Consider the following 57,671-nt stretch of genomic DNA (forward strand, 5'->3'; position numbering starts at 1 on the left):
CGGTGGGGTAGGGCGCGCCCTTGAAGGCGAATTGCGCGATCAGCGAGCGCAGCGCGCGGTTGACCTGCTCCTCGCCCATCCGGTCCTTGAGCAGGTACATGACGTTCCCGCCCTTCTGGTAACGGACATAGGCCTGTTCCTGCACGCGCTCGAGCACCGGTTCCGCGACATTCTCCTTGCCGCGCTGGCCGAGATAACCCTCCATGCCGCGCTTCAGGAACTTGCGGATCATCGCGTCGCCGTAGCGCTTCTCCATCACCATGATCGCCGAATATTGGGCGAGCGTTTCGGAGAGGACGGTGCTGCCCTCCATGTCCGCGCCGGTCACCTGGTGGAACCACCATTGGTGCGCCAGTTCGTGCGCGGTGACGTAGGCGATGAAGTCGACGCCGTCGCGGTCGTCGATCTTCGCGATGAACCCCGCCCCTTCCGAATAGGGTACCGCGCCGGGGAAGGCCTGCGCGAAATTGTTGTAGACGGGGAATTCTATGATGCGGAATTGCTTGAACTGATAGGAGCTGAAGTTCTTCGAGAAATACTCGAGCCCATCCTTCGAAAGCTGAATGAAGCGATCGACGTTGAACGTATGTGTGGGGTGATAATAGACTTCAATGTCCACATTGCGCCATTTCTGCCGCTTCACCGCATAGTTCGCGGCCTGGATCGAGAAGAAGTTGTTGATGGGCGCCTCGGTCCGGAATCGCGTCACCTGCCGGTTGCCCGTCACCCGATGCGCAACCCGCTCGCCCGGCGCGATCAGCGTCTGGTCCGCCGGCCCGCGCACGGTCACGTCGGCATTCACGAAATCGCTGTCGTGCCGCAGATAGGTGAAGGCGCGCGCATGCTCGTCTTCCAGCTTGTTGATCACGAGATCGGGCTTGAGGCCATATTTGCGGCGGGTCGCGCGGTCCTGGAGCAGCGGCCAGCGCGACACGCCCAGATTTGGCGCAAGCGAGAAATTGTTCAGGAAGGTGCCGTTGGCGACCAGCCGGTCCTCATTGCCCGAATTCCGGAACCCCTTCTGCTCGCGCAGCGTCTTGAAGCGGATTTCCCGCGTCTCGCCGGGCGCCATCGGCGTGTCGAAGGTGTAGATGCGGAAATTATAGTCGGGCAGGTCACGGGTCATCCGCGCGCCGGGCACGTCGAGCAGCAGCATCTTCACGCCCGGATCGATGGTCGTGCCGAGGAACGACTTGGTGACCAGTGCGTGCTGCCACTGCACATAGACCTGGCGCAGCGGCTTGCCGGTCTTGTTCTGGATCACATAGCTGCCGGTCGTCGTCACCCAGGGCGCAGTGCCCTCGGGGTGAAGATCGACGTCCAGCTTCATGTCGATGATGTGCGGCTGCGGATGCGATTCCAGCGGCAGCAGCGCCTTCTCGTAATTCGCTGCCCATTCCGCGCTGCCCTTGAAGGTGGGGAAGTCGTTCAGGACATAGTTGTTATAATAGATCCAGCCGCCCAGCCCGGCCATCCCGACCGCGGCCATACCGGCGATCACGCCTGGCACGCCGATCAGGCGGGCCGGCAGATTCTTCAGCCGGACGCGCAGCGGTGCCGATGCGCCGCGCCGCCAGAGGCCCCATGCGAGCACGGTCAGGATGACCGCGCCGCACGCCCAATAGGCGCGGTACCACAGCGCATGGCCGGCATGGACACCGAGCCCGTTCATGTCCGAAACCGGCGTCGGCGACGTGGTGGCGTAGAGATAGAGATGGCTCTCCAGCCCCAACGTCGGGAGCATGGTTTCGGCGATGAAGTAGAGCAGCATCACGAGCAGGCCGACGAACTTGTGCGGCACCAGCGTCTGCACGAACACGGCGAGCACCGCGTACATCACCATGGTCGAGAACCAGGGGGCGAGGAACCATGTGAAATATTTGACGAACTCGATGTCGGTGAAGCCCTTGGCGAGCTGAACGCCGACGGCGGCGGCGATGCACATCAGGCCCATCGCGAGCAGGATCACGCTCACCGCCAGAATCTTGGGCACCAGGAACGCCCAGTCCGGAGAGGGGGTGGCATCGACGATCTCGTGCACGCGGCGTTCGCGGTCGCGCCACACCAGCTCGCCCGCGTAGAAGGCCGCCACAAACAGCGGAATGGTGGTGAACTGCGCGGCCAGCGTCTGGATCATCACGCGCGTCACCGGATAGATGACGGTCACGCTGTCGTCGCCGGCCAGCCACAGGCCGATGACGGTGTTGATGAAGGCGAAGCCGAGGAGCACGATGAACGTCGGCCCGCGCAGCACGCCGAGCAGCTCGAAGCGCGTCAGCGCGGCCAGCGGGCCCCGGCCCAGCTTGCGGTCCGCCGGCGGCAGCGGCGCGCCGGTGAGCGCGGGCGCCGCGCTCTCCACCGCCTGCGCCTCGTTGCGCGCGGGGCGGCGGTCGGCGCGCGTGGCGAAACCCTTGCGCGTGAACGATCGCCAGGCCATCGCAAGCATCGCCAGGCCCACGGCGCACCATATGGCGCGGCCCTGCAGCACCAGGCCGGTGAACGACGGCAGCATCATGTTGCGGTCGTTGGCGGTCCAGTTCTTGGTGACATGGTCAAACGCAGCCAGGCCGAAGGGATCGGTCAGCATCGCCACTGCGCCGAATTCCGGCCGCCGGAAATAGATGCGGCTGAATAGATAGATCGCCAGCACCACCAGCGCGCCGACATAGGTTGCGATCTGCGAGCGCGTCGCCGTCGCCAGCGCGAAGAATCCGGCGCTCAGCAGGAACAGCGTCGGCACGCAGAGCAGGACGAACACCTGCACATAGTCGGCGATATTGACCGGCCCGATCGTCTCGGGGTCGGGCCCCGGCAGCAGTACCGCCATCAGCGCGCCGAGCGGCACGCTCAGAAAGGCGAGGGTCGCGGTCAGGAAGCCGCCGGTGAATCGGCCGAACAGATAATTGAATCTGGAAAGTCGCGTCGCCTGGATGATCGGGCCGAAGCCGGTCTCGTCGTCGCGCAGCACCACGTTCGAGACGAACGCCGTCACCAGGAACATCGCGAAGATGGTCCAGACCATGCTGTTGATCGCGATCGCATAAGGCGCGTTGCGGAACACCTGCCCGCCCCAGCCGATGCGGATGTCGTCCGAGGCGACGGTCGCAAAGGCGAGCAGGAAGAAGACGATGAACGCCCCCCAGAACATGGTGGAGCGGAGCTGGTATTTCAGCTCGAAGCCGGCGACGTGCGCGAACATCCCCATATCCTCAGGCCGCGCGGCGCAGCGGCAGCAGCGTCGAGAAATAGACGTCCTCGAGATCGCCCTCGATCGCCTCGAAGCCATCGCCCGGATTCGTGTCGGCGAGGACGTGGATCACCGTGCGGCCGCCAGTCAGCCGGGTGGCGATCACATCATGCTTCTCGCGATGCTTTTCCAACTCGTCCTTGCCGATGACCTTCTTCCACACGCGGCCCCGCACCTGCTCGACCAGTTCCTGCGGCGATCCGCGGCTGATGATCGTGCCGTCCGCGATGATCGCGGCGTTCTGGCAGAGGTCGGCGATGTCCTGAACGATATGGGTGGAGAAGATCACGACGATATTCTCGGCCACTTCGGAAAGCAGATTGAGGAAGCGGTTGCTCTCTTCCGGATCGAGGCCCGCGGTCGGTTCGTCGACGATGATCAGGCGCGGCTGGCCGATCAACGCCTGCGCGATGCCGAAGCGCTGGCGCATACCGCCCGAGAAACCGGCCACCGCCTTGTTGCGGACGTTCCAGAGATTGACCTGATTGAGCAGCGCGCCGACCACCTCGCGGCGTTCGCCGCGATTGGCATAGCCTTTCAGGACGGCAAGATGATCGAGCATGTCGAACGCGGAGACACGGGGATAGACTCCGAAATCCTGCGGCAGATAGCCGAGCGTGCGGCGCAGCGCATCCGGATTGGCCAGCACATTGATCTCGTCGAAGCGGATCGCGCCCGAGGTCGGGACTTGCAGTGTCGCGATGGTGCGCATCAAGGTGGACTTGCCCGCGCCGTTTGGCCCCAGCAGGCCAAACATGCCAGGGGGCACCTCGAGCGAAACTGAATTCAGCGCGCGTGTACCGTTGGGATAGACGTGAGTAAGATTTTCTATCTTTAACATGCGCTCCCCCAACATTCCGCTGCTCGCGTTTTTCGATCCCGTTACGGTAGGTGGCTAGGACATATTTCGATCGCACGCCGCATATCGTATACTGTTGCACCGCATTGACGATGCACAAACGAGTAATTCTGGTCCCAAGAATGAGAGTTTCTCGCCCAACCCTTAGCTGGCGCCAGGCAAACTCGCCGGTTGCCGGCGATGGGCTCTGTCAGGCCTGCGTGGCACTGAGGGCTAGCCGCTGCTAGCGAGGCGAAATGGCTCGCAAATCCAGGGCGAAACCGCCCAGTCCGTTTCGGGGATTCAACTCATCCCCCGAGGTGATCCGACTGGTTGTGCCCATGTACGTGCGGTTCCCGCTGTCGCTACGGAATGTGGAGGACCTGCTGTTCGAGCGCGGCATCGACATCTGTCACGAGACCGTGCGGACGTGGTGGAGCCAGTTTGGGCCAATGTTCGCCGGCGATATTCGCCGCCAGCGTGTGAGCCAGATGCGAGGTTTCCGCCACTGGCGATGGCACCTTGATGAAATGTCCGTGAAGATCAACGGCGAGATGGTTTACCTCTGGCGTGCCGTCGATCACGAAGGCGAGATACTCGAGAGCTACGTCACGAAAGCCCGCGACAAAGCTGCTGCGCTGACCTTCATGAAGAAAGCCCTTAAACAGCACGGTACCCCTGAAGCGATCACGACCGACGGGCTGCGATCATATGATGCTGCAATGAGCGAGCTTGGAAATCGCCACAAACAAGAAATTGGGAGGTGGGCCAACAACCGGGTCGAAAATAGTCATTTGCCCCTGCGCAGAAGAGAGCGGGCAATGCTCAGGTTTCGAAAAATGAAGAGCCTGCAAAAGTTCGCATCCATCCATGCCAATGTGTGCAACCATTTCCAGCTCGAGCGCCACCTCGTCGATAGAAAGACCTACAAGGAACGCCGCTCAGCCGCACTGTCCGCGTGGCAGATCCTGGCCAGCTAGACCGGCAACTTCATGGACCGAATTCCACCAAGTGGAGAGCGGTGCGTACAAGACTGACACCACCAGTCTGGTTTCTACAATCGTTGGTCGAGGAGCGCGATGTGCAGCGCGGGATGCCACCGCGGTGCGTATTTCCGAAGTGGCGCACGGGCGCTCCTCGCCGGTGTGGCGAAGATGTTCGCGGAGGCGGCTGACAAACCCTGAATAGAAGACTTCCTGGCTATGCACCCTACATAGCTTCCACACGATCCCAGGCGAGCCCCGCCAATCGAGGGAATTGTGCGCCACGGTCACGCGCCTGCGCGGACACGGCGGTCCCCCGGATCACGCGCGACCGAATACCGTGGAATATCGCGGCGAGCCGGAACAGGTTGAACACGATGCAGAACATGTAATCCGATCGCGCGATCCCCGCGCGGCCGGTACGCCGGCAATAGTCTTCGACATAGTCAGCCTCGGACGGGATACCGCACCGCGCAAGATCGGCACCGGCCAGCCCCGCGACGATATCGGGCGGCATGTGATACATCATGCTGTGATAGGAGAAGTCGGCAAGGGGATGGCCGAGCGTCGACAACTCCCAATCGAGCACCGCGACCACGCGCGGTTCGTGCGCATGAAAGATCATGTTGTCGCAGCGGAAGTCGCCATGGACGAGCGCGCTTTCGTCGCTGTCCGGCAGGTTTGCGGGCAGCCATTCGATCAACCGGTCCATCGCCGGATCGCGGCCGCCGGCCTCATCTTCCAGATACTGGCGCGACCATCGCCCGACCTGCCGCGCGAAATAATCGCCCGGACGGCCGTAATCGGCGAGCCCGATGGTCTCGGCATCGATCCCGTGCAGCGCGGCGATGGTCGCGTTCATCGCATCGAAATAGGCCGCGCGTTCGGCGCGCGGCACATCGGGAAAGGTCGCATCCCAGAAGATTCGCCCCTCGACCAGATCCATGACGTAGAATGGGGTGCCGATGACATGCTGGTCGGCGCAGACCGCATGCACCCTGGCGACGGGAAAGCCGACCGACGCTAGCGCGCGCTGGACGCGCGCTTCACGCTCGATGGCATGGGCGCCCTTGAGCAGCACGCCGGGCGGCTTTCGGCGCAGTACATAGCTCCGGCCGGGCGTCATGAGCTTGTAGGTCGGGTTCGACTGGCCGCCGCGAAACTGCTCCACGCGCAGCGGCCCGGCAAAACCGTCCACCTCATGCGCGAGCCACGCGGCCAGGGCGCGTTCGTCGAAAGCATAGCCGGCCCTGACCGGCGCGGTGCCGAGATTGTCCGCCTCGGATGCGCTCATCGGCGTTGGTCCCAAGCAGTGCACGACATCGGCATTTCCTCCCGTCACTTATCAGTTGGTACCTGATTATATAATCTGGTACCAAAATGAAAGCCGACATTCAGGCGACTGGAGAGCCGATGCCAACACAATTCTCGACAAAGGCGCTCGACCATATCGGTATCGAGATCGTCGGGCTCGATCCGGACAGGCTGAGCACCGACGACGAAACCGCGTTGCGCGCATTATGGGTGCAACACGGTCTGTTGCTTTTCCACCGCGTCGGGACCGATGCGGCCACCCATGTGCGGCTTTCACGCATCTTCGGGCCGCTTCAGGAACATGTGATCGCGTCGCTGCGCCTTGCCGACAATCCCGACCTCATCGTGCTGGGCGGCGAGGGCGAGAAGAAGGGGCCGGGCATGTTCGTCGATGGCGAGCTGCGCGCCGGCTTTCTGGCGCTGCACCAGGACGGCGCCTACACGCCGTCGATCTCGCAAGGTGGCATGCTCCGCATGATCCGGCCGCCGGCACAGGGCGGCGACACGATATGGACCGACACCCAGGCGGCCTATGCCGCGCTGCCCGGCGAGCTGAAGGCATTTTGCGACGCGCTTTCGACCGTGCAGATCTGGCGCGATGCCCCCGAACGGCTATGGGGCTGGCCGGATGTGGATTTGCGCCCCGGACCGCATGCCGCCGACCGCGAATACCAGGTCGATCGCCAACCCTTTCCGCCCGTGCTGCAACCCATGGTGATCGATCATCCCGTGTCGAACGCGAAGGCATTGTTGTTGAGCCCGTTGGGTTATGCGGGCGTCTGGGGCATGCCCCGGACCGAAGCCGATCCGCTTTATGAGGAGATCGTCGCGCATGCGGTGCAGCCGCGCTTCTGCTATCGTCATCACTGGGCGGCCGACGATCTCGTCCTGTGGGACAACCGTCGGACGATGCACGCGGCTTATGGCTTTCCCTATGCCGATACCCGCATCGTCCAGCGCACCACGCTTGCCGGCGACCAGATGACCGGACGACTCCTGACCGACGCCGAACGCCAATCCTGGGCTGACAGCGCCTAAAGCGAACTCACCATATGGCCGCCATCGACGACCAGCACGCTGCCTGTCATGAACGCCGAGGCGTCGCTGGCGAGCAGCAGCAAGGGGGCGTCGAGATCGGAGAGACGGCCAAGCCGGCGCTGTGGGACACGCCTGATCAACGCCGCTCCAGCCGGAGTGTCGAAGAAGGTTCGATTGAGATCGGTCTCGATATAACCCGGCGCGAGCGCGTTCACACGGATGTCGAAGCGGGCAAGCTCGAGCGCGAGCTGCTTGGTCATCTGAATGACACCCGCCTTCGACACGGCATAGGGCGTCACCTGCCCGCCCTGGCGCAAGCCGAGGATCGACGCGATGTTGACGATCGCCCCACCCCGGCCACGCGCGCGCATCGCACGCGCCGCGGCAACCGCCACGCGGTAACCCCCTTCAAGATTGGTACCGACCACCGCGGCCCAGTCCCCCTCGTCCTGATCGAGCGCGGGCGCGGTCACCGTCACTCCGGCATTGTTGATCAGCACATCGATCGGCCCGGCCGCTTCGATCGCGGCGGCGACCATGGCCGGATCGCGAACGTCGAGCGCCACCATTTGCGCCATGGGGCCGAGTTCCGCCGCAAGCGCCGCCAGCTTGTCCGTGCCGCGCGCCGCCAGGACGACCTGAGCGCCCGCGCCCGCGAGAACCTTCGCGAAATGCGCGCCGAGCCCGGAGGATGCGCCGGTGACGAGCACGCGCCTGTCGTCGAGCGAAAGCTTCATGATGCGTGCCGTCGCTTGATCTTTTTGGCCAGGCTCCATTTATGAACCTCGGTCGGGCCGTCATAGATGCGGAATGCGCGCACCTCGCGGAACACCTGTTCGACGATCGTGTCGCCCGAGACACCCGTGCCGCCCATCACCTGGACGCAGCGGTCGGCGATGCGGAACAAGGCTTCGCTAACCGCCACCTTGGCCATCGAGGATTCGATGGTGCCGGCCGCACCGCCATCGAGCACGCCGGCGCACCAGCCGATCATGAGTTCGGCCTGTTTCAGATCGATCATATTCTCGGCGAGCATGAAACCGACGCCCTCATGATCGATCAACAGCTTGCCGAAGGCATGGCGGCGCACCGCATAGGCGCTGGCGATCTCATGCGCGCGGTCGCACGCGCCGAGCCAGCGCATGCAATGCGTGAGCCGCGCCGGGGCAAGACGGATCTGGGCATATTGAAACCCGCGATCCACCTCTCCCAGGACAGCATCGGCACCGACTTTCAGTCCTTCGATCGCGACGATCGAATGACCGCCCGGCATCGAGCTGTCGATCGTGTCGAGCACCCGTTCGACGCGCACCGCCGGATCCGGAAGATCAACAAGAAACATCGTCGCCGTCGTCGCGCCCTCACTGCCGGTCCGCGCCATGACGATGCCGACCGCCGCCCCCACCGCGCCGGTGATGAACGCCTTTCGTCCGTCGATCACCCAGCCATCCCCCTCACGGCGCGCCACCGTGCGCAGCATCGACGGATCCGAACCCGCGCCGCCCTCTTCGGCCGGCTCGGTCATGAAGAATGCGGAGCGGACGCGCCCCTCGACGATCGGCGCCAGGAAATGCGCGCGCTGAGCCGGCGTCGCCACCCGGTCGAGCAGGTGCATGTTGCCCTCGTCCGGCGCCATCACGTTGAGCGCGACCGGGCCAAGCGGCGACAGGCCGGCCGCGCGAAAGACCGGCGCCATCGCAGCAAGCGGCAAATGCCCGCCAGATGCGGGCAGATGCGGCGTCAGCAAACCCGCCGATCGCGCCATGCCGCGCAGTTCGGCGACCAGATCTTCATCCGGGCCATGCGCGCCGAGGCGCGCATCCCGCTCGAAGGCAATGACCTGTTCGCGCACGAACGCTTCGACGCGTGCCGCGATCTCCAGCCCCGCATTCACCGGCGCATGTCCTTCCCGCCGGCGGCCGTCACGCGGACGGCTCGAGCCGAAGCATCACCTTGCCCTGATTCCGGCCGGTGAACAGCGAGAGAAACGCTTCGGGACCTGCTTCGAGGCCATCATGAATGGCTTCGCGAAAATGGATCTTCCCCTCACCCACCCAGCGCGCGAGCATGGCCGCCGCGTCGGCATATTCGGGCGCATAGTTGCGCACGATGAAACCCTCCATGCGGATCGAGCGGGCAACCAGCTTGAACAGGTTGGTCAGCGGCGGCGGCGGTTCGGTGGCGTTGTACTGGCTGATGAGGCCACACACCGCGATACGGCCGCGCTCGTTCATGCAATCGATCGCGGCGTCGAGCTGGATGCCGCCGACATTCTCGAACAGCAGGTCGATGCCCTCGGGCGCGGCATCGCGGATCGCCGCGGTCAGGGCCGCCAGCGTCTTGCCCCGATAGTCGATCCCGGCGTCGAAACCATATTCCTCAACAAGCCTGGCCGCCTTGTCGGCGCCGCCCGCGATCCCGATGACCCGGCAACCGGAAAGCCTGCCGATCTGCCCGGCAACCGATCCCACCGCGCCCGCCGCGCCGGTGACGAGCAAGGTCTGCCCCGCTCGCGGACGAACCACGCGGGTGATGCCGAAATAGGCGGTGAGGCCGGTCGGCCCGAGCACGCTCAGGAAATGGCTGAGCGAGGATGCGGCCGACGGATCGATCGTCCGCGTCACCGGCCCCGCCGCCGTGAGCCAGTAATCGGCGATGCCATGATGGCCAACGACATGGCTGCCGACCGGATAAGCGGGATCGCGCGAGGCAGCGACCACCCCGACCGTGGTCGCGGTCAGCACCTCGCCGAGTTCGATGCGCGGCACATAGCTGTCGGTCAGCGTCAGGCGCTGGCGCAGCGCCGGGTCGAGCGACGCATACAGATTGCGGACGACGAACTGCCCCGGCCCGGGTTCGGGCATCGGCGCGTGTTCGACGGCGAAGTCGCCGGCGTGCGGCAGGCCGTCCCGCCGGGCACGCAGCACCAGCTGGCGATTGGTCTCGGTCATGTCGAAGGACTCAGGCCAGGTCGGGCAGCGTGAAGATCAGGACCTCCGAAACCTCGTCGCGGCCGGTGAAGCTCACCACATCCGCCTCCTCGGCGAAGGTGCCCGACCATTTGGGAAGGACAGCCCCCTGCACCGCGACCTCGCCGGTCAGCACGAAGCCGACCACCAGCCGGCCCGGTTTGTCGACCGTGGCGGTGGCGCCTTTCGGAACCTGCAGCGCCTCGATCATGAAGTCGCGCTCGCCGAACCGGCCGAGCGTCTTGCGCATCGTTCCGCCATCGGCCGGCAACCATTCGAACGAGTCGATATTCATGTAGATCGCGTCGACGAAGCGCGGCGGCTCGACATAGATCATCTTGCGGCCGGTGACATGCTCCCACGAGGCCTGATAGCCGTCGATCTTCGGGCTGCCGTCATCGGGATAGTAGAAGCCCTTTTCGAACCTGCCCTTTTGGCGAAGCACTTCGGTCGCCTCGTCCATACGGGCGAGGGTCACATAACCGCCATGGCTCGCACCGTCGAATTGCATGATCGCGCTGACCGACGGGCCGTCGCATGCCATCGGGCCATACCAGGTCCCCTCGGGATAATAAGCGACCGTACGCGGCATCAGGCGGCTGCGCGTCCCATATTTCATGACACCGTCGAGACCGATGCGGATCTGATCGAAATTATGCCGGTGCGCCGGACTCCAGAACTCGTCGCCGTTGAACGCCGTGATGTTGAACTCCACGCTGCGATTCTCGACATCGCGCTGGAACACGTTCTGGACGGTGATGCCACGGGAGCGATGCGGCGAATTGACCGCCCATTCGGCGTCCGGCCGGATTTCCTTGATCAACAGCGCCATAAGATCTCTCCCAAAATCCCGCGGACATATCCGTCAGCAATGTGAAACGATTTCATCCTTTCTGGTACCAGTCATGGCTTTATGTCAACCCTGGATGTGGATGACCCAACCCTATTATCTACTTTGCATCCAGCACCCCGTGCGCCTCGCCAGGCATGTTTGGGAACCAGAATCGATATTCTGTTACCGTTTCTGCTTGCGGGTGACCGCAGCGCCTGCCACAACGACCGCAACGAGCGGGAGAGGATCATTCATGGCGCATCCGGGTGCGACGCCGAATATGAGCCGCGGCTATCGCGGCTGCGTCCTGTTGCTGCTGATGCTGTACAGCCTGTGCAGCTGGGCGGACCGCACCGTGCTTTCGACCATCGGCCAGGCGATCAAGGTCGACCTGAAGCTGAGCGACGTCGAACTCGGCTTCCTGCACGGGTTCGCGTTCAGCATCCTGTATGTGACCCTGTCGGTGCCGGCGGCGCGCTTGTCCGAGCGCTTCAACCGCGTCAACATCATCGCCGGCAGCATCGCGCTGTGGTCGCTGTTCACATCATTGTCGGGCTTTGCGCGCACATTCGGGCAATTGCTGCTCTGCCGGATCGGCGTGGGCGTCGGCGAGGCGTGCGGCAATCCGCCGGCCTATTCCTTGATCACCGATTATTTCGGCCCGCGCCGGCGCGCGACCGCGCTTGCGATCTACCAGCTCGGCCTGCCGCTCGGCATCATGGCCGGCGCCATCGCGGGCGGCGTGCTCACCCAATATCATGGCTGGCGAACCGCCTTCATGGTGCTGGGCCTGCCTGGCCTCGTCCTGGCCCTGCTGCTCAAGCTGATCGTCCGCGAAGTGCCGCGCGGCCATTCGGACGCGCTTGCCGGCCGCGTCGCGACATCCAACGTCTCGCCCTCGACATGGCAGACGGCCAGGCGCGTCTTCTCGATCCCGACCGCGCGCCACATGATCATGGGCGTCACCCTCTTCACCTTCGTCAATTATGGCGCCGGGGCCTTCATCGCACCCTTCCTGGTGCGCGCCTATGCACTCAACTATGCCGAGGTCGGGCTCATCATCGGCTTCGCGATCGGCGCGTCCAATGCGGTCGGCACCTTCGCCGGCGGCTATCTCGCCGACCATTTCGGCCGCTCGAACCCGCGCGCCTATGCCTATGTCCCGCTCATCGGCCTTGTCGTCGCGACCCCGCTCGCCATCGCCGCCTATCTCCAGTCGGACTGGCGGGTCGCGGTGGGCCTGCTGGCCGCGGCGGGGGTCATCCAGTTCGTCTATTTCAGCCCGACCTATGCCGCGATCTACAACATGGTCGATGCGCGGATGCGCGCCACGACGACCGCACTGATCTCGCTCGTCGCGAGCCTGGCCGCGCTGGTGATCGGAACGGTCGCCGCCGGCGCGCTCATCGACGCGCTTTCGGCCTATTATTTCGGCACGGTCGAAGGCGCCGGCTTCGCGACATTGTGCCCGGGCGGCGTCGCGGCTCCGGATGCATCGGCGCTGATCCAGGCCGCCTGCCGCACCGCGATCGACCAGGCGACGCGCACCGGGCTTGCCTTCTGCACGCTCGGCCTGCTCTGGGCGGCAGTGCATTTCATCCTCGCCTCGCGGACGATCACGCAGGATTTCGCGCGTGCCACGGGTGGCGTGCAGCCCTTGCCGGACGGAGCCCCGGCCGGCGCCGCTCAGGCGGCGGTATAGCCGCCGTCGACCAACAGGCTGGCGCCGGTCACGAAGCTTGCCGCATCGCTTGCGAGAAACGCGGCCGCTTCCGCCACCTCTTCGGGTTCGCCGAGCCGGCCGATCGGATGAAGCGCGATCAGCGCCTCGGTTTGCGCCGGACTGTTATGCGCCACCAGCGGCGTGCGGATGACGCCCGGGCAGACGGCGTTCACGCGGATGCCGCGTGCGCCATATTCGAGCGCGAGCGCACGCGTCAGATTGACCACGCCCGCCTTGGCCGCGCTGTACGCGGCCCGCTCCCCCAGGCCGACATGGCCGAAGATCGATGCGATGCTGACAATCGCGCCGGCCCCGGAGGCGACCATCGGCCGGAGTGCCGCGCGGCTCATGTAGAAGACCGCGTCGAGATCGAGCCCGATCACGCGGCGCCAGTCGGCGTCGGTGAGCTCATGGCTCGGCCCGCGCCCGCCGATCCCGGCATTGTTGACGAGCATGTCGAGCCGGCCGAACCCTGCGAGCGCGGCGGCGACAGCGGCATCCGCGCTCGCCGATCGCATCAGGTCGGCCGCGAAGGCTTCCGCCGTTCCGCCGCGTGCGGCGATATCGTCGCAAATCCGCTGCGCGCCATCGCCATCGATATCGACAACCAGGACTGAGGCCCCGCGCGCGGCGAGCAGCCGCGCCGTCGCCGCGCCGATGCCGGACGCGCCGCCGGTGACGAGCGCCACGCGGCCGGCCAACCCATGGCTCACCCTTCCTGTCCGAACGAGATCGCCGAACTGACTCGCACGCGGCCCACGCGGCGCAGCACCTCTTCCACCGCGAAATCGTGCATCCGCTCGGTGAAGCTCGTCGTCAGATCCTGCGCCACCACCACGCCATAGCCATGTTCGAACGCCTGGCGGGCCGTCGATTCGACGCCGAAATTGGTGGCGATTCCGCCCAGTATCACCGTGTCCAGTCCGCGCCGACGCAACTGGAGATCGAGATCGGTGCCGTAGAATCCGCCCCATTGGCGCTTCGTGACGATCACGTCGCCCGGCTCGGCAAGACCGTTGACCAGCTCGGCCCAATCGTCGGGCAAGGGCCCTTCGGGATGCGCGATCTGCGTATCGACCGGCTGGTGGAGCGCCGCGCGCGGATCACCGTCCATGTCTGCGCGCACGAGGATCACCGTTCCGCCCGCCGCGCGCACCCGTGCGGCGAAGGCGATGGCGCGGGACGCCAGCACCCGTCCCGGCAACGGCGCCAGCGGCAGATCGACGATCAGAGTCTGCAGGTCGACCAGCACCAGCGCGGTGCGGGACGGATCGAGCAGGAGCGGTGCGTGGTTCACAGGACCGGCGTGTGCGTATCCTGCCCCGAACGCAGGATGCGCCCGGGATGATTTCCGACGAAGTCCTGGCCGCGGATGATCTCCGTCCCGTTGACGATGACATGGGCGATGCCCAGCGCATCGGCATAGAGCCGCGCCGCGCCGCCGGGCAGATCGTCGCGCATCTCGACCGGACCGCAGGCGATGGTGTCGGGATCGAATATGACGAGATCGGCCCAAGCGCCTTCGCGGATCTCGCCGCGATCGTTGAGGCCGAGATGATGCGCGGGGATGGAGGTGATCTGCCGCACGCCTTCCTCCAGGCTGAAGATGCCGCGCTCGCGCACGCCCTCGCCCAGCACCATGGTCGAGAAGGCGAATGTGTCGATCATGTCGAGATGCGCGCCGGCGTCCGAGCCGCCGACGATGGTGCGGTCGTCCCGCCAGGATTCGGCGCGCAACCGCCAGCTCTCCTCATCCTCGCCGGCCGGCGGCGGCAGGAACGAGGTCTTGAGATCCTCGGCGACGGCGATGTCGAGCAAGGCGTCGAGCGGGGTCTTGCCCTGCGCCGCCGCGATCTCGCCCATGGTCTGCCCCTTGAGCGCCTGGTTCTGCGGCGTGAACGCCTGATCGATCTTCCATTTGGAGAAGTCGGTCATCATCGCCATCATGCCGCTCTGATTGGCGGCGCCTTCGGCCAGGCGCCGGCGCACCGCGGGATCCTGGAGCGCGCGCTTCCGCTCGGCGACCGGCAGGCGCATGGTCGGCTCCCAGCCATCGAACAGATCGAAGATGAAACCGCTGAACAGATTGATGCGCGTCGTCATCGGCTGGCACGACGCAAGCGCGGTGACGTGCGCCCCATGCGCCTTCGCATGATCGCTGGCGGCGAGTTGCGAGACATGGCGCTCATATTGGTCGCCGACGCTCAGGAACAGGTTCCAGTTCAGCGGCCGCTGCCCGACCACCGCCACCTTCGTCATCCGTTCGACCTCGGCCTCGCTGAACGGCCCCAGATTATTGGGCTGGAACTCCAGGCATGTGCCCTCGAACTCGCTCACGACCGAAGCCAGGGCATAGACTTCCTCGTCGGTCGCCCAACGAGAGGGAATCGGCTGCCCCTCGCCATCGGTGTGGACCGGCGCGACCGTGGTCGAGAAGCCGAGCCCTCCTTCGCTGATCGACGCGCGCAGCAGATCCTGCATCGCGGCGACATCCTGCTCACTCGCCTGTTCGCCGACCGCGCGCGCGCCCATCACGGAGCGGCGGAGCGCACAATGCCCCACCATGAAGCCGGCATTGACCGCGAGCTTGCCGTCGAGCTTGCCGAGATAGGATCCGAATGAAGTCCAGTCCCATGGCACGCCGGTCTGCAGGCTTTCCAGCGGCATGCCCTCGACCCGCGAAAGCATTCGGACCAGATATTGCGCGTCCTCGGCATTGCCGTTGAGCGGCGCGATGCTGAAGCCGCAATTGCCGCCGACGATGGTGGTGACGCCGTGGAAGGAGGACGGGCCGACGGTCGGATCCCAGAACACCTGCGCGTCATAATGGGTATGGATATCGACGAAGCCCGGCGCCACCACCTGGCCCTTCGCATCGATTTCCTGTTCGCCGGCCGCCTCGATCGTGCCGATCGCGGCGATGCGACCGTCGCGCACGCCCACATCGGCGCGGAAGCGCGTCTTGCCGGTTCCGTCGATCACCCAACCATTGCGGACGACCAGGTCATAATTCGCCATGCGCACTCTCCCGTCCGCGCCGCCATGCGTGGGGCGGCGCGGCTCGCAATGATCAGAATCTGAAGCTGAGCTTGGCGCCGAAGGTCCGGCCGATATCGTCGATCTGGAACGCGATCAGGTTCGACGGCTCGTTGCCATAGGCCAGGAAGCGCTGATCGAGCAGATTGTTGGCATAGACGCCGAAGCTGATCCCCCTGGCGTTGATGAGATCGGCCGACAGATCGACCGTCGCGAAGGACGGCTGGTGACCGACCGGGCTCGGCGGCACGGCCGAGGAGATCTCATATTCGTCGGTGAAGCGCAGACGTGCGCCGATCCGCGCCTTCTCGAAGCCCAGCCCCTCGGACAGATGCCACTCATAGGTGGGATTGACCGATACGACATATTTGGGCGCGAACTGGAAGGGCAGGCCCGACAGATCGACGGTGTTGCCCGCCGCGTCCTGGCTCAGATAATCCTTGTAATAGGCGTCGAGATAGGACGCGCTGATCGACACGTTGAAGCCGTTGATCGGGCGCAGCACCGCCTCGACCTCGACGCCCTGGGTCACGGCATCGGCGGCATTGTCGATGACCTGGACCAGCGTGCCGCCCGCGCCGGTGCGTGCGACCTGCTTCTGCAGATCGGTGAACTCGGTGCGGAACAAGGTCAGGTTGAACTGGAAGGCGCGATCGAGCCATTCGCTCTTGAGGCCCACTTCATAGGAACGCGAGGTTTCCGGACGGTAGGAGCGCGCCGCCGCGACCGAGGCAGGCGTGCCGAGGAAGCCGCCGCCGCGATAGCCTTCGGCGTAGCGCAGATACAGCATCTTGGTGGAATCGAACTTGTATTGCGCGCCCGCCTCGATCGAGGTGTTCTCCCATTTGCCCTGTTCGCGGTTGATCGGGTCGGGCGGCGTGGTCCCCGGGATAGCAGGGGCGAAATAATGGACCGTCTTGTCCCAGCTATGGCGGATGCCGCCGGAAACCGTCAGCTTGTCGGTCAGATCGAAGTCGAGCCGGCCGAACAGCGCGAACGTGTCGCGCACCGAGCGTTGCGCCACCATCAACTGGTTGCCGAAGACGTTCTGGCCGTTGTTCTGATAGGCGTCGCTATGGCTGTAATAGCCCGCGAGCAACCAGGCGAGCCGGCCGCCAAGGTCGAGACCGCCCATCTTCTCCGACGTGATGCGCACTTCCTGCGAGAACATCTCGAGCGTGGTATCGGCACGATAGAGTTCGAGCGCCGGAAACGGCGTCTTGTCGAAGTCGTTGGCGTTGAACTCGTCGAAATTGCGATAGCCGGTGATGCTGGAGATCTTGACCCCACCCAGTTGCCAGTCACCGACACCGGTGATGTTGATATCGTCGACGCGCGGCTTGATGGTGTTGCCCGACCGGGTCGTGCCCAGGCGGAAATCCTGGGTGCATTCGCCATAGACCGCGCAGATGCGGTCGCGCGGCAGCGGCACCGGCCGGCCGCCCATTTGCGACGAACGGTCCCAGATATAGTCGGCGGTCAGATAATAGGTGAAATCCGCGCTAGGAGTGAAGAGCAGCGCGGCACGCACCGAACCGCGCTTTTCCCCGCCCATGTCGCCGCCCGGTACCGCGAGATTCTTGACCCAGTCGTCGCGGCGGCGGAAATTCGCATAGACCTTGCCCGCCAGCACGCCTTCGGCGATCGGGAAGTTGATAAGGCTCTGCGCCTGGAAGAGATTATAGCTGCCATATTCGACGTTGACACGCCCGTCGAACTCGCCGGTCGGGCGCGAGCGCGTGACGAGCACGGCGCCGGCCGAGGCATTCTTGCCAAGCGTCGTGCCCTGCGGACCGCGCAGCACCTCGATCCGATCGACATCGAAGAGATCGGACATCGAGCCCGAGATGATCGGTTGATAGATGCCATCGATATAGACGGGCACGCCCGGCTCGATCGAGATGTCGGCCGCCTGGGTCAGAAAGCCGCGCAAGCTGATCACCGGGTTGGCCGGCGCGGTGCCGAGCGTCGAAACGGTGAGATTGGGCACATTGCCGCTGAGCGCGATGAGGTTCGAGCCGTTGAGCGCCTCCACCTGCGCGCTCGAAAGCACGGCGACCGCGACCGGGGTTTCCTGAACCGATTCCTGACGCAGGCGCGATCCGGTGACAACGATATCCGACCCGGCTTCCTCGACGGTCGCGTCAGCCGCGGCCGCTTGGGGCTCTGCCTGCGCGAACACCGGCACGGGCAGCATGATCGCGGCTCCGAGGCATAGTTTCGCAATGCGTGTCATCTTTGATCCTCCCCATTCGGCCGACATCGCCAGATCCATTCGGGTACCAAAGGAGCATGTTGTGTCCCCAAGGATTTCCCGTCGAATACCCCTTTTGTATAGGGCTATTCCGTCGATCCGATTGTATATCGGTAACAGTTTTCTATTGTTGGTACCGTATATCGACAAGCGACATTGTCAAGCGCCGATTGTGCGTTTCTGAAAAGTCAGCCGCGCGCGGGCGCCAGGCGGGCGATCGAATCGATCAGATTGCAGCTCGGGCAGTCCGAACGCCCGAACAGTGCATCGACCCCGGCGCGCGCCGAAGCGAGCGCCCGGCCGAGCGGCCCCGGCGCATCGGTGGGCTCAAGCCTTGCCGCACCCTCGCGGCCATGACCGCGGGCCTCTGTCGCGTGAAGGTGATGGCCGGGCAGATCAGGCGGCCAGCGCGTGCCGGGGAAGATCGTCGCCGGCGGAAACAGGCTCGGCCAGCAGGTTTTTTCCTCCACGTCGTAATAGAGCCGATCCTCCACCTTCATCGGCTCCGCAGCGGTGAAGATCAGCTCGCAATTGAGCGCGCCGGTTTCGTTGTTGTGCGAATGGATCGAGCGCGGCGGCGGCGGCATCCATGTCGTCCGTCCACGCGGCAGGAAGATCTGGTCGACAAGCTCGAGATCGGCATAGCCGGCGATCGAACCATCGTCCTTGCGCTCGTACATGTCCCAGCGATCGACCCCGCGCCAGCCACATGCAATCACCCAGAAATCGCCATGCTCGTGTACGGGCGAGAGGTAATGCGGATCGAACTGGGAAAGGCCCAGCAAGGTGAAGGGCGGTTCGAAGCCCAGCAGGAAATTCTGGGTGGACCCATCGGCAGGACCGATCGGAATCGCGAAGCGCGTGAGGTCGTCGCGCTGCGAGAGCAGCGACATGCGATCGGCGATCTCGGCCTGTTTCTCGGCCAGCGGCAGTTCGGTCTCCAGGATACGCTTGGCATCCTGCATGAAGCCGGCCACCGTATATTTGCCCGACCTGCTCATCTCACCCTCCACAAACTGGTACCATTATTAATATCTGGTACCAATGCGCGAGTGCGGCGCCACTGTCAAGCAGACACGCCGCTCCGATCGACACGAGCAGATGACAGCATGGGAAATTGCGGGTACCCGTTCACCCAATGGATAACCGGACGGGGCAGGGGACGCGATGGCGGTGACGAACGGCGCAACTTCGGATCGCAAGGCGTCGGCGGCTGAACGCCGGCTCGACAAGCTCGAGCAAGTGTTTCGACGCGAAGGATTTCGTCATCTCAATGTGTCGGACATGGCCGCCAAGCTGCAATGCTCCAAACGCTCGCTCTACGAACTCGCCGCGAGCAAGCAGGCACTGATCGAACTGGTACTCAAACGACGCTTCGCGAAAATCCGCCAGGCCGGCTGGGACGCGGCAGCGCTTCATTCGTCACCGATCGCGCGGACCTGGGCGTTCCTGGAAGTGGGCACCAACGCATTGGTCGAGATGGGCGACCGGCTGCTCATGGACATCGAAAAGGATCCCGCGGCCTCGCAGATCTTCAGCGAACATCAGCGGCGACGCGCCGACGGCATCCGCGCCATGATCGAGGAAGGCGTGCGCGAAGGCTATTTCACGGGCTATCACCCGCACCTGGTCGCCGAGGTGATCATGATCTCGTTTCGCCGGATGCGCGACCCGACATTCCTGCAGGAAGTCGGCATCTCGCTCGCCGACGCATGGGACGAACTCACGCGCCTCATCCAGAACGGCCTGTTCCCCCGGACGGAAGCGGACTTCGCCAGGCGCGATTGACTCCGGTACCATTTTATATGTTATAGTACCTTCAAGCGATGGCCGCGTCGCGCTTGAGGGGACGGGATGAGTACGGCTTCGGCGATCGCGCCGCTCATGATTGCGCGCTTCCGCCGATTATGGTCCGCGAACCTGCTCGCCAATATCGGCGCCATGGCGCAGGCGGTGACCGCCGCGTGGCTGATGACCGAGATGACGGCCGGCGACCCGACGCTGGTGGCCGCCGTCCAGACATGCGCATCGCTGCCGCTTGTCCTGCTCTCATTGCCCGGCGGTGCGCTGGCCGACCTGTTCACGCCCCGCCGCGTCATGCTGGCCGCACAGGCACTTGTACTGTGCGCGGGCGTCACGCTCCTCGCGCTGGCGGCCAGCGGGCGGATCGGCCCGGCGGCGCTGCTCGGCTGCGTCTTTGCCAGCGGCGCCGGTTTCGCGCTCGCCAATCCGGCATGGCATGCGTCGATCCGCGACCAGACGGGCGACGACCGCCTGCTCGAGCCCGCGGTGCTGCTCAATGCCGTCGGCTTCAATCTCGCGCGCAGCCTCGGGCCGGCGACGGGCGGCTGGCTCATCGCGCTGGCCGGGCCGCTGGTGGCGCTCGCGACGAGCGCCGCCGCCGTCGTTCCGCTGATCGCGGCGTTATGGGCATGGCGGCCGACCATCGCCACACCGATGCAACGCGAACCGCTGACCACCGCCATCCATGCCGGAATCCGCTATGTCCGCTGGCGCCCGAGCCTGACGGCATTGATCCTGCGGGCCTGTTTTTTCACCTTTTCAGGCGCCAGCATCTGGGCGCTCGCGCCACTGGTCGCGCATCAGCGGCTGAGCGGCGGCGCGGCGATGCTGGGCACGCTGGTCGCCATGTTCGGGCTCGGCGCCTTCGCCGGCGCGCTGGTGCGTGCGCGGTTCGTGCACTGGCGGCGCGCGACATTCCTGTCCGCCTGCACCTTGCTCTATGCGCTCGCCACGATCCTGCTCGGCCTGGCCCAATCCCCCGCCCCCGCGATGCTGGCGATGGCGCTCGCCGGCGGCGCCTGGGTGGCGGGCCTGAGCGGCCTCAACGTCGCGATCCAGGTCCATGCCGCGCGCTGGGTCGCCGCGCGCGCCATTGCCCTGCTCCAGGCCGCGCTGTTCCTTGGCCTCGCATCCGGCAGCCTGATCTGGGGCGTGCTCGCCGACCAGTTCGGGCTGGCCAGCGCCCTTGTCCTTTCGGGAACATCCATGCTCGCGACATTGGCGCTCGGCCGCTGGCTCCCGATCGTCTCGAACGATGCGGTCGACCTGTCCCCCGCCCCAGCGTCGAACGCCATGCTCGTGCAACGACACACCTACCGGCCGCACGCGGCGCGACAGGCCAAATTCCAGGAACGCATGCGGCAGCTCGAACGCGCCCGTCGCCGTGACGGCGCTTCGCTTTGGTCGCTCAAGCGGATGACGGACGGCGGCTGGGTCGAAGAGTTCACATTCAAGCACGCCGACGACGCGCGGCGTTATGCCGCGCGCCGGACGCGCGAGGACGAGCGGCTGGAACAGGACATCGCCGAATTGCTGGAAGGATATGACGAATGAACGAGATGAACAGCAAGGTCGCGGTGGTCACCGGCGCGGCGAGCGGCATCGGCGCCGCAACGGCGGCGCTGCTGGCGAACCATGGCGCCAGCGTCTGGCGACTGGACCGGGCGGCGGCATCGGACACGCGGAGCCTGACGGTGGACGTCACCGATCCCGCCGCCATTGCCGCGGCGCTCGTCATGATCACCAGGCACGACCGGCACATCGACGTGTTGGTCAACAGCGCGGGAGTTTACGGCCTGCAGGGCTGGGGCGAGATCGACGAGGCGGATTATCGCCGCATCTTCGACGTCAACGTGCTTGGCCTGACGCTGATGACGCAGGCAGTGCTTCCGCATCTGTCGCGCGGCGCGAGCATCGTCAACATCGCCTCGGTCGCCGGTCGCAAGGGCAATGTCAGTTCGGTCCTCTATGCGGCGAGCAAGGCGGCGGTGATCAGCCTCACCCAGTCGGCGGCGCTCGCATTCGCGGCATCGGGCATCCGCGCCAACGCGATCGCGCCCGGCCGCGTCGAAACCGCGATGTGGGACGACGTCATGCGCCGGCGCTCCGAGGCGACGGGCAAGCCTGTCGCGGAACTCAGCCGGACCATGGCCGACGGCATTCCGCTCGAACGCATGGCCACCGCCGACGACATCGCGCGCGCGGCGCTGTTCCTTGCCGGACCGGCCAGCGCCTATGTCACCGGCCAGACGCTCAACGTCGATGGCGGGCTCCAGCTCAATTGATCAGCGCTCGAGGATCGTGACCGCGCAGGCGCCCTCGTCGAAACCGACGACGCCGCCGCCGGTCTCGGCCAGGGCGATGCTGTGTCGCGGGGCCTGACGCGCGCCCGCTTCTCCGCGCAACTGGCGGACCAGTTCCTCGATCATCATCAGCCCCGTCGCGCCGACCGGATGCCCCTTGGATTCGAGGCCGCCGGACAGATTGATCGGCAGGCTGCCGCCCAGCGCGCTCGCGCCGCTTTGGGCCAGCGCCCCACCCTCGCCCGGCGCGCAGAAGCCGAGCATCTCGCTCTGGTAGATCTCGCTGAACGCCGTCGCGTCATGGACTTCGGCGAGGTCGATCCGGGCTGGCCCGATCCCCGCCATGGCATAGGCGCGCTGCGCGGCGACATGACTGAGGCTCGGCTCGTCGAGGCCGCGATATTTGCCGCTGGTGAGCGCGGTGCCGGCGATCCGCACCGCCCGCGCCTGCACAGCCGCCGGCGCCCGATCGAGCCAGGCCTGCGAGCACAGGATCGCGGCCGCCGCGCCGTCCCCCAATGGCGCGCACATCGCGCGGGTGAGCGGATAACTCACCGGGCGATCCGCGATCACCTGCTCCACCGTCATGGGAAAGCGGTATTGCGCCTTGGGATTATCGACCGCGATGCTGTGGTTCTTGGCGGCGACCGCCGCGATCTGCTCGATCGTCGTGCCATAGCGCGCCATATGGTGCGCCGCCTGCATCGCATAGGTGTCCATGAACACCGTGCGGTCCGCACCCGTTTCGAACCGCTTGCCCGCCACTTCGCCGGCACGCGCATAATAATCGTGCCATTCATGGGGATCGAACTGATCGATGCCGCCATTGAACAACGCCGCCGTGCGTTCGGGCGCGTCGGGATAGAAGGTGCGCTCGGCCGCGACCGCGAGCGCGAGTTCGACGTCGCCGGCGGCGATATCCTTGCGCGCGCCCTGCAGCGCCATCGCCGCGCTCGCACAGCCGCCCTCGATGTTGAAGACCGGCAGGCGTTCGGCGAGCAAGCCCTCTCGGATCAGCGGCGTCAGCATCACCTGGCCACGGATGCTGCCCTGCCCTTCGACCCACATGCCACAATTGGCGAACCACGCGCTTCCGATTTCGCGGCTCTGTTCCAGCCCGGCATCGGCGATCGCGCCCTCGACCGCTTCGCGCGTCAGCGACTTGAGGCTGCGATCGGCGAAGCGCCCCACCGCGGTCGCATGGACGCCGACGACATAGACGGCACGGCTAGCCGACATTGCGGCGCGCATCCTGCCAATATGGCGCGCGCAGCGCCTGCTTGTCCGGCTTGCCGAGCGCGGTCTGCGGCATCGCATCGAGGATATCGATCGATTTCGGCGTGCCGACCGCGCCCTTGCTCCGGCGCACGAAGGCGATGATCTCCGTGACATCGGGCGTGCGGCCCGGCCATGGCACGATCGCCGCCTTCACGGCCTCTCCCCATTTGGCGTCGGGAATGCCGAACACCGCCGCCTGCGCGACATCGGGATGGCTGGCGAGAACGTCCTCGACCTCCTTGGGATAGACGTTGAACCCGCCGGTGATGATCATGTCCTTCTTGCGATCGACGATATAGAGATAGCCGCGCTCGTCCTCGCGCGCGAGATCGCCCGTCCGCAGCCATCCGTCGCGAAGCGCGGCGGCGGTTTCCTGCGGCCGCCCCCAATAACCGTCCATCACCAGCGGCCCGCGCACGCAGATCTCGCCGATCTCGCCAAGCGGCACCGCCGCGCCGGCATCGTCGAGCAGCTTCACCTGCACGCCGACCATCGGAAAACCGCACGACAGCAATTGCCCCGGCCTGTCCGGATCGTGATCGGCGCGCGAAAGCGTCGTCACCGTCATCGGCGCTTCCGACTGCGCATAGAGCTGAAGGAAGATCGGCCCGAAAATCTCCATCGCTTCGGAAAGCAGCGAAGGGCTGATCGGCGCGGCCCCGTAAATGATCAGCTTGAGGCTCGACAGATCGGCATCGCGGATGCGCGGATGGGTGGTGAGCGCATAGACCATCGTCGGCACGAGAAAGGCGGTCGAGATTCGCTGGCGTTCGACCAGATCGATGAAGGCGCCGGCATCGAACCCGTCGGTCAGGAACACGCAGCCGCCCTTGACGAACACCGGCGTCGTGAGGAGGCCGGCCGCATGCGCCAGCGGTGTCGACAGCAGGATCCTGGGCGCGGGCGGCCAATCCCATTCGGCGAGGCACATCAGCACATTGGCGACGAGCGTCCGGTGCGTATGGATGATGCCCTTGGGCCGCCCGGTCGTGCCGCCGGTATAGGTGAGCCCGGCGATGCCCGCCGGATCTGCGCGACAGGCAAGCGCCTCGGCCGGATATGCGTCGGCCAGGTCGAGCAGATCCGCCATCTCATCGACGGGTCCGACCGACAGCGTGCAACTGACTCCGCCGGCCGCCACGATGCCGGCGGCTTCGCCGGCGAAACGATCCTCCACGATCAGAAAGGCCGCCTGTGAATCGCCGGTGATGAACTGATTGTCGGCGCTGCTTCCCAGCGGGTTGAGCGGGGTGAAGCGTGCGCCGAGCAATTGCACGGCAAGGCGCAGATAGATGGTTTCCGGGCGGTTCGACATGAGCACGCACACACCCATGTCCGGCCTGACGCCCCTGGCCGACAGGGCCTGGACGAATTGGCTGACCCGAACGCCCATATCGGCGTAGCTGATCACTTCATTCCGGTACCAGATCGCTGGACGTTGTGCATAGCGGCGGATGGCACGGACGGTCAGCTCGCCAAATGACGGCCCGTCATGCAATCGATCAAGTGCGCTCGCATCCGGTGACAATTGCGCAATACCCTTCACAACGAGCGCTCGACCTTTGCTCCGGACGCCACGCAATCCGAAGCCAACGCGGTCGCCTCTAACTCCGCCATCACACCCCCAAAGTGGTACCATATTTTTCTTTTGGTACCGTTACACTGCAAGGGGCGGCTGTCAATATGGATCAGCGCTCACGCGCGACGACCTGTGGGCACGGTGCTTCCGCCACTTCGCCGGCAAGGGACGATCGGGACACGCTTTCGCGATGGCGGGTTCGCTCGGATCAGGGCGTCGGATAGGCGCAGAATCCCGCGCCACACTGGTCATTTCAAACGCCTGGCCACATCAGATTGGGGAACGGCATCGTCAGATCGGCGTGGCACAGCGCACCTGCGGCTGCTCCGGCGGCCGGATGGCACGCAAATCCAACGCGAAGACGCCCAGTCCATTTCACGGTTTCAACTCTTCTCCCGAGGTGATCCGGCTGGCGGTGCTGATGTACGTCCGTTTCCCTTTGTCGTCGCGCAACGTCGAGGAGCTGCCGCTCGAGCGCGACATTGGAGACGGTGCGTTCTGGCAAGACAGATTCAGTCCAATATTCGCTGGCGACATCCGGCGTCACCGCGTGCAGGCGATGCGCGGTTGCGACGAATCAAATCACTCCCCAAATTTGCCTCGGTTCACGCTTTCTTGCGGGCGGCGCCACGATCTCCACGTGACCGAACCCATTGTCGCAAGCGCTGAAGGGAAGTTCAGAGAGCGCGCGCCTTCGTCGCCGGTCGGCCATGGTCGCGGACAAGACGTTTCACCTCCCGCAACACCGGCATCGCCTGCGGGCCGAGGCTGCCGTCCTGGAAGATGCCGACGCCCAGCGTCACCGGCACCTGCTCGGCCTGGCTGGCGATGATGAAGTCGGCGAGTTCCTTCGCCTTGAAGCGTGGTACCGGCATGGGCGTGTCCTGCTTGATGTGCAGCCAGTCCGCATCGAAGCGCAGCGCGACATGCCCCTGCAGCCCCTTGGCCACACCGCTCGCGATATAACGGCCGCCATATGATTTCACCGGCAGGTCGGTCAGTTCTCCCGCGAAATAGTCCTGCCACTCGGTCTCGTGCGGGAACACCCAGTTATTCCAGGCGACCAGACGATCGGGATAGCCGGTCTTGACCGCGTCATTGATCGCCTCGAACGGCAGGTTCGGAAAACATTCCGTCGCTTCGAAGGTGGAATCGAACCAATATCCCGCGACACGGCTGCCATATCGCGCGCCGAACTCACGGAAGACGTCGATCAGATGGTTTGCGTAATCCTCTTCATTATAGGCGGGGATTCCGTTCACTGTACCCGGATTGAGCGCCATCCCGCCCACGCCCGGCGGGTTCATGTAGAGCATCAGGCGAATGCCGCGCCTGCCCAGCGCATCGGCGAACTCACGGATGAGATCACGTTTTGTCGTCCAGCCGGGATGCAGGTTTTCCCAGGCCTTGATCGGCGCCGGGCAGGTCGGATTACCGTGGTTGACCGTCCAGATCATGTACCTGGCGCCGGTTTCGGCCACCATGCCGACCAGCTTTTCCACATCAAGCCGGTTGACGGCCTCCTCATAGGGAATGCGCGGTCCGCTGGGCGGCATGGTGAGATCGAGGAAGTGGAACCACACGCCATAACCCGCACGCGCGAACCAATCGGTATTCGCACGCCTGGATCGGGCGCGGCTCTTGTCCGCCTCGATCGCCGCGCGCGCGCCGACCGGCGTCACCTCAACCGAGCGCAGGCGGAGAACCTCCCGCCCCTTCCCGGCCTTCTCACCCATCACGCGCAGACGGACGACGTTCACGCCACGCACCAGATCAAATCCGGTCGGGACGGGCACCCGCGCGAAATTGTAGAATTCCTTCAGCCGGAAGAAACTCTCGCCGCTGGGATCGCCGGGGTCCTCGGCCGGCCCTTCGGGATGCGGATGGAAATAGCCCTCCGTCACCGGCACCGCGAAATCCACCTCGGTCCTGCCAGCCTTGATCTTCACCGGCAATCCTGCCCTGGTCGTGGAGCAGCACAAGGCGATGTCGTAGCGGCCGGCCTCGGGAACGGTCACGGTCCAGGTGATCTCCCCGGGCCCCAGAAAAGGCATCATCGTGCCGATCTCCGCCGTCGCGAAGCGAATTTCGCCGAGCCGGCCCAACGCCTTCACCGGATAAAGCCGGATGGTAGGATTGAACCCGGTTATCGAGACCGGACCTTGCGCGCCGGACACAGCCTCACTTGCGGCGGATACCGTTCGGGCGGAGACAGGCAGGCTTGCGGCGGAAATCGCGGACAGGCCGCCGCGCAGGAATTCCTTACGATTCATCATCGACCTTGCCCCTCTCCAAACATGCCGAACCGCCCCGCGCCTGGTCTCAAACGCCATCCCGCCGGCGCCGGATCGGTCGCCATCGAGCGCGCGCCGCGTCGGGTGGCCGGCCTTGCCGTGAAGTGTCACTGATGATACGATGTGTCAATAATGAAACACCGCGGGCCGCGCGCCAAGGGGTGTTGCCGCTCTCGCCACCAGATCCCGGCGGCGACCGGAAGGGGATGCCATGCGAATTCAGTCCGTTGAGCCGTTCATTCTCCACGCACCGATCGCGCGCGGCGCGATCTCGGATTCGACCAACAGCATTTCGCATTGGGGTATTGTGGGCGCACGTATCACCACCAGCGACGGGCTGACGGGATATGGTTTCACCGGCACGCATGCGCACCTGGCTTCGGACCGGCTGATCGCAGCCTGTATCCGCGACTGTTATGCGCCACTGCTCGAAGGCGAAGACGCGATCGATGGCGAGCGGCTCTGGCTGAAGCTCGCGCGCTATCCGCCGATCCAATGGGTCGGACGCGCGGGTATCGTTCATCTGGCGCTTGCGGCGCTCGATATCGCCCTGTGGGATCTCCGCGCGAAACGGGCCGGGATGCCGCTGTGGAAGATGCTGGGCGGTGCGACGAGCGAGCGGCTGGAGGCCTATAATACCGATGTCGGCTGGCTCTCTTTCGCCAGGGACAAACTCGTGAGCGGTTGCGCCCAGGCGGTGGAGGAAGGCGGCTTCAAGCATATCAAACTCAAAGTGGGGCACGCCGATCCGATGATCGACATCGGGCGCATCGAAGCGGTGCGCGCGCGGCTGGGCGACACCGTCGCCATCGCGGTCGATGCCAACGGCAAATGGGACCTGCCAACCAGCAAACGGTTTTGCGGGCGCGCCGACGGCCTCGACATAGTCTGGATCGAGGAACCGATGTGGTACGATGACGTACACGCGCACGCCGAACTCGCGGCATCCGCGTCGGTGCCGATCGCACTTGGCGAACAGCTTTATACGGCGGACGCTTTCCAGACATTTCTGGACATGGACGCGGTCCATTATGTTCAGCCGGATGTGACGCGCCTTGGCGGCATCACCGAATATATCCGCGTCGCGGATGCCGCGCATGGCCGTCGTCGGCCCGTGGTCGCGCATGTCGGCGACATGGGGCAGGTCCATGTCCATCTTTCGTTCTGGCACCCGGCCACGACGATGCTCGAATATATCCCCTGGATACGCGATTGCTTCGTCGAGCCCATTCTGGTCACGGGCGGCGCCTATGCGCTTCCGGAAACACCGGGGGCCGGATGCACGCCGACGGAACAGGCGCTGCGGGACTATGCGCAGCCGCTCTGAACGGGGGCGAGGGGCGAGGTGGACGGCCGGCTTTCAGGATCGCGGAGACCGTCGCCGGATGAGCGAACCGCAGACCCGCGTCACATCCGCTTCCCCAGCCTTCGGTCGAAAAAGCGCACGACGACCGAGTAGACCTCTTTGGACTCCGGAAGGTCCGGATCCATATGGAAGGCATGCGAAAGACCTTCCCATATGTGCAGCTCGGCCTCGACCTTCCGCGCGACAAGGCGGGAATGCGTGTAGACGGTCGAGCTCAGCGCGAAATCACGGGTACTCGATACCAGCAAGCTCGGAGGGAACCTGGCCAGCAATGCATCGGAGCGCGCAGGAAAGGCCATTGGATCGCTAGCGCTCGCCCCCTTGAAATAAGGGTTGGTCGCGATGGTGTGTTGCGAGGTGTCATGGACGAACCGCGAAGAGTCTCCCTCCGTCCAGTACACTCCACCCTCGCACAACATGCCGATCGCCGCCGGCAGCGGCAGCCGCTCCTCGATCAACCGCGCCACACTTTGCGCGGTCAGCAGCCCGCCAGCCGAACACCCATAGATTCCGATGTCGCCCGGCGAATATTCCTTGAGCAGTTCGCGGTAGACCGCGACGACGTCCATGCTGGCGGCGGGGAAGGTGAAATCCGGCCCCTGACGATAGTCGATGCTGATGACCTTGATCCGGCCCAACGCGGCGATCGGCATCGATTCGACCCTGCTCAGGGTCCGCGCTCCACCAAGGAAAGCGCCGCCGTGCAGATTGATCAGCACGCGCTTGCGGTTCTTCGTGGTGACGCCGTTGCCTGGCGTGAAAGTCTCGACCGGAACACCGCCGATCGACCGCTGGTCGATCACGACATCGTACAGCGCCTTCAATCGGGCATAGGCCGGCGATTCATAAAAGGCCTCCGCCTCGCAGGCGCGAATTTCGGGTATCCGGGCCGGCGGCGCACCGGCCATCGACGGGCAGGTGCGTGGTGCCCCGCCGGGCATGGACGCCGGCGGCGGATTGCGTTGGCGATCGAGCTGAGCCCGTGTCTCCGCGCTCAGCAGCGCCGATTCGGGAATCGAGATCGCGGGCACATGCACGGTACCGTCGGAGCCGACGGTCTGTGCTCCCGCCGCCGTCCCGAGCATCGCGCATATCACCAGCATCGCCCGCGCCGATCGAAGCTCCGCCATTATCCATCCCCCATCTTTTATATTCCATTAGTAGAATATCATTCTATATATGACACACAAGTGGAAGAGAGAGGATGATGGCGACCAGCAATGGACAGGCGAACGCCCTCGCCGACGCGCTGTCCGGCATCGTCGGGCGCGGGCATTTGCTGACCCGCGCCGCCGCGACCCGTTTCTATCGCACCGGATTTCGCGCCGGCGTCGGCGACGCGCTGGCGGTGGTCAGGCCAGGCTCGCTGGTCGAGCTGTGGCGCTGCCTTGAGCTGTGCGCCCGATCCGACGTCGCGATCATCATGCAGGCGGCGAATACCGGCCTCACCGGCGGCTCCACCCCGGCGCCCGGCGGTTATGACCGGCCCGCGGTCATCATCAGCACACGTCGCCTCAAGGGCATCGTTCCAATCGATGATGGGCGGCAAGTCGTGTGCCTGCCGGGCGCGACGCTGCACGAACTCGAGCGGGCGCTGCATCCGCTCGGACGGGAGCCGCACTCGACGATCGGATCGTCCTGTTTCGGCGCTTCGGTGGTCGGCGGCGTCTGCAACAATTCGGGCGGGTCGCTGGTGCGGCGCGGCACCGCCTTCACCGAATATGCGCTGTTCGCGCGCTCGACCGGGAATGGCGGGATCGAACTCGTCAACCACCTCGGCATCGATCTCGGAGACGATGCCGTGACGATGCTCGAACGGCTGGAGACAGGTGCGTTCGACCCGGCGACCGTTCGGGTGGACGGCCGATCCGCGAGCGACACGGGCTATGCGGCGCGTGTTCGCGACATCGAGGCCGCGACCCCGGCCCGGCACAATGCCGATCCGCGATGCCTGCACGAAGCCTCTGGATCGGCGGGCAAGCTCGCCATCTTCGCCGTGCGCCTCGACACATTCGAGGCCGAGACCGACACGCGCACCTTCTATATCGGCTGCAACGATCCAGCCGCGCTGTGCGAATTGCGCCGCCGCATCCTGAGCGATTGCACAATGCTGCCGATCGCAGCCGAGTATCTGCACCGCGAGGCGTTCGACCTCGCGGATATCTATGGCAAGGATCAGTTCCTGCTCATCGAACGGGTCGGCACCGATCGGCTGCCAGGGTTCTTCGCGATCAAGAACCGGATCGACGGGTGGCTACCCGCCAATCTGGCCGACCGCCTGCTGCATGCCGCCGGAACACTCATGCGGGATCACCTGCCCGCTCGGCTGCGCGCCTGGCGCGACCGCTTCGAGCATCACCTGCTGCTCAAAGTGTCGGCGGAGGCGGTACCGGAGATGCGCGCGCTGCTCGGCGACTGGGCCGCCACGGCCGATGGCGACAGTTTCGAATGCACGCCCGATGAAAGCGCGAAGGCGTTTCTGCACCGGTTCGTGATCGCCGGCGCCGCGATCCGCTATCAGGCGGTCAATGCAAAGCGGGTCGCGGGAGTCCTCTCGCTCGATATCGCGCTGCGGCGCAACGACGATCAATGGTTCGAGACATTGCCCCCCGATATCGAGCGCCAGATCGTGCATCGCATCTATTATGGCCACTTCCTGTGCCACGTCCTGCATCAGGACTATGTGCTGGCGAAGGGCGCGGATCCCGCCGCGATCAAGGCGGCGATGCTGGCGGGGCTCGATGCGCGCGGCGCGCGCTACCCGGCCGAGCACAATGTCGGCCATGCGTATGACGCCGCGCCCGAGCTCGCGCGCTTCTACCGCTCGCTCGACCCCGCGAACCTGTTCAACCCCGGCATCGGCCGCACATCGCGGTCGAAGAACCACGGCGAGCCCCGCTGATCGCACCAGCTTTCATCCACCAGCCTTGCAACGGAGAAACCCATGAAATTATGCCGCCATGGCGAAGCGGGAGCGGAGCGCCCCGGCATCGTCGACCCTGACGGAAACATCCGCGACCTTTTGTCGCACATCGCCGATTTCGGCCCCGACCAGCTCACGCCGGAAACGTTGCGCGCGATCGCCGCGATCGATGTGCACACGCTGCCCCTGGTGCCGGCAGGCGCACGGCTTGGCGTGCCCTTCGCCGGCACGCGGCAGTTCATCGCGGTGGGCCTCAATTATTCGGATCACGCCGCCGAATCCGGCATGCCGATCCCGTCCGAGCCCATCCTCTTCACCAAGGGCGTGAGCTGCATCCAGGGGCCAAACGACCCCGTCGTCATTCCGCGCGGATCGACCAAGACCGACTGGGAGGTCGAGCTGGGCGTCGTGATCGGCACCACGGCCTCCTATGTCAGCGAGGCGGACGCGCTCGACCACATCGCCGGCTATTGCGTCGTCAACGACCTGTCCGAACGCGAATATCAGCTGGAGCGCGGCGGCACCTGGGACAAGGGCAAGGGCTGCCCGACCTTCGGTCCGGTCGGCCCGTGGCTGGTGACGACGGACGAAGCGGGAGACCCCCAGGCGCTGTCGATGTGGCTCGATATCAACGGCAAGCGGGTGCAGACGGGCAACACCGCGACGATGATCTTCGGCGTCGCCAACCTGGTGTCCTACATCTCGCAGTTCATGACGCTGCTGCCCGGCGACATCATTACCACCGGAACGCCCCCCGGCGTCGGCCTGGGGCAAAAGCCTGAGTCCTGGTATCTGCGCCCGGGCGACGTCATCGAGCTGGGCATCGACCGGCTCGGCAGCCAGCGACAGGACGTGCGCGGCTAGAACATTTTCGAGTTGACCGTTTACGGTCAACGGCTCAGAAAATGCGACCGCAAAAGACCAGGGTGTTTCCGCTCATCGTGGAAACGCTCCAGCTATCCCGCAGCACGACGGATGCGATCACAGCCGGCTCGAGATCGCATCCGCCGTGCTGCGGATCATTTTCGCCGCTTCCGCCTGCGAGACAGGAACGCCAGCACGCTTCATATAGGGAATGGTCAGCGCCGCCACCGCGACGCCGTTCTGCATGACGGGCGCCGACACGTCGGTGATGCCCGGCACGACCGAGCTGTCGATCGCCGCGAAGCCGGCCGACCTGATCCCCTCCAGCTTGACTTCGAGATCCCGGAGCGCCTTGGCGGACATGTCGGCGCCATAGTCTTCGAACCAGCGCGCCTGCACCACCGGCAGCTGGAACGCGGTCAGCACAAGGCCCGAGGTGGCGGCGAGAATTGGACGACGGTGCCCGATACGAACGACAAGCCCGAGATCCGCGGGCGGATCGATGCGGGCGATGACCACCATCGAATCTTCGGACGGCACGACCAGATGGCAGGATTGCTGCGTCGAATCCGCCAGTTCGTGCATCATCGGCATCGCGATTTCGAGCAGCCCCTTGAGCGGCGGCCGCTCCATTCCGAGCAGGAACAGGTGGTTGGTCAGCAGATAATGATCGGTGCCGGGCGCCCGCTCCAGATAGCGTCGCCGTTCGAGAACATGCAGCATGCGAAAGATCTCGCTCTTCGAACGTCCGACCGCTTGCGAAATCTCCGACAAACCCATCGGGCGCGGCGCGCTCGACAGCAGTTCCAGAATATCGAGGCCCTTTTCCAGCGCGGGCGCGTGATACGCGGTCCCCTTCTCCTTCGTCTTACCGTTGGGCATTCTCTGCTTCTCTCTCTCGCGGCACCGGATATTCAAATCTGACGCCGGACGACTTAGGCATCATGCGAGCGAAAGGGCAATGGTTGATGCGATTGCGTCTCAAAGCCGGTAGACGCGCTCGGCGTTGCGGCGAAAGAATTTGTCCCTGTCCTCGGCGCTCCAGTTGGCAGCGAGCGCATCGGCGAGCCTGAACCATGCCATATAGCCCCCCGCCACTTCGCTGACGGGCCAATCGCTGCCGAACATGATCCGATCATGCCCGAACGCCTCGGCGGCGGTGCGGGCGTACCACAGGATCTCGTCGGGCACCCAGCCCGCCCAGTCAGCTTCCGTGATCAGGCCCGAGATCTTGCAAGCCACATTGGGCAACGCGGCCATGTCGCGCATCCGCGTGGCCCAGGGCTCGCGCATGGCGGCGGCGATGCCCGGCTTGGCGCAATGATCGAGGACGAACGCACCATCCGGGCACCGCCGGACCAGTTCGATCGTCTCGTCGAACTGGGCATGCTTGAGGCACAGCTCGAAATGCAGGCCATGTCGGTGAACCTCCCGCACGCCGGCGACGAAGCGGTCCCTCAGCGCGAAGCCGGGCGGGTTGTTCTGGATATTGTCCCGGACGCCGCGCACCAGCGGCATCGCGACGAGTGCGTCGAGCGTCTCGCCGGCGGCATCGTCGAGCAGCGAGCAGCGCGCGACGATGCCCTGGATGCGCGGATCGGTCTCCGCAAGGCCCGCCACCCATCGCGCTTCGTCCATGGAATATCGGGCATGCGCGTCGCATTCGACGAAGACCATCCGCTCGACCGGAACCCCGGCTGAGGCCCGCTGATAGTCCGCCAGATGGAAGCTCCGGTCGAACGGCGATCCAGGCTCGATCCACGGATAATGCAGCCGATCGACATCCCAGAAATGCGCATGGGTATCGACGACGTGCATGCCCGGTTTCCCTCAGAGGTTGTTCGCGACGACCTTGTTGACGCCGGTCGCGCCATTCTCAAGTCCGCCGGCCAGATTGCGGCGCATCTCGTTGCCGACGATCATGTAATTGTCGGTCGCGCCCGGCGCGATATAGATGCCATAGGCCTGATGGTTGCCGAAGCCGTCCGCCTGCCCGATCATGTTGCCCATGATCTGGAAATCGCTGACGCCCGCCGCGACGTTGACGCCATAATAGCGCCTTGGCGCGCCGCGTGAATTGCCGGTGATCGTCGAATCCTTGATCGTCAGGTTCTTCGCACCCTTCTCGACCAGAATTCCGTCCGCGCCATTGTTGTAGATGCGCGAATCCGTGATGCTGAGGCCATCGGCATCCTTCACCTGAATACCGTATACGGCGGCGGTCGCCGACCAGCTGTTGGTCAGCCGCATGGACTGGGCGGACTGGAAGTTCCAGCCGACCCCGTTCAACGTGTCGGCCAGGCAGTTGGTGAAGAATCCGAAATTCGGCGGCACCTTCTTCTGCGTGTTCTGGAACAGGAAGCCGGTGTGCCCGCCGGTGACGTTCACGTTGATCGCGTAGATGCCGCCCACCCCGGTATCGAAGACGGCGCCCGCCGAGCTGGTGCTGTCATCATACTGGTTGATCTCGACGTCTGACAGGAACACATCTCCGACCTCGGTGAAGTAGAGGCTCTGCTTGCTGGCATAGGTGATCACGCTGTCCTGCACGAACACCTGATTGCCGTCATTCACCCAGATGCCGGTGCTCATGAACGCGTCGGTGGCGGCGCGGCCGATGTTGAGCTGCTGGAAATAGGTTCGCCAGCAATTGTTGCACAGAATGCCAAACCCGGTGGGATTGGGCGTCGAATAGATCATCTCCATGTCGCGGATCTGGATCTTGTCGATCGGATTGCCGTCATTCGAGATATGGAGAATGTGCGCGCTGCCGTTGGTCTGGACGATCGTGGTGGTGGCGCTGCTGGTGCCGTAAAGGGTGGTGTTGTTGTTGGCGATCCGCAGCTGGCCGGTGATCCGGTAGGCGCCGGTGGGCAGATACACCGCCTGGCCGCTTCCCGCCGCGCGATTGATGCAGGCCTGGATCTTGTCGGTATCGTCCGCGGCGCCGTCACCCTTCGCGCCGCAATCGACCTTTACATTAAGGTCGCGCGTCTGTGCCTGCGCCATTGCGGGCATCATGCCCACGACCAGCAACGCCCCCAGAAGCGAGCCGAGGCCGGCTTGAACTATTTTCGTCATCGTCAGGTCCCCTCTCTTCTCGTGATTGGATCAGATCGACCAGCCGCCATCGACCAGGATGCTCTGGCCGGTCATGAACGCGGATTCGTCCGAAGCGAGATAAAGCGCGAGCGCGGCGATCTCCCCCGCCTGCCCCAGCCGCCCCATTGGCTGGCGTGCCTTGAACGCGGCCAGCGCGGCATCGAAATCGCCGGTCTCGCGCAGCCTGTCGTGCAGCGAGGGCGTCTCGATCGTGCCGGGGCAGATCGCGTTGCACCGGATTCCGCGCGTCACATAATCGGCCGCGACCGACTTGGTCAGCCCGACCACCGCCGCCTTGGACATGCCATAGGCGCAGCGATTAGGCGCGCCCTTGGGCGCGCCGACGACCGAGGCCATGTTGATGATCGAGCCGCCGCCGCGCTCCAGCATCGCAGGCAGGAAGGCGCGGATCAGGCGGAACATCGCGGTCACATTGACGTCGAGCGAAAGCGACCAATCCCGATCGGAGCAATCAAGCACCGTCCCGCCGACGACGACACCGGCGCAGTTGAACAGGATATCGACCCCGTCAATGCGATCCCGCAGCGCGTCGATCGCTGCGGCGTCGGTCACGTCGAGGACCACGGGCAGGCAGCCGTCCAGTCCGCCCAGCGCGTCCGCATTGCGGTCGCTGGCGAACACCGTCGCGCCCTCGCTCGCGAAAAGCTGCGCCGCATGGCGGCCGATACCCTGTCCCGCGCCGGTGACAAACGCGGTCTTGCCCGCTAGCCGGGTCATCGATTTCCCCTTGGATGACAGGCCGGGCCGACCGCTTCGATCGACTTGTAGCCCAGGATGAATTCTCGGTGGCCCAACGCCTCCGACTTGGTTTGCCCGCCACGCGCGACCGCAAGCACCAGATCGAACAATTCGGTGCCGAGTTCGTCGAGGGACGCTTCGCCCAGCATGATGCGTCCGGCATCGACGTCCATGTCGTCCCGCATTTTCGCGTAGGTCTCGGGATTGCCGGTGATCTTGATCACCGGGGCGATCGCCGATCCGACCACCGAGCCGCGCCCGGTGGTGAACAGCGTCAGATGCGCCCCGCACGACATCAGCTCGACGATCTCGGCATTGTCCGAAATATTCGGAAAGCCGAAGCGCGGCGGTTCAGCCGGCACGACATCGAGCAGATAGAGGCCGGGCGCATCGGGCTGCTGGGTCGGACGGATCACGCCGTCGATCGGCCGGCTGCCCGACTTCACATAGGCCCCCGCCGACTTCTCCTCCAGGGTCGAGAGCCCGCCTTCGGCATTACCGGGCGAGAAACTGCCATAGCCCATAGCGCGATAGTAATTCTCGGCATTCTCGATCGAGATCCGGATCGCCTCGGCAACCTGCGCATTGGCGGCGCGAATGCCCATCGCCCCCTCGCACCCGATCATTTCCCCCGTCTCCTCGAAGATGCAGGTTGCGCCCGCATCGATCAGCCGATCGAAGGCGCGGCCCACCGCCGGATTGGCAGCGATCCCGCTTGTCCCGTCCGATCCGCCGCAGATCGTGCCGATCGACAGTTCCGACATGCGCATCGGCACGCGCATCTCGAGCGCCCGCATCACAGCCTGCACGCGCCGCACCGCCTGCAGAGCGGCGTCGATTCCCGAGCGGGTGCCGCCCGCCTCCTGGATCACCACCGTCTCGACCGGGCGCCCGCTGGCGGCGATGATGGCGGACAGGCCCTCGCGATCGAATCCCTCGCAACCCAGGGAAACCAGCACCGCGCCGCCCACATTTGGATGCGTCGCCAGCGCCTTCATCATGCGCAGCGCATAATCATTGGGATAACAGCCCGGAAAACCGAGCAGGTGCACATCCGGATCATCCGCTCGATCCACGACGCGACGTGCGACATGATGCGCGCATTCGACGAGATACACGACCGCGACGACGTTACGGATGCCCTTGCGGCCGTCGGCTCTAAGATAGCCGTCGCCGATGATCATGAACGTGCCCTCGCGTTCCGAGTATGAGTGGAAATGTAGTTGCTCTTCAGATTGTGGAGGTGGACCCACTCGCCAGGCTGGACGTCCGCCGTCGCGGACCCGATCGCCATGCCGTACTTCACCACCTCGGCGCCCGACGGGATGAAACGGCGCGCGATCTTGTGCCCCAGCGGCACGTCCGAACACGCGACGACCTCGTCGCCTTCCATCGTCAGCACCTCCCCGACGCGGACATTGCGACGGGTGACCGCCACATTATCCAGCGGGGAAAGCACGATCGCCGCGGGCTCTTGCATCAGGTGCGCTTCCCGCCCTTGCGGATCAGCCCGCGCAGTTCCTTGAGCACCGCATAGGATTTCGGGCCGATCGTGCCGTCCTGATAAATGCCGACACCCAGCGTCACCGGCGCGCGGTCGCGCTGGCAGAGCCGGATATACTCGGCCAGTTGCGGCGCCGAGTAGAGCGGCGGCTCCATCTCCATATTCTCGGTGACATGGAACCAGGGCGCGTCGAGCTTGATCGCCGAATGCGCCTGCAGCCCGGCGGCGGGGCCATCCTTCAGGTACCGCGCGCCGAACGGCTTGGCGGGCAGATCGGTGATCTCTCCACACCAATAGTCCTGGCACTCGACCTCGTTCGGAAAGGCCCAGCCGTTGAACGAGGACATGCAGTCCCTGTTGCCGCTCTTGATGGCGCGATCGATCGCCTCATTGGGCAGATTGGGATAGCTTTCCATGGTCTGGAACCAGGAATCGAGCCACCAGCCCTTCACCTTGGTGCCATAGCGCGCGCCGAACTCGTTGAAGACCTCGATCAACTGCGCGGCATATTCCGCTTCGCTGAAGGTCGGCGTGTCGATCGCGCGCTGGTGCTGCTGGATCAGCCGGCCCGTACCGGGGCAGTTCTGATACAGCATCAGCTCGATCCTGTACTTCGCCAGTTCGTCGGCCAGTTCCATGATCAGATCGCGCTTGGTGGTCATACCGGGGTGCAGCCGCTCCCACGACTTGATCGGCGCGGGACAGGTCGGGTTGCCGTGGTTGACGGTCCAGATCAGGTAGCGCGCGCCGCAATCATCGACCATCTTCGCGATCTTCTTCACGTCGAGCGCGTTGACGGCCGCCTCATAGGGCTTGCGCGGACCGCTGCGCGGCGTGGTGAGATCGAGGAAGTGGAACCACATGCCGTAGCCGGCATCGGCGAACCAGTCGGTGTTGGCGCGATTGGCGCGCTGGCGCCGCGTGGCGGCCTCGATCTCGGCGAGCTTCGCCACCGGGGTCAGCTCGACCGAACGCAGGCGAAGGGCCTCCTTGCCCTTGGGCGCGATCACCTGGAGCTTCAAGACATTGACGCCGCGCACCAGATCGACTTCGCCTTCCACCGGCTTGCGCTCGAACAGATAATATTCGCGCATCCGCCAGAAGCCGTCGGTATCGGGATCGCCCGGATCCTCGACCGGTCCTTCGGGGTGCGGGATGAAATAGCCCTTGGTGACCGGGGCCGCGAACCGCAGATCCTGGCGGCCGTTCACCGTGATGGTCACAGGCTGGCCCGCGTTCACCGTCGAATAGCACAGGCCGACGCGATAGCGGCCCGGCTCGGACACGTTGAAGTTCCAGACGATCTCGCCCGTACCTAGGAACGGCAGCATCATCTCCAGTTCACCGACGCCGAACCGGATATCGCCGCCGCGAAACACCGATTTTTCAGGATAGAGACGGATGATCGGATTGAGCGTGTCGATGCCCGTCAGCGGCGATGGCGTCGCGGGTCCACCCACGGGTGCAGCGGAAGCCGATTCGCGCGTGCCCGCCGCCAGCACCGGCAGGCTGGAGGCAGCCGCGACCGCGACACCGCCGCGCAGAAAATCCTTCCGTGTCAGTTTCATGCCCAGTCCCTCCTGAAAATCTGTGTCACTGCGCCCAGCCGCCCTGGGCCATGATCCCGCCATCGACGGTCACGCATTCGCCAGTCATGAAGGACGCGCCGTCGCTGGCGAGGAAGGCGACGACACGCGCCAGTTCCTCGGGCCGGCCGAAGCGCTTCATCGGATAGGCGTCGCGCAGCCGGGGGATGTACGTCTTGTCCGCAATCCCTTCCTCGACCTGACGCATCAGCGGCGTATCGAAGGTGCCGGGCGCGATCGACAGGACGCGGATATTGCGCTCGGCATATTCCAGCGCGAGCTGCCGGGTCAGCGAGAGCACGGCCCCCTTCGACGCGGCATAGGCGGCAGCGCCCTTTTGCGACTGGATGCCCTGCACGCTGCCGGTATTGAGGATGACGCCGCCGCCCTTGGCCAGCATCTGGGGAGCGCAGCGCTTGGTCATCCAGAAGAACGACTTGACGTTGACGGTCAGGATCGCATCCCAGATCGTATCGTCGAGTTCATGCGCGGGGACGTAGCTCGACGCCGGCTGGATGCCGACATTGTTGCAAAGCACATCGACGCCACCCAGTTCCGCCGCCCTGGCGGCGAGCCGGTCGCATGTCTCGGCCTCTCCCATGCTGCCGGGCACGAAATGGATCGCACCGTCGAGGCCCGCCGCTTCCGCGATCAGCGCCTGCCCCGCATCGGGATCGAGATCATTGACCACGACCTGCGCGCCCAGCCGCGCGAATTCGAGCGAGAAGGCCTTGCCGAGCCCCCCGGCGCCGCCAGTGACGATGACGGTCTTTCCGGTGAAATCCATGCTCACGCTTCGCTCCTTCCGGCCTTGCCGCCGTTCCACAGGGTCAGAATATCCTCGAGCGGCAGGCCGCGGGTTTCGGGCAGCTTCGCGAGCACCACGACGAACTGGATCGCGAGGAACACTGCGCAGCCGAGGAACATCGCCGAGACGCCGAAGCTGTCGCGCACCACCGGGAAGGCCTGGTTGATCGCGATATCGGTGATCCACACCGCCACAGTCGCGACACCCATCGCCCGCGCGCGGATGCTGGTCGGGAAGATCTCCGAAATGACGATCCACTTGATCGGCCCGAGCGAGAAGGCGAAGAAGGCGACGAAGGCGCAGAGCAAGGCGATGATGATCGCCCCGTCGTTCACACCCATGGAAAAGCAGATGCCGGTCGCCGCGAGCGCCAGTCCGGCCCCGGCACAGCCGACGAGCAACACCGGCCGCCGTCCGAAACGGTCGACAACGAACAGCGAGAGCACCGTGAAGCACGCCAGGACGACACCGATGACCGCATGGCCGCCGAGCGAAGAACCAGCCGAGATGCCCGCGCGCTCGAGGATCGTCGGCCCGTAGTACATCACCACGGTGATGCCGCTCAGTTCCGAGAAAACCGCCAGGAACACGCCCAGGAGCAGCGGCCGGCGCAGCACGCCGCGCCACCATTGACCCGCCCCCACCTGTTCGGCGCGCATCGCCTGGTCGATCTGCGCCGCCTCGGCCTCCGCCGCCGCCTCGCTGCCGCGCAGCCGGGCCAGCACCGTCCGCGCACGGACGGACTTTCCGGTGAGTGCAAGCCAGCGCGGGCTTTCCGGTACCAGCAGGGCGAGACCGAAGAACAGCATCGACGGCACAAGCTGCGTCAGGAACATCCCGCGCCACGCCTCGACGACGAGCAGCCAATGCCAGAACCCGATGCCTGCAGCAGCATCGCTCGCGAGCGCGAAGTCGAGCAAGACCGCGTTCGTCACCATCGCGGTGACGATGCCGATGCAGATGGTGAGCTGGAACAACGACACCAATCGTCCGCGCATCGCGGGCGGCGCGACCTCCGAGATATAGAGCGGGGAGACGATCGAGGCGACGCCGACGCCGAGGCCGCCGATGATCCGGCCGACGATCACCCAGTCCGCGCTGCCCGCCAGCGCGCAGACCACCGCGCACAGGCCGAGCAGCAGGCCCGAAATCAGCATCACCGGCTTGCGCCCCAGGATATCGCACAATCGCCCCGCGATCAGCACGCCTGCGGCGCAACCGAACAGGCCGGACGTGACGAACCATCCCTCCATCACCGCGCCGAAGGCGAATTGCGCCTTCACCAGCCCCAGCGCACCGGCGATGACGACGGTTTCATAGCCGAACAGGAATCCGCCCATCGCCGACACCAGGCTCACCAGCGTCACGTAAAGCAGATTGCCATTGCCGAAAGCCGTTGCCAGATCATCCGGCGCTGGTGCGTCTATCACGGGTTGGATGGCCGCCACGATCTTCTCCTCTCGCTCGTCAGAAGTTGGCGCGCACACCGAGCGTGAAACGGCGCCCGCTCAACTCGTAGAGACGCGTGATACCGTAGCGATTGGTTTGCCGCAGCGCTGACTCGGTGACGTTGATCACCCAGGCGTTGAGGCTGATGTTCGGCGTGATCCGGTAGTTGGCCGCAAGGTCGAGCTGGCCATAGCCTTCGGTGAAGATGCCGTCCCCGAAGAAGCTCAGCGGGTCCTGCACCCAGCGGCTGCGGTAATTATAGCCGGCATGCACGCTGAAGGTGCCGTCGTCATAATAGGCGCCCAGATTATAGGTATCGCTGGAAATGCCGGTGAGCGGCACGGCGGGCGAACCCTGATTGAGCACCACCGAGCCGTACCAGATATGCGTCCAGTTCGCCCGGATCCCGGTCTTGCTGAGGAAGCCCGGCAGGAAGGTCAGCGCATGCTGATAGCCGATTTCGAGCCCCTTGATCGTGGTCGTCTCGGCGTTCACCGGCTGCGCGACCGAGAGCGTGATGTCGCGGATCTCGCCGCTCGGATGCATCGCGACGGTCGCGTTCTGGTCGCTATAGTTGGTGAGCACCAGGTTCTTCACTTCCTTGAGGAAGACCGCGGCGCCAAGCATGTTCTGGTTACCGAAATACCATTCGAACGAGAGATCGAGCTGATCGGAAAGATAGGGCTTCAGGTTTGGATTGCCGCGGGTCAGCGTGCCGCGCCAGATCGTTCCGGCAGGCGGCGGACCGGAAGAAGCATTGGGGCTGCTCGCCTGACCGAGCAGGTTCATGTCCGGCCGCTGCATCACACGCGCCGCCGCGAAGCGGACGAGCAGGTCGTTGCCGATCTGGTAGCGCGCGTTCAACGAGGGCAGGACATAGGTATAGTCATGCTTCTGCGAGAGCACGTCCGCCGCGCTGTAGCTCAGCGAGTTCGGACCACCAAACAGACCATAGACCAGCGTCGCGCCGGGAGCCGGAATATAGCCCGACGAGGCCTGTTCGGTCCGCACGGCACGTACACCGAGATTGGCCTTGAACAGATCGTTGCCGCTGGCGAAATCGAAACGGACATAGCCGGACTGCGACTTTTCGGTGATGCTCGTGGTCCGCGTCAGCGCCTGTTGCGGCGGGTTGAGCGCCACGAGCGTGTCGAGCGGATAGTCGGCGAACAGCTTGTCGAGATCGACCGTCAGGAAGGAGCGCGGAAACTGCGCCGGTCCGTCATAGCTCGCGAAATAATTCGGGTTGCGGTTGACGGTCAGATACGGGGTCATGTCCGCCGGAAGGCCGACAGCCGAGTTGGTCATGTTGTTGGGCGTGGTCGCGAGCGTCCGCTCCTGAATGTTCACGCCAAACTTGACCGCACGCAGCCAGCCGCGCCCGAAATTGTGGGCGACGTCGATCTTGCCGTTCCAGATCTCGTCGGTGGTCGGTTCCTTGTAAGGCCCCTGGACGCCGAAGAAATAGTAGCTCGACGGATCGAGCGGATTGAAGCCGTTGTAGAAACCAAAGCTGAGCGGGCCGCCCGGATCGACATTGGCGTCATAATAGAGGCTCGCGCCGGGTGAACGCGTGGCCCAGGACACAAAGGTCTGCGTCGCCTCCTCCTTGGCGCGGCCATAAGAGGCTTCGCCGGAGATCGCCCAGTCGCCGAGCGTGAGCTTGGTCGACAGCGCGGTCGAGTGGGTTTCCTGCAGGAACGAATAGCGGTTCGCCTGGACCCAGGCGAAGACGTTGGTGCCGCGCCAGGCGGTCTGCACGCCATTCTCGTCAACCGTTGACGTGCTGGTCGGCGACGGGCCGAGAGCGCCGGCGCCAGTGTACCAGTTGTTGCCCTGGCTCATGTCGTATTTCTGCGAGAGCCGGGAATAGATCGTGTCGAGCTTGATCTCGAAATTGTCGGTTGGCCTGAACTGGATCGCGCCGGTCGCGCTGCGGCGGCGATTGCTGCCGACCAGGTCGTTCTGATGGATGCCGAACACCCGATATTGCGTGCCGGGACCAGCATAAGTGCCATCCGGCACGACGCCGTCGGTGCTGAAGTTCTGGCTGTTGAACGCGCGATCATTCCAGTCGAGCGCAACGCTGATGCCCAGCTTCCCGTCCAGGAAGGTATCGCTGTAGAGTGCCGCGATGTGGGGATCGACGCCGCCATCGAGCTGCTGGTCATAATTGCCCTCTGCGCTGACCACGATCTTGCGGCTGCCGACGGAGAGCGGATCGATCGATTGCATGTTGACGGTCGCCGCCAGGCCGCTCTCGATCAGGTCGGCGCTCGGCGACTTGTAGACGTCGACACGGCTCGCGAAGTTCGAGGTGAGCACCTGGAAATCGAACGCGCGGGTTCCCGAAGCGCTCGGCATCTGCCGGCCGTTGTAGAGCGTATTGGTGAATTTCGGATCGAGGCCGCGGACGCTCAGGAACTGACCCTCACCCAGGGTGCGGGTGATCTGGACCCCGGTCACGCGCTGAAGCGATTCGGCGATGTTCTGCTCGGGATATTTGCCGATGTCCTCCGCGGCGATGCCGTCGCTCACCACATCCGCCGAACGCTTGTTGGCGAGCGCCCGTGCGATGGATGCGGCGTAGCCGGTGACGACCACCTCCGGTTCCTCCTCGCCGACTTCCGCGCTCGTATCGGCCTGCGCGGATGCCATCGGCGCCCAAAGGGCGGCGACGGCGATCGCCGACCAGCCTGCCGTTCCAACCATGGCAGCACGCAACTGAGACAGAACCCCGTGATTACCCATCATCCCCTCCAGCGGTTCGTTGACCGTGAAGCGCATGTGCCATCAGTGATACGCTGTGTCAATTATGAAACGAGAGCTGGATATGCTCCCTCGCACTCTCAGGCAAAAAAAGGCGACAACGGGCAGGCAGGGATCACTCAAATTCCGGGCGGAAGGGTGCAACCCATTGCATCGACAACGGTCGAGCAAACTCGCCCGGGACGGTCATCTCGACGAGAGACATGAAGATGAACGGCAAGATGATCGTGAGCGGGAAATGCTTGAAAGTTACGTCACGGAACCCGCTGCGAAGCTGCCTCGCCGCGCCGCGCCCTTGTCAGACCTGTGATGGCTCAGGCTAGGCTGACAGCACTGCCCGAATGATCTCACGAAATCGGCTCTGCTCGTCAGCCTCCGGCTTTCTGCGAGCAAGAACCCCCAGAAGCGTCAGGGCGGCTTCGATCTGAAGCCCGGCATGCTCCGGCGCCAATGTCGGCCGCGCCTTGCGAAGCTGGGCAGCCCAGCGCAGCACCAATCCGCTTCGGATAGCCTCAAGCCGGGCCTGATCCGATTCGTCCATTTCGCGGACCGTGCTTTGCAGCAGGCCGATCACCGTCCCCTCCCGCAAGGCATGATCGGTCATCAGATCGACCATGGCCGCCACGGCGTCTTCGTCGCCGATCGACGCCATCGCGGTTTCCAGCGCGTTCGTCGCCTCAGCGGCCGCCACCTCCAGCAAGGCGACGAGCAATTCGGTCTTGCGCTTGAAATATCGATAGATAGCCGGACCGCTGATGCCAGACGCCATCGCGATCGCATCGATGCTCGCGGCGGCATAGCCGCGTTCCTGGAACATCTGCGCCGCCGCCGACAGGATCCGCGCACGCCGCGCCTCCGCGCTCATCCGGGTCCGCCGGACCTTCTCGCCTGTCTCCGCTTCAGTGCTCACCGATGCCCCCTAGCATCGCGTCGCCCGCAATGCTAGTGAACGATCGTTAACTTAGGAGACATGACCATGACAGGCCCCGTTGTCCGCCCACTCGCCGACCATGCGTGTTTCGATCCGGACCGCTTCGCCAGCCATGGCTATCCGCATGATATCTGGACGAAAATGCGCGCTGATCGACCGGTGGCCTGGCATGACGATGGCGTCCGCGAACCGTTCTGGGCGATCACCCGCTATGCCGACATCACGGCGATCGGGAAGGACAGCGACAATTTCATCAGCAGCCCTGGCGTCACCATCTTGCGCAAGGATCAGATGGTGGCGGACAATCGGCCACGCGTGCCGCTGATGCTCACCATGGACCCACCCGAGCATCACAAGAACCGGATGATCCTGCGCGAGCGCTTCAAGCCCAGCGTGATGCGCGCGCTTGAGGAACATATCATCGCGCGCTGCCGCGAGATCGCCGACGATGTCGCCGCAGCACGGATCGCGGCGGCGCAGGGCGAGGATGTGATCGATTTCGTCGACGCGATCGCGATGCGCCTGCCGCTCGACGTCATCCTCGAACTCCTGGGGGTGCCCACCGACGATCGCGACCAGATGTATCTCTGGAGCAATGCCGTGATCGGCAGCGAGGATCCCGAATATGGCAGCGTCGATCTGCCACGGGACGCGATCGTCGCCGCGCAACAGGCGATGTTCGGCTATTTCGCGCGCTTCATCGCCGAGCGCCGGGCGGCGCCGCGCGACGATCTGGTGAGCCTGCTCGTCGAGGCGCGGATCGACGGCACGCCGCTCAACGACATGGAGATACTGGGCTTCTGCTTCCTGCTCGCCATCGCCGGCAACGAAACGACGCGCAACGCAACGAGCGGGGCGATGCTGGCTCTGATCGAACATCCCGACGCGCGCCGCGCGCTGACCGCCGATCTCTCGGTGATGACGCCAGCCGTCGAGGAATTGCTCCGCTGGGTGACGCCGATCGTCTATATGGCGCGCACCGCGACGCGCGACATCGATATCGGCGGGCAGACCGTGCTGGCCGGCGAGAAGGTCGTCCTCTTCTATCCCTCGGCCAATCGCGACGGGAGCGTGTTCGAGGCCCCCTTCTCGCTCGACTTCTCCAGGCGCCCGAACCGCCATCTGACCTTCGGCTTCGGGCGACACAGTTGCCTTGGCAACGATCTCGCGCGCATCGAATTGCGCGCGGTGCTGAACGAGATCCTCACCCGCTTCCCGAAGCTCGAACTCGCCGGGCCCGTCAGCCGTCTCCGCTCCAACTTCGTCGGCGGGATCAAGCATATGCCGATCCGACTGGAACCATAGGCCCAGGGCTCGACAAGCCACCCATCCTTCTATTACATAAAAGATAACAATGATGGAGGGGATGTGAGGTGGATCGGCGCGCTTCTGCTCTGCGTGCTGGCGGGGCTGCTGCTCGCGGGGATCGGAACGGCAATGGGCTGGTGGGGCGTACGCCTCGCCATGCTCGGCGGCTCGCTCTATTATGCCCCTGCCGGGCTGGCGCTGGCCATTGCCGGCGTCGCGATCCTGCTGCGGCGGCGCTGGGGCTATTGGCTCTATCTGGCGACGGTGCTCGCGACATCGGGCTGGGCGCTGTGGGAAATCGGCCTGGATCGATGGGGGCTGATGGCGCGGCTGCTCGCGCCCGTGCTGCTGCTGCTTGTGCTGACGCTGCTCGCGCCGCTGCTCATTCCCGCCAGCTTCGAACGGAACCGGATCGGCACGCGAACGCTGCTGGGATTCGCGCTGGCCCAGCTCGTCCTATTGTCCGCCGCCTGGGTCGTCGTGCGGGACGTGCCGCCATCGGCGACCGGCGATGCGACCGCCGTCACGGCCGTCGCCCAGGGCGTCTGGCCCAATTATGGCGGCGACTGGAGGGGCGATCATTTCAGCCCGCTCGACCAGATCACGCCCGCCAATGCGGCGCGGCTCGAACCCGCCTGGACGTTCCGGACCGGCGGCCTCGACGATCTCGGCGCCAACAGCCGCTTCACCGCGACGCCGCTCGCGATCGACGACACGCTGTACCTTTGCGACCCCCGCAACGTGATCATCGCGCTCGATGCGACCACGGGCCGCCAGCGCTGGCGGCACGACCCCAAGGTGGTCTCCTCCAAGGCCTTTTCGGTGGTGTGTCGCGGCGTCTCCCATCATCGTTCGGCGGATGCGGGGCCTTGCGGCGCGCGCATTCTCGAAGCCACGCTCGACGCGCGCCTGATCGCGGTCGACGCGCACGACGGAAAACCCTGTGGCGATTTCGGCCGGGCGGGCGCGGTCGATCTGCGCCAGGGCGTGCAGGCGCGCTTCGACGGCTATTATTACGTCACCTCGCCGCCAACCATCATCGGCGATCTCGCGGTGCTGGGCGGCTATGTGATCGACAATCAGCGCGTCGATGCGCCGCACAGCGTGATCCGGGCCTATGACGTGCGGAGTGGCGCGCTCCGCTGGGTCTGGGACGCCGGCGCGCCGCCCGGAAAAAAGCCGTCGGGCACCGGAGAGATGTTCTCCGCCGGCAATCCCAACGCATGGACCGCCTTCAGCGCCGATCCCGCGCTCGGGCTCGTCTATGTCCCGACCGGCAACAGTTCGCCCGATTTCTTCGGCGGCCTGCGAACCCCGGCAGCGGAGCGCTACGGCACCTCGATCGTCGCGCTCGACGCCGCGACGGGCGCGCCGCGATGGTCGTTCCAGACCGTCCATCACGACTTGTGGGACTATGACATGCCGGCGCAGCCGGCGCTGGTCGATCTCGGCGATGTGCCCGCGCTGATCGCCACCGGCAAGACCGGCGAGATCTTCCTGCTCGACCGGCGCGACGGGCGCCCGCTTGCGCCGGTCGAGGAACGGCCAGTCCCCCGCTCGACCGTGGCGGGCGAACGCAGCGCCCCCACCCAACCCTATTCGATCGGCATGCCGTCCTTCGCGCCACCTCGGCTGGAGGAACGCGCGCTGTGGGGCGCGACGCCGCTCGACATGCTGCTGTGCCGCCTGCGCTTCCGCGAACTCCATTATGAAGGCGCCTATACGCCGCCATCGACCCAGCCCTGGCTGATGACGCCCGGAACATTCGGCGCGATCAACTGGGGCGGTGTCGCCATCGATCGCAAGCGCGGGCTGATGATCGTCAACAGCGCGTCCATGCCGTTCACCGGTGCGCTGGTTCCGCGCGCCGAGGCCGACGCGCAGGGCGCCGCGCCCTTCAATCCAGATTCCGGGCGACCGATGCGCCCGGCCAAGGGGCAACCAATGCCCCCCATGGCGATGCAGGGCACGCCGTTCGGCCTGCGCCTGATGCCGTTCCTGTCGCCGATCGGCTTTCCGTGCGCCGCACCGCCCTGGGGCGAGATCGCCGCGATCGACCTGAAGAGCCGCACGCTGGCCTGGCGCCGTCCGTTCGGAACCACGCGGGGCCTCGCCCCCTTCGGGCTCGCGCTGCCGACGGGCATCTTCAATCTTGGCGGCGCCGTGACCACGGCCGGGGGCGTCACCTTCATCGGCGCGGCGACCGACGGATATCTGCGCGCGATCGAGACCGCCACCGGCACCGAGCTTTGGCGCGCGCCGCTGCCGGCGGGCGGACAGGCCACCCCGATCAGCTATTCGGCGCGCGACGGCCGCCAGATGATCGCGATCGTCGCCGGCGGACACGGATCGCTCAGAACCCCGCGCGGCGACCATGTCGTCGCCTATTCGCTTCCCCGATCGCAGATGAGGACGACGCCATGACCGACTGGAACAGCCTGTACGCCTCGCGCATGGATGGCGTCGTTGCATCCGATATTCGCGAGCGCATGAAGCTGCTCGCGGCGCGCGAGATCATCCATCTCGGCGGTGGCCTGCCCGATCCCGACATCTTCCCCTATGACGCGCTCGCCGCCGCATCGCGGACGATCTGGGCCGATCGGGCGCTGGCGCGCACCGCGCTGCAATATGCGCCGAGCGAAGGCCATGGTCCGCTGCGCACCTGGATCGCGGATCATCTGACGCGCACCGGATCGCCCTGCGGCGCGGACAATATCCTGATCACCAACGGATCGCAGCAGGGGCTGGATTTCATCGCCAAGCTGCTGCTCTCGCCGGGCGATACCGCGATGGTCGAGATTCCCAGCTTCATCGGTGCATTGCGTGCATTCGACGCCTATCAGCCGCGCTACCTGGGCCTGCCCGAGGACGCCGAGGACTGGCAGGCGACCGGGCTTTCCGGCGCCAAATTCTGCTATGTCGGCCCCGATTTCCGCAACCCGACCGGCACGACGATGACGCTCGGCGAGCGCCATGCGCTTCTCGACCTCGCGGGCGAAACCGGAATGGCATTGGTGGAGGACGGTTGCTACGAACAATTGCGCTATGATGGCGAGCCGATCCCGTCGCTCCTGTCGCTCGCCATCCGCCGCCATGGCGATATCGACCAGATACCGGTCCTCCAGACAGGAACCTTTTCCAAGACGATCGCGCCGTCGCTGCGCGTGGGCTGGATCGCCGGCCCCGCCGAGGCGATCCGCAAGCTGGTGCTGATCAAGCAGGCCAGCGATCTCGCGACGAGCGCACTCAACCAGATGCTGCTGCTGGAGGTGGTGAAGAGCCATCTCGACGCGGCGATCGCGCAGGCCTGCACCGTTTATCGCGAACGACGCGATTCGATGTTGGCGGCACTTGCCGCCAACATGCCCGGGGGCGTTCGCTGGACCGTGCCCGAGGGTGGCCTCTATATCTGGGTCGAACTGCCGGACGGCATGGACGCCACCATATTCGCGCAACGCGCACTGGCCGAGCATTCGGTGTCGATCATCTCCGGCGCCGCCTTTTATCCGACGGGCGCGAGCAACGTCGCCGTCAGGCGCAACACCCTCCGCCTCAGCTTTTCGATGATCGGCGCCGACCCGGCGCGGACAGGCGTGGAAAGGCTGGGCAGGCTGGCGCAGGAAATGGCGCTGGCGCCGGCCTGATCGGTTCAATCGACGGCGGCGGTCACCGCGATTTCCAGTGCATAGAGCGGAGACGCGAGCCCGACCTGCAACGTGGTGCGCGTCGGCGCGCAGCCTGGCACTATCCACTGGTCCCAGGCCGCATTGAGTTCGGGCAGGATCGCCATGTCGGGCAAGTACAGCATGGCGGTGAGCAGGCGCGAGCGATCGCTTCCGGCCTCGATCAGCAACGCGTCGATCCGTTCGAGAACCTCGCGCACCTGATCGGCCGGGGCACCACCGCGATGTTCGATCGCGACCTGGCCGGAGAGGTAAGCGACGCCGCCATGCACGACGGCGCCGCTCATCCGGGGATTGGCCGCCAGACGTTTGATTTCAGCCATTCCCCAATTTCTCCTTCAAAATGAATAGCGCAGCGACGCGCCGTACATGCGCGGTTCGTTGTAGATGCGCTGGTTGATGCCAAGGCTGGAATTGATCAGCGACGCACCGCCGATCTTGTATTTCGCATTGGCAAGGTTGGTGACGTAAAATGCCAGATCGAACCGGCTGCCGGCCACCTTGCTCCAGTCGATGTGCAGGTCGATCGTGTCGGTCGGCGCCTGGCGGCTTTCCCCGTCATAGACATTGGCGCCGCTCGGCAGGGTGATGAAGGGGACCAGCCCCAGGATCACCGAACTCTTGTGCGCCCAGTTGGCCGACAGCTCGACCTCGCCGATCGCATCGGGCAGCGGCAGCGTGTAGCGCGCATTGACGTTCAGCTTGTGCCTGGGCGTGAACGGGAAGATGCGGCCTCCCTGCTCCGTCGGCGCATTAGTCACCGGATCACGACGCGAATAATCCAGGAACGCGCCGTATTTCGCCTTGGTATAGGCATAGGCGATCATCACGTTGAACGCGCTGCTCGGCGCGATCGTCACTTCGGCCTCCATGCCCTTGATCTTGGCTGACGCCGCATTGACCAGCGCGCTGACATTGGCCGTGCCGACACCGAACGTCTGGTTCAACTGCGCGTCGTCCAGCCATTGGTGATAGGCCGCCAGATTGGTGCGGACGCGCCAGTCGCCCAGCCTGAAGTCCGACTTCACGCCGAGTTCGACATCGCGGATCGTCTCGGGCTGATAGGAAAAGAGCGAGATCGCGTTGGGGATCGGCGGATTGGCGACGAGCACCGGCGCCGCCAGCGGGTTCGTGCCGCCGGCGCGATAGCTTTGCCGGTGCGCGACATAGATCATCGTGTCGGCCGAAACCTTGTAGTCCAGCCCGATGGTATAGGCGTCGCTGCTCGCCTTCGCCTCGAACGAGGCACGGCAGGGATCGGCCTGGGCGGGGTTGGCAATCACGGTTCCGGTCTGGCCGGTCACGCAGCGGCCGCTCGTCACCTGGTACAGGGTGAGTGCGCGCTTGTCCTTGGTCCAGCGATAGCCCGCCGATGCCGTGAGCCCCTCGAGCGCGCCGCCGAAGGCATAGCTCAGATTGCCGAACACCGCCCGCGACGTATCGTCGATATACTGGTTGGCGTCGGTCACCGACCCGAAGACCGAGGTCTGGTGCGAATAATTGGCGGCCGGGGTATCGAGATCGGCGGCGAAGAAGCCGACGATGTATTTCAGCCGGTCGTCGAACGCCTGACCCTGGAACTGGATCTCGTCGGAGACCTGGCGGATATTGAGCCCCCAGGGCTGATCGGCGTCGCGGGCGTTGCACGACGCGGCGGTCGCGCAAGTGTCGAAATGCAGGATGGTCAGCGCCGACCCGTCATAGTCGAAGCGGTTGAGCTGCTTGAACCGGCGATAGCCGAAGATGTTCTTGAAGTTCAGCCCGTCCGCGATCTCGATCGTGGTGATGTTCGAAATGCCGAACGACCGTTTGCGGTCGATGCCGTCGACATTGCTGTAGGTGACGCGCGGTCCCGCCGCCTGTTGCTGCGCGAGCGCGGCCTGCACCGTGCCGCCGAACAATGTCGGGATCAGCGCGGCCGGATTCACCGCCGCCAGGATGTTCGAGCTGCCATTGGTGGTCGAGCGGAAGAGATCCGCGACCAGGATGTTCGAGACGCCGTCGATCGGCTCCCACAACAGCGAGGTCCGTCCGCTGAAGAAGCTGCGATCGTCCTGATATTTGCGCGTGGTGGCGTTGTAGGTGAAACCGTCGCGTTTCACCGCCTTGGCGGCGAAACGGATGCTGAGCGTGCCGGTGATCGGGATATTCATCGCACCCTCGATCCCGCGATTGTCGTAATTCCCATATTCGACGGACAGATATCCGTTGAAATCACTGCTCGGCCGGCGCGGTTCGAACAGCACGGCGCCGCCCGTCGAATTGCGGCCGAACAATGTGCCCTGCGGTCCCTTGAGCACCTGGACGTTCTGCAGGTCGTAATAATAGCCGGGTCCGCCGCCATCGCCGATCGGCAGCGGCACCTGCGCGAAATAGGCGGGCACCGTCACCTGCTGCCCCGAGATCGAGGCGCCCGAGCCGGACTGTCCGCGAATGACGTAATTCTCCTCATCGCGGCTGCTCTGCGCCGATGTGAGCGCGGGCACGATCTTGGAGAGGTCGACCGCATTGCTGATGCGCTGCGTCTCGAGCGTTTCCCCCGAAAACGCCTGGACGGCGATCGGAATGTCCTGAAGCGCCTCCTCGCGCCGGCGCGCGGTCACGACGATGTCGGCGATCCCCGTATCGTTCGTCGCCTCGGCATCCTGGGCGGGCTGGCCGGCTTGTCCCTGGGCATAGGCGGGGTTGGCGAACACGCATGCGGCGGCGACGCCGCAAAACAGATAGTGCAGCTTCCTCATATATCCCTCTCCGTTGTCGCGCATTGTTCTTGTTGGCTGGGCCGCGCGTGGCCCTGGATCATTCGTTCAGGCGTGGTGCGATGAGCCCTCCATCGATGGGCATGGCGGCGCCCGAAATGTACGAGGCGTCGTCGGACAGCAGGAAGGCGATGGCCTTGCCGAACTCCTCCAGCCGGCCGACGCGGTCGAAATGCGAAAGCCTGTCCAGATAGGCCTGGCGATCGGGCGTACGACTGGGATGCGGCGGATTGCCGAGCACCACCGCGTTGATGTTCACGCCGTGGCGCGCGACCTCCTTGGAAACCGAACTGACCAGCGCGTGGAGCGCGAGCTTGCCCGACGCATAGGCGCTGCCCGATTCCTGCCCGAGCACCGCCGAGATCGAGCTGACGCAGACCACCTTGCCATAGCCGCGTGACACCATGCCGGGCAGCAATGCATGCAGCAGCATCGCCTGGGTGAAGAAGTTCATCTCGAAGATGGCGCGAAAATGGGCGAATTCGGATTTGGCGAATTCGGCCCATGGCGTCATCGGCGGACCGCCACCGGCATTGTTGGCGAGCAGATCGACCTTGCCGTGCGCGGCATTCGCATCGTCGACAAGGGCGCCGATGAACGCCGCGTCCATCACACTGCCCAGATGCGTCGTCACATTGACGCCATGGCCGCGAAGCGTTTCGGCGGTTTCTTCCAGCCGGCCCTCATCGACATCGTTGAGCGCAAGCGCGCAGCCGCCCCTTGCCAGCTCCGTCGCGGTCGCCGCGCCGATCCCGCGACCGGCGCCCGTGACGAGCGCCACCCGTCCAGCGAAGCGGCTCATACGGCCGCCTTCGCGCGCGGATCAGAGAACATCGGATTGGCGGCGTTGTTGGTCCAGATCTGGTGTCGGGTGAAGCGCCAGTCCCCCGTCGCGCGGCTGAAGGTGAACAGATAGGTGCCCTCGTGCAGCCCGTGCTGCCATGCACCGTCTTCCTGGCCGACCAGCGCCATCTGGTAATGGCACAGGGCCCAGGCCGACTGGTCGTCGTCCGAGATGCGGACCATCTGGGTGCCGATCAGATGCCGGATTTCCAGCCCTACGATCTTCGACAGGTCGCGCGGCGGGGCGACGACGCCTTCGCGCCGGGGAAGCGCCGGCTTGGCATGAAGGCCGATCAGATTGTCGCGACCCTTGACGGTCTCGTCCAGCGTGCCCGTCATCACCCGTTCGATATTCTCGTCGTACAGGCGCTCCAGCACGTCCCAGCCACGACTGTCACATGCGAACGCATATTCGTGGATCATCTCCTGGATGCGCGTCTTGTCCGACAGGAACTGGAGCTTTTCGTCGATGGTCGTGCGCGTGCGCTCGATCGCCGGGGTCAGTTCGCGCCAGCGGCTATAGGCGTCGTAAAGCACTCGTCTCTCCTCATGATCGGGGTCAGATGGGTCCGGCGCGGCCTCCCGCGACGTTGATCAGTTCGCCGTTGATGAAACCGGCATCCTCGCTGCACAGGAATGCGGCGGTCGCCGCGATCTCCTCCGGCTTGCCCAGCCGGCCGACGAGCGACAATTTGGACATGAAGGCGATTTCCGGTTCGGAACGGTTGCGCTTCATCAAGGGCGTCAGGATGGGTCCGGGCGCGATGCAGTTCGCGCGGATGCCCTCGGGCGCATGGTCGATCGCGAGCGAACGGGTCAGCGCGATCACGCCGCCCTTCGCCGCGACATAGGCCGGATTGCGCCCCATGCCCGTCACGCCCGCGCCCGATGCGATGTTGACGATCGAACCACCGCCCGCCGCCGCGATGGCGGGGATGGCGGCGCGGCACATCAGGAAGGTGGAGCCGAGGTTGAGGCGGACCCAGAAGTCCCATTCCTCCTCGTCGAAATCGACGACGGTCTTGCCGGGCCGGCTGCCGCCGACGACGTTGATCAGCAGATTCAGCGCACCAAACCGGTCCTGCGCCAGCGCGACCGCACGCGCGGCATCCGCGGCGCTGGTCGCATCCGATACCAGCGTGTCGATCTGTCCGGCGGCTTCGTGCGCGGTTTCCCGGAGCCCCGCTTCGTCGAGGTCGGTGGCGATCACCCGCGCGCCACGTTCAGCGAAGAGCCTTGCCGTGGCCTGGCCGATCCCCGCACCGGCGCCGGTGACCAGCGCGACCTTGCCGGATAGCTGCATGCGATCTCCCTCCTCGGGAGCGCGACGCCGGGCGCACGAAAGCGACGTGGCACACGTGCCGCGCGGCTTGTTGCAGACCGGGAATCTTGCCCCTCATCCCTCGCGACTCTGCGGCCGCCAATCCTATCTATCTATTATATGATAGATATCAAAAGGCAATCACCTTTTGACGCCGCACCCACATCACACCCGCCGCGACGATGAGCGCGGCGGCGGCGACCAGAAAGGCGTTGTGGATGCCGACCACGGCGCGCAGCGGGGTCATCAGCAGCGGGTTCACGAAGTCCGCGATGTAGAGCACCGTGAATTCGAAACCGACGGCGCGCGCGCGCAGATTGGCGGGCACGCGGTTGAGCAGGATGCCGCTGATATGCGGCGGAATCATGCCGCCGCCGCCACCCGACAACGCCGCACCGACCGCAAGCATCCAGATCTCCCTGGAAAAGCCGATGATCGCGAGGCCCGTCGCCATCATGACCGTCAACAGGATCTGCGTCCCGCGCTCGCCAAGCCATGCATAGAAGCGGCCGTAACAGCCGCCGAAGATGCCGCCGGCCAGAACGCCCGTCGCGATCACGACCGAGCGGACGAGCGGACTGTCCACACCGTCCTCGGCGAGCAGGAACGACAACTGGATCGAGGTCATGAAATAGCCGACGAACAGGAACATCGCGAGCGCGTAGATCGGCCATAGCGCGACCAGCGGCTTGAGCGACGGGCGCGCCTCCTGCCGCACCGTGCGGCCCACTCCGCGTGGCAGGCCGCCGACGACGAGAAGCAGGATCACGAAGGCGAAGAGATAGAGGAGGAAGGGTGCGCGCCAACCGCCGGCCTCCGCCAGCAGCCCCGAAAGAAGCAGGCCGCTGACCGCGAAAACGCCAGCCACTGCGCTTTGATATCCCAGCAATCTGGCGCGGGCGACGCCCTCGAACCAGGATCCGACGATCACGCCGATGGCGGTGCCGACCTGCGCCACGAAAAAGCCGAGCATGAAGCGCGACGCGAGCAGAATGCCCAGGCTCTCGATGAAATAGCCGCTGACGCCGAGCAGCCCATATCCGAGCAACGTCCCGATCAGGACCGGCCGGGGGCCCCAGCGCTCGACCGAGAAGCCGCCGGCGATCCCGCCGAAGATGACGCCGATCGCGGGCATTGTGAGGATCATCTGGGCTGCGAAGGCGCCGCCCGTACGGCCGCCGAAATGCTCCGCCATCGACGGAAGCACCGGCCCCAGCGCGGCGAACATCAGCGCCATCAGCGGCGCCCCGCCCACCAGCACCGCGCGCGACGCGCCGCCGCGCCATCCGGAAGGAATGCCGACAAAGGCAGGCTGCATGCGCGCGTCCATATTTCTCCCCTCTTTCTTATATATCTTTGATATTATCTCTCTGGGTTTGAGATGAAAGCGCAAAAGCTCAGGCGGCGCGGGCGCGGCGATATTCGAGCCGGGCGATGGCGCGATTGTGGACTTCGTCCGGGCCATCGGCGAGGCGGAGCGTCCGCGCCAGCGCATAGGCAGCGGCCAGCGGGAAATCGTCGCACACGCCCGCCCCGCCATGCGCCTGGATCGCATCGTCGATCACTTTCAGCGCCAGTCGAGGCCCGGCGACCTTGATCATCGCGATTTCGAGCTGGGCCACCTTGTTGCCCACCTTGTCCATCATGTCCGCCGCCTTCAGGCAGAGCAGGCGCGTCATCTCGATCTCGGTACGGGCCTCGGCGACGCGCTGTTCCCAGATCGAGTGATCCGCGATCCGCTTGCCGAACGCCTCACGGGCCAGCAGCCGGGCGACCATCCCGTCGAGCGCCATCTCCGCCAGCCCGATCGCACGCATGCAATGATGGATACGGCCCGGCCCCAGGCGCCCCTGCGCGACCTCGAAGCCGCACCCTTCGCCCAGCACGATGTTTTCGGCGGACACGCGGACATTGTCGAACGCGACTTCGCAATGGCCATGCGGCGCATCATCGAACCCGAACACGGGCAGTGCACGACCGATGGTGACGCCGGGCGTGTCCACCGGCACCAGGATCTGGCTGTGCCGCGCGTGGCGTTCGGCATCGGGATCGCTCAACCCGAGCACGATCATCAGCGCGCAGCGCGGATCGCCGGCGCCGGAAATCCACCATTTGCGGCCGTTGATCACATAGTCACCGCCCTGCCGCTCGATCCGCGTCGCGATGTTGGTCGCATCGGAACTGGCGACCGCCGGCTCGGTCATC

Annotated in this window: 46 protein-coding genes (2 of these 46 cut by a window edge); 12 read left to right on the top strand and 34 right to left on the bottom strand. The window is 65.1% G+C overall.

The genetic code is table 11. The annotated features are described in order from the left end of the window. On the bottom strand, window positions 1-3,199 hold the 5' portion of the coding sequence (locus ACODTA_RS23945; protein WP_489069363.1) for an ABC transporter permease/M1 family aminopeptidase. It extends 431 nt beyond the left edge of the window; 3,199 of the gene's 3,630 nt are visible here — the first part of the coding sequence; the start codon lies at window positions 3,197-3,199; the stop codon falls past the left edge of the window. Between the two features lie 10 nt (window positions 3,200-3,209). Continuing rightward, the gene (locus tag ACODTA_RS23950; protein WP_489069365.1) at window positions 3,210-4,088 is read right to left on the bottom strand and encodes an ABC transporter ATP-binding protein; all 879 of its coding nucleotides are present in this window, start codon (window positions 4,086-4,088) and stop codon (window positions 3,210-3,212) included. A gap of 254 nt (window positions 4,089-4,342) precedes the next feature. On the opposite strand from ACODTA_RS23950, the gene ACODTA_RS23955 reads away from it, so the two are divergent. Further along, a complete protein-coding gene (locus ACODTA_RS23955) occupies window positions 4,343-5,065 on the top strand; it encodes an IS6 family transposase (protein ID WP_489069367.1) in 723 nt (240 codons plus the stop codon). 229 nt (window positions 5,066-5,294) lie between these two features. Here ACODTA_RS23955 and ACODTA_RS23960 read toward each other — a convergent pair whose 3' ends face one another. Then, window positions 5,295-6,362, bottom strand: coding sequence for a phosphotransferase (locus ACODTA_RS23960; RefSeq protein WP_489069369.1), 1,068 nt, complete (start codon window positions 6,360-6,362; stop codon window positions 5,295-5,297). A 119-nt stretch (window positions 6,363-6,481) separates the two neighbouring features. Here ACODTA_RS23960 and ACODTA_RS23965 point away from each other — a divergent pair, with 119 nt between their 5' ends. Beyond that, window positions 6,482-7,420 (top strand): TauD/TfdA dioxygenase family protein, encoded by a 939-nt coding sequence (locus ACODTA_RS23965; protein ID WP_489069371.1) that lies wholly within the window; start codon window positions 6,482-6,484, stop codon window positions 7,418-7,420. On the opposite strand, the gene ACODTA_RS23970 is transcribed toward ACODTA_RS23965, so the two are convergent. The 4 genes from ACODTA_RS23970 to ACODTA_RS23985 are packed head-to-tail and all read right to left on the bottom strand — an operon-like array spanning window position 7,417 to window position 11,221. After that, window positions 7,417-8,157, bottom strand: a complete 741-nt coding sequence (locus ACODTA_RS23970; protein ID WP_489069373.1) for an SDR family NAD(P)-dependent oxidoreductase — start codon at window positions 8,155-8,157, stop codon at window positions 7,417-7,419. The two genes, ACODTA_RS23965 and ACODTA_RS23970, sit on opposite strands and share 4 nt — an antisense overlap. After that, window positions 8,154-9,314 carry an acyl-CoA dehydrogenase family protein gene (locus ACODTA_RS23975; RefSeq protein ID WP_489069375.1) on the bottom strand — a complete coding sequence of 387 codons (1,161 nt, stop codon included), beginning with the start codon at window positions 9,312-9,314 and terminating at the stop codon, window positions 8,154-8,156. Before ACODTA_RS23975 ends, ACODTA_RS23970 begins: the two co-directional genes overlap by 4 nt. A gap of 28 nt (window positions 9,315-9,342) precedes the next feature. Then, window positions 9,343-10,371, bottom strand: a complete 1,029-nt coding sequence (locus tag ACODTA_RS23980) for an NADP-dependent oxidoreductase (RefSeq protein ID WP_489069377.1) — start codon at window positions 10,369-10,371, stop codon at window positions 9,343-9,345. 10 nt (window positions 10,372-10,381) lie between these two features. Next, window positions 10,382-11,221, bottom strand: coding sequence for a hypothetical protein (locus tag ACODTA_RS23985; protein WP_489069379.1), 840 nt, complete (start codon window positions 11,219-11,221; stop codon window positions 10,382-10,384). 253 nt (window positions 11,222-11,474) lie between these two features. Here ACODTA_RS23985 and ACODTA_RS23990 point away from each other — a divergent pair, with 253 nt between their 5' ends. Continuing rightward, the gene (locus ACODTA_RS23990; RefSeq protein ID WP_489069381.1) at window positions 11,475-12,923 is read left to right on the top strand and encodes a spinster family MFS transporter; all 1,449 of its coding nucleotides are present in this window, start codon (window positions 11,475-11,477) and stop codon (window positions 12,921-12,923) included. Here the strand turns inward: ACODTA_RS23990 and ACODTA_RS23995 are convergent. The 5 genes from ACODTA_RS23995 to ACODTA_RS24015 form a co-directional block, all read right to left on the bottom strand. Next, window positions 12,908-13,657 (bottom strand): SDR family NAD(P)-dependent oxidoreductase, encoded by a 750-nt coding sequence (locus ACODTA_RS23995; RefSeq protein WP_489069383.1) that lies wholly within the window; start codon window positions 13,655-13,657, stop codon window positions 12,908-12,910. The genes ACODTA_RS23990 and ACODTA_RS23995 overlap by 16 nt on opposite strands. After that, a complete protein-coding gene (locus ACODTA_RS24000) occupies window positions 13,654-14,241 on the bottom strand; it encodes an isochorismatase family protein (RefSeq protein ID WP_489069385.1) in 588 nt (195 codons plus the stop codon). The genes ACODTA_RS23995 and ACODTA_RS24000 overlap by 4 nt, the downstream gene beginning before the upstream one ends. Next, window positions 14,238-15,962 carry an N-acyl-D-amino-acid deacylase family protein gene (locus ACODTA_RS24005; RefSeq protein WP_489069387.1) on the bottom strand — a complete coding sequence of 575 codons (1,725 nt, stop codon included), beginning with the start codon at window positions 15,960-15,962 and terminating at the stop codon, window positions 14,238-14,240. Before ACODTA_RS24005 ends, ACODTA_RS24000 begins: the two co-directional genes overlap by 4 nt. A 52-nt stretch (window positions 15,963-16,014) precedes the next feature. Further along, a complete protein-coding gene (locus ACODTA_RS24010; RefSeq protein WP_489069389.1) occupies window positions 16,015-18,216 on the bottom strand; it encodes a TonB-dependent receptor in 2,202 nt (733 codons plus the stop codon). Between the two features lie 206 nt (window positions 18,217-18,422). Beyond that, on the bottom strand, window positions 18,423-19,235 hold the full coding sequence (locus tag ACODTA_RS24015) for a hypothetical protein (RefSeq protein ID WP_489069391.1): 813 nt from the start codon (window positions 19,233-19,235) through the stop codon (window positions 18,423-18,425). Window positions 19,236-19,401: 166 nt separating this feature from the next. Between ACODTA_RS24015 and ACODTA_RS24020 the strand changes: the two genes are divergently transcribed. The 3 genes from ACODTA_RS24020 to ACODTA_RS24030 all read left to right on the top strand — a co-directional run bounded on the left by ACODTA_RS24020 (window position 19,402) and on the right by ACODTA_RS24030 (window position 22,322). Continuing rightward, window positions 19,402-20,022, top strand: a complete 621-nt coding sequence (locus ACODTA_RS24020; RefSeq protein ID WP_489069393.1) for a TetR/AcrR family transcriptional regulator — start codon at window positions 19,402-19,404, stop codon at window positions 20,020-20,022. A 66-nt stretch (window positions 20,023-20,088) separates the two neighbouring features. Continuing rightward, window positions 20,089-21,591 (top strand): MFS transporter, encoded by a 1,503-nt coding sequence (locus ACODTA_RS24025; protein ID WP_489069395.1) that lies wholly within the window; start codon window positions 20,089-20,091, stop codon window positions 21,589-21,591. Continuing rightward, complete coding sequence (locus ACODTA_RS24030) at window positions 21,588-22,322, top strand: SDR family NAD(P)-dependent oxidoreductase (protein WP_489069397.1); 735 nt, start codon at window positions 21,588-21,590, stop codon at window positions 22,320-22,322. The genes ACODTA_RS24025 and ACODTA_RS24030 overlap by 4 nt, the downstream gene beginning before the upstream one ends. On the opposite strand, the gene ACODTA_RS24035 is transcribed toward ACODTA_RS24030, so the two are convergent. The 3 genes from ACODTA_RS24035 to ACODTA_RS24045 all read right to left on the bottom strand — a co-directional run bounded on the left by ACODTA_RS24035 (window position 22,323) and on the right by ACODTA_RS24045 (window position 27,473). Next, entirely contained in the window at window positions 22,323-23,579 is a 1,257-nt protein-coding gene (locus tag ACODTA_RS24035) for a thiolase family protein (RefSeq protein ID WP_489069399.1), read from the bottom strand. Beyond that, complete coding sequence (locus tag ACODTA_RS24040; protein ID WP_489069401.1) at window positions 23,569-25,164, bottom strand: AMP-binding protein; 1,596 nt, start codon at window positions 25,162-25,164, stop codon at window positions 23,569-23,571. Before ACODTA_RS24040 ends, ACODTA_RS24035 begins: the two co-directional genes overlap by 11 nt. Before the next feature lie 710 nt (window positions 25,165-25,874). Beyond that, window positions 25,875-27,473, bottom strand: a complete 1,599-nt coding sequence (locus ACODTA_RS24045; RefSeq protein WP_489069403.1) for an alpha-L-fucosidase — start codon at window positions 27,471-27,473, stop codon at window positions 25,875-25,877. 229 nt (window positions 27,474-27,702) lie between these two features. Here ACODTA_RS24045 and ACODTA_RS24050 point away from each other — a divergent pair, with 229 nt between their 5' ends. Next, window positions 27,703-28,818, top strand: a complete 1,116-nt coding sequence (locus ACODTA_RS24050; protein WP_489069405.1) for a mandelate racemase/muconate lactonizing enzyme family protein — start codon at window positions 27,703-27,705, stop codon at window positions 28,816-28,818. A gap of 80 nt (window positions 28,819-28,898) precedes the next feature. Here the strand turns inward: ACODTA_RS24050 and ACODTA_RS24055 are convergent, their stop codons facing one another. After that, on the bottom strand, window positions 28,899-29,681 hold the full coding sequence (locus ACODTA_RS24055) for an alpha/beta hydrolase (RefSeq protein ID WP_489069407.1): 783 nt from the start codon (window positions 29,679-29,681) through the stop codon (window positions 28,899-28,901). Between the two features lie 383 nt (window positions 29,682-30,064). On the opposite strand from ACODTA_RS24055, the gene dld reads away from it, so the two are divergent. Next, window positions 30,065-31,759, top strand: a complete 1,695-nt coding sequence (dld, locus tag ACODTA_RS24060; protein WP_489069409.1) for a D-lactate dehydrogenase — start codon at window positions 30,065-30,067, stop codon at window positions 31,757-31,759. 42 nt (window positions 31,760-31,801) lie between these two features. Next, window positions 31,802-32,644 (top strand): fumarylacetoacetate hydrolase family protein, encoded by an 843-nt coding sequence (locus ACODTA_RS24065; RefSeq protein WP_489069411.1) that lies wholly within the window; start codon window positions 31,802-31,804, stop codon window positions 32,642-32,644. 117 nt (window positions 32,645-32,761) lie between these two features. Here ACODTA_RS24065 and ACODTA_RS24070 read toward each other — a convergent pair whose 3' ends face one another. The 11 genes from ACODTA_RS24070 to ACODTA_RS24120 all read right to left on the bottom strand — a co-directional run bounded on the left by ACODTA_RS24070 (window position 32,762) and on the right by ACODTA_RS24120 (window position 45,531). Further along, window positions 32,762-33,526: an IclR family transcriptional regulator gene (locus ACODTA_RS24070; RefSeq protein WP_489069413.1), complete on the bottom strand. Its 765-nt coding sequence runs from the start codon at window positions 33,524-33,526 to the stop codon at window positions 32,762-32,764. A gap of 99 nt (window positions 33,527-33,625) precedes the next feature. After that, complete coding sequence (locus ACODTA_RS24075; RefSeq protein ID WP_489069415.1) at window positions 33,626-34,462, bottom strand: amidohydrolase family protein; 837 nt, start codon at window positions 34,460-34,462, stop codon at window positions 33,626-33,628. A 12-nt stretch (window positions 34,463-34,474) separates the two neighbouring features. Further along, on the bottom strand, window positions 34,475-35,725 hold the full coding sequence (locus tag ACODTA_RS24080) for a right-handed parallel beta-helix repeat-containing protein (RefSeq protein ID WP_489069417.1): 1,251 nt from the start codon (window positions 35,723-35,725) through the stop codon (window positions 34,475-34,477). 30 nt (window positions 35,726-35,755) lie between these two features. Further along, on the bottom strand, window positions 35,756-36,484 hold the full coding sequence (locus ACODTA_RS24085; RefSeq protein WP_489069419.1) for an SDR family oxidoreductase: 729 nt from the start codon (window positions 36,482-36,484) through the stop codon (window positions 35,756-35,758). Then, complete coding sequence (locus tag ACODTA_RS24090; RefSeq protein ID WP_489069476.1) at window positions 36,481-37,683, bottom strand: UxaA family hydrolase; 1,203 nt, start codon at window positions 37,681-37,683, stop codon at window positions 36,481-36,483. The genes ACODTA_RS24085 and ACODTA_RS24090 overlap by 4 nt, the downstream gene beginning before the upstream one ends. 2 nt (window positions 37,684-37,685) lie before the next feature. Next, window positions 37,686-37,985, bottom strand: a complete 300-nt coding sequence (locus ACODTA_RS24095) for a UxaA family hydrolase (protein WP_489069421.1) — start codon at window positions 37,983-37,985, stop codon at window positions 37,686-37,688. Continuing rightward, complete coding sequence (locus tag ACODTA_RS24100) at window positions 37,985-39,577, bottom strand: alpha-L-fucosidase (protein ID WP_489069423.1); 1,593 nt, start codon at window positions 39,575-39,577, stop codon at window positions 37,985-37,987. Before ACODTA_RS24100 ends, ACODTA_RS24095 begins: the two co-directional genes overlap by 1 nt. Before the next feature lie 25 nt (window positions 39,578-39,602). Further along, window positions 39,603-40,382, bottom strand: a complete 780-nt coding sequence (locus tag ACODTA_RS24105) for an SDR family NAD(P)-dependent oxidoreductase (protein WP_489069478.1) — start codon at window positions 40,380-40,382, stop codon at window positions 39,603-39,605. Between the two features lie 2 nt (window positions 40,383-40,384). After that, on the bottom strand, window positions 40,385-41,851 hold the full coding sequence (locus ACODTA_RS24110) for a sugar porter family MFS transporter (RefSeq protein ID WP_489069425.1): 1,467 nt from the start codon (window positions 41,849-41,851) through the stop codon (window positions 40,385-40,387). A gap of 19 nt (window positions 41,852-41,870) precedes the next feature. Then, window positions 41,871-44,564, bottom strand: a complete 2,694-nt coding sequence (locus tag ACODTA_RS24115; protein WP_489069427.1) for a TonB-dependent receptor — start codon at window positions 44,562-44,564, stop codon at window positions 41,871-41,873. Window positions 44,565-44,940: 376 nt separating this feature from the next. Next, on the bottom strand, window positions 44,941-45,531 hold the full coding sequence (locus ACODTA_RS24120; protein WP_489069429.1) for a TetR/AcrR family transcriptional regulator: 591 nt from the start codon (window positions 45,529-45,531) through the stop codon (window positions 44,941-44,943). A gap of 66 nt (window positions 45,532-45,597) precedes the next feature. On the opposite strand from ACODTA_RS24120, the gene ACODTA_RS24125 reads away from it, so the two are divergent. From ACODTA_RS24125 to ACODTA_RS24135, 3 genes are all read left to right on the top strand, one after another. Beyond that, on the top strand, window positions 45,598-46,857 hold the full coding sequence (locus ACODTA_RS24125) for a cytochrome P450 (protein ID WP_489069431.1): 1,260 nt from the start codon (window positions 45,598-45,600) through the stop codon (window positions 46,855-46,857). A 63-nt stretch (window positions 46,858-46,920) separates the two neighbouring features. Further along, on the top strand, window positions 46,921-49,284 hold the full coding sequence (locus ACODTA_RS24130) for a membrane-bound PQQ-dependent dehydrogenase, glucose/quinate/shikimate family (protein WP_489069433.1): 2,364 nt from the start codon (window positions 46,921-46,923) through the stop codon (window positions 49,282-49,284). Beyond that, window positions 49,281-50,504: an aminotransferase-like domain-containing protein gene (locus ACODTA_RS24135; RefSeq protein WP_489069435.1), complete on the top strand. Its 1,224-nt coding sequence runs from the start codon at window positions 49,281-49,283 to the stop codon at window positions 50,502-50,504. Before ACODTA_RS24130 ends, ACODTA_RS24135 begins: the two co-directional genes overlap by 4 nt. A 5-nt stretch (window positions 50,505-50,509) precedes the next feature. Here ACODTA_RS24135 and ACODTA_RS24140 read toward each other — a convergent pair whose 3' ends face one another. The 7 genes from ACODTA_RS24140 to ACODTA_RS24170 form a co-directional block, all read right to left on the bottom strand. Then, on the bottom strand, window positions 50,510-50,866 hold the full coding sequence (locus tag ACODTA_RS24140; RefSeq protein ID WP_489069437.1) for a RidA family protein: 357 nt from the start codon (window positions 50,864-50,866) through the stop codon (window positions 50,510-50,512). A gap of 15 nt (window positions 50,867-50,881) precedes the next feature. Next, the gene (locus tag ACODTA_RS24145; RefSeq protein WP_489069439.1) at window positions 50,882-53,284 is read right to left on the bottom strand and encodes a TonB-dependent receptor; all 2,403 of its coding nucleotides are present in this window, start codon (window positions 53,282-53,284) and stop codon (window positions 50,882-50,884) included. A 58-nt stretch (window positions 53,285-53,342) separates the two neighbouring features. Next, complete coding sequence (locus ACODTA_RS24150) at window positions 53,343-54,104, bottom strand: SDR family NAD(P)-dependent oxidoreductase (protein WP_489069441.1); 762 nt, start codon at window positions 54,102-54,104, stop codon at window positions 53,343-53,345. Next, on the bottom strand, window positions 54,101-54,682 hold the full coding sequence (locus tag ACODTA_RS24155; protein WP_489069443.1) for a nuclear transport factor 2 family protein: 582 nt from the start codon (window positions 54,680-54,682) through the stop codon (window positions 54,101-54,103). The genes ACODTA_RS24150 and ACODTA_RS24155 overlap by 4 nt, the downstream gene beginning before the upstream one ends. Window positions 54,683-54,704: 22 nt before the next feature. After that, on the bottom strand, window positions 54,705-55,448 hold the full coding sequence (locus ACODTA_RS24160) for an SDR family NAD(P)-dependent oxidoreductase (RefSeq protein WP_489069445.1): 744 nt from the start codon (window positions 55,446-55,448) through the stop codon (window positions 54,705-54,707). A 148-nt stretch (window positions 55,449-55,596) separates the two neighbouring features. Continuing rightward, window positions 55,597-56,796, bottom strand: a complete 1,200-nt coding sequence (locus ACODTA_RS24165; RefSeq protein WP_489069447.1) for an MFS transporter — start codon at window positions 56,794-56,796, stop codon at window positions 55,597-55,599. 67 nt (window positions 56,797-56,863) lie between these two features. Next, window positions 56,864-57,671, bottom strand: the 3' portion of a protein-coding gene (locus tag ACODTA_RS24170; RefSeq protein ID WP_489069449.1) for an acyl-CoA dehydrogenase family protein. Its footprint extends 425 nt past the window's final position; the window shows 808 of its 1,233 coding nt (coding positions 426-1,233); its start codon lies off the right edge, out of view; its stop codon occupies window positions 56,864-56,866.

Source organism: Sphingomonas sp. FG14 (genome assembly GCF_057809675.1).

Coding starts and splice junctions, on each gene's coding strand:
- ACODTA_RS23950 (WP_489069365.1), bottom strand. CDS start 4,088: ATGTTAAAGATAGAAAATCTTACTCACGTCTATCCCAACGGTACACGC.
- ACODTA_RS23955 (WP_489069367.1), top strand. CDS start 4,343: ATGGCTCGCAAATCCAGGGCGAAACCGCCCAGTCCGTTTCGGGGATTC.
- ACODTA_RS23960 (WP_489069369.1), bottom strand. CDS start 6,362: ATGAGCGCATCCGAGGCGGACAATCTCGGCACCGCGCCGGTCAGGGCC.
- ACODTA_RS23965 (WP_489069371.1), top strand. CDS start 6,482: ATGCCAACACAATTCTCGACAAAGGCGCTCGACCATATCGGTATCGAG.
- ACODTA_RS23970 (WP_489069373.1), bottom strand. CDS start 8,157: ATGAAGCTTTCGCTCGACGACAGGCGCGTGCTCGTCACCGGCGCATCC.
- ACODTA_RS23980 (WP_489069377.1), bottom strand. CDS start 10,371: ATGACCGAGACCAATCGCCAGCTGGTGCTGCGTGCCCGGCGGGACGGC.
- ACODTA_RS23985 (WP_489069379.1), bottom strand. CDS start 11,221: ATGGCGCTGTTGATCAAGGAAATCCGGCCGGACGCCGAATGGGCGGTC.
- ACODTA_RS23990 (WP_489069381.1), top strand. CDS start 11,475: ATGGCGCATCCGGGTGCGACGCCGAATATGAGCCGCGGCTATCGCGGC.
- ACODTA_RS24005 (WP_489069387.1), bottom strand. CDS start 15,962: ATGGCGAATTATGACCTGGTCGTCCGCAATGGTTGGGTGATCGACGGA.
- ACODTA_RS24010 (WP_489069389.1), bottom strand. CDS start 18,216: ATGACACGCATTGCGAAACTATGCCTCGGAGCCGCGATCATGCTGCCC.
- ACODTA_RS24015 (WP_489069391.1), bottom strand. CDS start 19,235: ATGAGCAGGTCGGGCAAATATACGGTGGCCGGCTTCATGCAGGATGCC.
- ACODTA_RS24020 (WP_489069393.1), top strand. CDS start 19,402: ATGGCGGTGACGAACGGCGCAACTTCGGATCGCAAGGCGTCGGCGGCT.
- ACODTA_RS24025 (WP_489069395.1), top strand. CDS start 20,089: ATGAGTACGGCTTCGGCGATCGCGCCGCTCATGATTGCGCGCTTCCGC.
- ACODTA_RS24030 (WP_489069397.1), top strand. CDS start 21,588: ATGAACGAGATGAACAGCAAGGTCGCGGTGGTCACCGGCGCGGCGAGC.
- ACODTA_RS24035 (WP_489069399.1), bottom strand. CDS start 23,579: ATGTCGGCTAGCCGTGCCGTCTATGTCGTCGGCGTCCATGCGACCGCG.
- ACODTA_RS24045 (WP_489069403.1), bottom strand. CDS start 27,473: ATGATGAATCGTAAGGAATTCCTGCGCGGCGGCCTGTCCGCGATTTCC.
- ACODTA_RS24050 (WP_489069405.1), top strand. CDS start 27,703: ATGCGAATTCAGTCCGTTGAGCCGTTCATTCTCCACGCACCGATCGCG.
- dld (WP_489069409.1), top strand. CDS start 30,065: ATGGCGACCAGCAATGGACAGGCGAACGCCCTCGCCGACGCGCTGTCC.
- ACODTA_RS24065 (WP_489069411.1), top strand. CDS start 31,802: ATGAAATTATGCCGCCATGGCGAAGCGGGAGCGGAGCGCCCCGGCATC.
- ACODTA_RS24070 (WP_489069413.1), bottom strand. CDS start 33,526: ATGCCCAACGGTAAGACGAAGGAGAAGGGGACCGCGTATCACGCGCCC.
- ACODTA_RS24075 (WP_489069415.1), bottom strand. CDS start 34,462: ATGCACGTCGTCGATACCCATGCGCATTTCTGGGATGTCGATCGGCTG.
- ACODTA_RS24080 (WP_489069417.1), bottom strand. CDS start 35,725: ATGACGAAAATAGTTCAAGCCGGCCTCGGCTCGCTTCTGGGGGCGTTG.
- ACODTA_RS24085 (WP_489069419.1), bottom strand. CDS start 36,484: ATGACCCGGCTAGCGGGCAAGACCGCGTTTGTCACCGGCGCGGGACAG.
- ACODTA_RS24095 (WP_489069421.1), bottom strand. CDS start 37,985: ATGCAAGAGCCCGCGGCGATCGTGCTTTCCCCGCTGGATAATGTGGCG.
- ACODTA_RS24100 (WP_489069423.1), bottom strand. CDS start 39,577: ATGAAACTGACACGGAAGGATTTTCTGCGCGGCGGTGTCGCGGTCGCG.
- ACODTA_RS24105 (WP_489069478.1), bottom strand. CDS start 40,382: ATGGATTTCACCGGAAAGACCGTCATCGTCACTGGCGGCGCCGGGGGG.
- ACODTA_RS24115 (WP_489069427.1), bottom strand. CDS start 44,564: ATGGTTGGAACGGCAGGCTGGTCGGCGATCGCCGTCGCCGCCCTTTGG.
- ACODTA_RS24125 (WP_489069431.1), top strand. CDS start 45,598: ATGACAGGCCCCGTTGTCCGCCCACTCGCCGACCATGCGTGTTTCGAT.
- ACODTA_RS24135 (WP_489069435.1), top strand. CDS start 49,281: ATGACCGACTGGAACAGCCTGTACGCCTCGCGCATGGATGGCGTCGTT.
- ACODTA_RS24140 (WP_489069437.1), bottom strand. CDS start 50,866: ATGGCTGAAATCAAACGTCTGGCGGCCAATCCCCGGATGAGCGGCGCC.
- ACODTA_RS24145 (WP_489069439.1), bottom strand. CDS start 53,284: ATGAGGAAGCTGCACTATCTGTTTTGCGGCGTCGCCGCCGCATGCGTG.
- ACODTA_RS24150 (WP_489069441.1), bottom strand. CDS start 54,104: ATGAGCCGCTTCGCTGGACGGGTGGCGCTCGTCACGGGCGCCGGTCGC.
- ACODTA_RS24160 (WP_489069445.1), bottom strand. CDS start 55,448: ATGCAGCTATCCGGCAAGGTCGCGCTGGTCACCGGCGCCGGTGCGGGG.
- ACODTA_RS24165 (WP_489069447.1), bottom strand. CDS start 56,796: ATGGACGCGCGCATGCAGCCTGCCTTTGTCGGCATTCCTTCCGGATGG.